Source organism: Sulfidibacter corallicola (assembly GCF_017498545.1).
Lineage (GTDB): Bacteria > Acidobacteriota > Holophagae > Acanthopleuribacterales > Acanthopleuribacteraceae > Sulfidibacter > Sulfidibacter corallicola.
The window spans coordinates 1,268,773-1,326,443 of sequence record NZ_CP071793.1; the positions used below are offsets into that span (position 1 = coordinate 1,268,773).

Below are 57,671 nucleotides of genomic sequence, written 5' to 3' on the forward strand. Positions count from 1 at the left end.
ACCCTGCTGGAAAGCGAAAAGCACTTCCGCAAGATGGCCGAATTCTCGGCTTCGGTCATCCACAACCTCGGCAACCTGATCACCAACATCAGCACCTCGGTTTTTCAGATGCGCGGGTTTTTGGAGAGTTCGCAACTCAAGAACTTCTTGATGGCCAATCGCCTGATCGACGACCACCTCGACGATTTCGAACGGTTCGTGGCCGTCCACCCCAAAGGAAAGTTGTTGCCGCGTTATTTGCTGAATGTCGGCGATCAGTTGAGGCGCGAACAGGAGCGGTTCGGCGACGAGATCGAGGCACTCGGCGATCGCGTCAACATGATGCGCGACATCATCGAGCAACAGCAAACCCGCGCCAAGCAGGCCCTGAAATCGAATCCGCTCGATCTGAACGGCATGTTGGACAAAGTGCTGGATTTGCACGGCGAATTGATCGAGAACCACGAGATCGAAGTGTTTCGGCACTATTTCGCGACGCGTCCGATCTTCGCCAACCGCGCCAAGAGCCTGCAGATCCTGATCAATCTCATCAAAAACGCCATCGAGGCCATGGCCGACAACCTCGGTCGGCCGCGCCACCTAACGCTGCGAACCAGTGACGAGCCGGAGGGGCTGGTGCTGTTGCAGGTGACCGACAACGGCTGCGGCATCGCGCCCGATCACCTCACCAATTTGTTCGCATATGGATTCTCGACCAAAAAGGAGGGGCACGGGTTCGGTCTTCCTTATTGCGCACTGGCCATGAAGGAGATGGGTGGCGAAATTCGCGCCCACAGCGACGGAATGAACATGGGCACCACCTTCAGCCTGCGGTTTCGGGCCGGAAGGAGGCCGTCGTGAAACTCGGCAAAGTGATCCTGGCCCCCGCGGGCGATCCGAACTGGCCGCGAATCCGCTCATGGCTGAACGAGATGGGAGTGGCCGAAGTCACCTGTCTCGACGTGGAAGCGGTGGTGCAACGTCTCGGGCAAGGCCCGCCCTCGGCCCTGTGTCTCAGCCTGCACGCGGCCGTGCCCGCCCTACTGGACCTGATCGGGTTCGCCGCCATCCAGCGGGTACCCACCGTGTTGTTCGTCGAAGCGCCTCTGGAGGAAACCGCCGCCGATCTCTGCGACGTGGGGCCGATCGACTACGCGTTGACCGAGGCCTTGACCCGTCACGGTTTGCGCAGGGCGCTCGAAAGGACCGTCCGGCACGGCGCGTGGCTTCATCGCGAACAACAACTGGAACGCCTACGCGACCAGGAGCTGGAGTCCTTCGCCCACATCACCGCCCACGACCTTCGCGAACCGCTGCGTGGGCTGACCAATTACGCGTCGTTTCTCCGCGAGGACTTCGGCGATCGCCTGGGCATTGAAGGCCTGGATCTGGTGGCCACCATCGACCGTCTCGCCCGCCGTATCGAAACCATGGTCTCCGCCCTGAACCGCTATGCCCGATTGGCCCACACGCCCCTCGTACAGGCCGAGCACGACCTGGTGCACCTGATCACCGATGCGGTGCAGTCGCAGGCGACGTCGATCAATCGGGCCGGCGCCGAGGTACGCGTCTGTCTGCCGCTGCCCACCCTGGTCTGCGATCGCAACCTGATGCACGAGGTGCTGAGCGCCCTGGTAGCCAACGCGGTCTCCTTCAACAACAAACCCGAGAAGTGGGTCGAGATCGGTGCCCAGGAGCGGGCCCACGAGATCGTGCTCCACGTGCGCGACAACGGTATCGGTATTCCCGAGCAACACCATCTTCGGGTGTTCCGCATCTTCAAGCGACTCCATGGTCGCGACCATTTCGGTCAGGGCGCCGGTGTCGGCTTGAGTCTCGTGTCGCAGATCGTGCGCCGGCACGGCGGCAGGATCTGGGTGGAATCGGATGGCGACCGGGGAGCGACCTTTTTTGTCGCCTTGCCCCGTCGCCTGTCGCCGGAGGCGATTACGGAGGCGGAAGCTGTTCCAGCAGGGCAAGGAAACGGCGACCTGTCTTCCCCAGCGGATGATTGATGCGGTGAACCATGTGGGGAACGAAGCGGAACCGGCTGCCGGCCTCGTAACACAGCTCCACCAGGCGACCTTCGGCCAGGTCTTCGCGCACCAGGTAGGTCGGCATCCAACCGAAGCCGAGCCCCATGGTCAAGCCGCGGTACTTCGAGTGGAAGTCGCTCAGGTAGAAGACCCGCGAGCCGCCGAACATGTGGGGATCGTCGCTGCGATTGGACTCGCTGGAATCGTGCACCGTCAGTTCCACGTGCTCCTGGAGGTCGGGTAGGGTCAGGGTGCGGTGCCTGCTCGCCTGCGCCAAGGGATGTTCCGGCGCGGCCACCAGCACGCACACGATGGCCGCCATCGGCGCCGAAATCAGCGAACCGTCGTTCTCGAATCCCTTGGTGAGCATGATGTCCGCTTTTTCCATGTCGAAGCGAGCCTGCACGCCGCCCAGGTATTCGACCTTCATCTGAATGCGGGTCGGAACCTTCTCTTCCGCCAACATTTTGAGGATACCCATGATCGGGTCCATCGGCAGGATACCGTCGATGACGACCTCCAACCGGGGCTCCCAACCGTCCCGAAAGCGGTCGGCCAGGGAGGTGATGCGGCGGGCGCGCGCCAACAGCAGGCGGCATTCCTCGAGAATGGCGCGCCCTTGCGGGGTGAGCCGGGCCCGATGGCCCGCCCGGTCGAAGAGATCCAGGCCCAGCCGGCTCTCCAACTGTTTGATGTCGTAGCTCACCGCGGATTGGGCCTTGTTCAGGGCCCGTGCCGCGGCGGAAAAGCTGCCGTGTTCGGCGATGGCCTCCAGCGACTGGGCCTGATCCAGGTTCATGATGCGAACCTCCTCACGAATTTCGATCGAGAAATTCGATGGACTGAATCGAAATCTTATTCTTTTTCTCTATGGGGCTGCAAGTTATTGTCGGTGCATCGAAACGAATCGGCAGCTCCCGTGACATCTCGCGCCCGGCCTCCCGGGCATGCGGTCGCGTTCCGGAGGAAGCCGGTTCGGTCCTCGGCATTTCCGGTTCGAAAGACTTCGGTTCCCGCGCGATCAAGTGCTCGGCGAGGGCATCGCGAATGAATCCAAGTGTTTCAAGTTCGGAAACATCGCACGGCAGAAGTTACCCGGTGGGGTAGCGGGGAATGGAATCATCAAAAGGAATCAGCAAATGAGAGCCGGAGTTTGCATCCAACCGCAACAATCCCCAAGCCCCACCGGTTTTTTCACCCTGTAGCCTTGTCCGCCTCTTCGGAGGCCGCCACGTGCACCAGGATCGCGGTAATGTTGTCGCGACCGCCGCCTTCGTTGGCGTCTTCCACCATTTGTCGCGCCGCGGCCTCGGGATCCGGACTCGCTTTTTGAATGATGAGGCCTATTTCGCGATCGGTCAGCATCTCGGTCACGCCGTCCGAACACAGCAACAGCATGTCGCCGGCGAGAACGGGTTCGCAGTGGTGCTCGATTTGGATGGCCTGGCCGCCCAGCGACTGCCACAGGAGGTTGCGCATCGGATGGTTGCGGGCCTCTTCTTCGGTGATCTCCCCGGACCAGACCTTGGTCTTGACCCAGGTGTGGTCGGAAGTCAGGCAGCGCAGTTCCTCGTTGCGGATCAGGTAGCAGCGCGAGTCGCCCACGTGGGCGAAATACGCTTTTCCCTTGTGAAACAGGGCGCAGACGACCGTGGTACCCATGCTCTCGTATCCGGGAGTGTTCTGAGCGTGGGTTTGAATGGTTTCGTGGGCTCGCTCGATGGCAAAAGCCAAAATGTTGGATTCCAAGGGCAATTCCGGGTTGAACGCATCCTTCGACCACTGGGAAGGCCAAATCCAGCCATCGTCGCGGAAGGCGTGGTGCACCATGACATCGATGATGTGACAAGCGAGTGAGCTGGCGATTTCACCGCCCGCGACGCCGCCCATGCCGTCGGCGACGACGTAAAAGGCGAGCTTGTTCAGGCACAGATGCCTGTCTTGGTTGGTCTGGCGTTCGCGGCCCACGTCACTCAGGCCGAAAGCATTGATTTTCATGGGAATACATTCTCCGGATAAGTTACTGGATCAGAGGGGAATGGGCGTTCGACAACGCGAGGGGGATGACGGAATTCGAGACCGTTCCAACGTCTGGAAAAGGAGATTTTTGCCTGACGGTATGATTGGGTCAACGAATGGAGTGGCCAAAGAAGAACTCGCAACAGGCTCTAAAGTAGACCGTCTCGAGAAAAAGGCGATCGGATTAGATATAGAGTTTGAAAGGAATCTCTGGATTGTAAAAGAGTAATGCGTCATTGATGTAAGTGGGCTAAGAATATTTCTGATTCTGCGGGCAGGAAAAGAGATCGGATGGAATCACCTTTCGAGGATGGCAATCCCGTGAACCGCTTCCGCCAATCGTGATTCGCGATGACTTGGGGTTCAATGGATTCGATGGGTTGATCCGGTTTCCGCTTCCGTGGGTCTCCCACACCAAATTGAGCCTTTCCCATTCTACACCAAAGTTGGTCGCCACAAGGGGTCGCGGTGTACCGCCGGGGTGTGGGTCTTTTGATGCTGTCGTCTTAAATCCTTGCAAAAATCCTAGATCCCGCGATAATGTCTTGTGAATTTGCGAGAATGATCTGAGTGTACTTTTGTGGTTCGCGGGCAACAATGTGCGCCAGAATCAAGAATGAAACTATTCTCCACAGTTAAATTGTCATATGCGTCCCAAAACTCGGCAGGACTTAAATTTAGAAAACCTTGTAGACCTCGATATCCGGCGGCAAAGTGGCCCCTCGATGAACTTTAGATCGGTATTGGCCATTTATTGCCTTGACGACCTGCAATGGTACACCCCGTCGCAGGTGGCTGCGACCATGGTCGATCGCCACCGGAACGAGGCGGCCGGTCGCGAGTACCGGCGCCGGCGCAACGCCCTGTCCAAATTCAGCATTCACCACGGCATTCGGGATACCTATGACAATCGCGACGACGAGGGCCGAAAACTGGGAACCTACCACGCGTGGAGCGGCGCCAGTTGGAAAGAGGCCCTGGCCGACAAGGATTATCTCAAGGCCCTACTCTTTTTCCAGTTGCTGCATGTGTTGGCATTGCGTCGCGGCGCGATGGCCGTGGAAAAATGCCCGACCGAACCCGAGACCCAAGCGGAGTCACCCGACGTAATCGCGGTTGAACCGGAGGATGGCCTGGTTTCCCCACCTGTGGAACCGACATCGCCCGGTGCATGCGAAACCGGATCTGTCGAACCGACATCGCCCGGTGTTTGCGAAACCGGGTCGGCGAGTCCCGTTCGCGATGCCCTCGTGGCGATGGAGGATGTGGCGCCGGCCGTGGTCGAGGACCGGTTGGTGGTTGGCGACGATGACATCGCGGCTCCGGTGCCGGATCGACAGCGAATCCCGCCGGTAACACCGCTGGACGAGATCGTCGCCAGTCGGTCGCGGGGGCCGCGGGGGTTCCATCGCCGATCGCGCCTGGTCCTGCTGGCGGCTTGTGCCCTGATCGCGCTGTTCGGGCCCTGGCTGTCCATGCGCGACGCCCTGAGACCAAGTCCTGCGAGTGTGGCGGACTATGTGCGCCGCGATCGGCACGAGCGGCCACGGATCTGGCACACCATGGTGTTGCACCACGACACCCGGTTGATCCTTTGTCCCAACCCGATCGAGGATGAACGGGAAGCGACCACGTCGCAATTGGCCATGTTGAAGGAGTCCGCTGCCGGGAGCGCCACGGTCACACCGTCGACGCCGGATCCGATCCTGTCACGAAGGCCGGCGGCCCCGTTCGTCAACAAGGTGCCCTTGCCCACCTATCCCGCCGGCTATTGAAACAGGACCTCGAAGGAGGGTGGGATCGGCGCCCGGGGGAGCTGCACCTCCGCGCGCCGACCGGATCGGGGCTGTCGTCAGCTCAGGGCGCAGACGACGAGGCCGCGCTGGACCGCTGGGCGCTCCAGGCAGCGCGCCAGCCATCGATTGACGTTTTCGAAGCGCGAGATTTCCAGGGGGACTTCCGCCTGATAGAACCCCTTCATGGTGTTGACCCAGGGGAAAATGGCGATGTCCGCGATGCTGTAGCCACTGTCGAGGATGTATTCGCGTCCCGCCAGACGGTCTTCCAAGACGCCCAGGAGCCGTTTGGACTCCGTCTTGTAGCGCTCGAGCGGGTAGGGGTGGTCGCATTTATCGCCGGCGAACTTGTGGAAATGACCGAACTGCCCGAACATCGGACCCACGTGACCGACTTGGAAGAAGACCCACTGTAGGCATTCGCTGCGTTGGGCCGGCGCTTGGGGGATCAGGCGACCCGCCTTGTCCGCCAGGTAGATCAGGATGGCGCCCGATTCCATGATGCCGAGCGGTTTGCCATCGGGCCCGTTGGGGTCCACGATTGCTGGAATTTTCGAATTGGGGCTGAGGGTCTTGTAGGCGGGATCGAATTGATCGTCTTCCATGATGTTGATGGTGTGGGGCTCGTAGGGCAGTTCCAATTCTTCCAGGATGACGCCCACTTTGATGCCGTTGGGCGTATTGAGCGAATAGAGCTGAATGCGATCCGGGTGTTGGGGAACCCAGCGTTCGAAGATCGGGTGACTCATGAAATCTCTCCCTTGGGATAGTCGGAATGGTCGTCAAGCTTATCACCGAATGGCGGCTCGATCGACGATCGGTACGGGGGCCGCAAAAGCTGAACGCGGGTGGTCGCGAGATCACACCGCGATCGAGGTCGAACGAGGTGTGATGGCATGTCCTGAACAGAAGGGACGAGGTGTCAGGCGACCCGGAAGTGGCTCAGGAGCGAGCGCAGGTGAGCTTCCAATTCGAATACGTGAGCGTCGTGCAGGCGCAGGTGGCGCAGACTCTCGGCCAGACGCAGCAGGTATTCGCTGTTGGGTCCGCTGGCACCGTGGGACATCGCGATTTGGTTGGCCATGGCCGAAACCGGTGCGGGGCCCAGGTAGTGGGGATTGCTCTCGGAGGCGATATAGACGAGGACCCGGAACGGGGTGGGTCCGGCATGGGTATGGAAGGGAAGGAGAAGCCGATCGTAGCCGCCCTGCTCGCGGTGATCCAATTGGGCGAGGACGTCGCGTGCCTCGTGCGGGGCCAGGCGGAAGGCCACGCCCCAGCATTCCTGCTCGGGCTGGGGGAGCAGGGTGGCCACGCGCCCCGGTGCTTCGGGTACGCCGCGATGATCGGGCGAGCCCTGATAGAACTTTCGGGTCCAGCCACTGATGTAGCCGACCCGCTTCTCGAGATAATCGAAATTGGGCCGCCAAATGATGGACCCGTAACCGAAGACCCACAGGTGTTCGGGAGATAGACCGTCAAATGCGCGGTCTGAAGAGGCTTCCTGAGCCTGGGTGGTGGAATGCTCCAGCATGCAAATCCTCCGAAATGATTTGAGAGACGAGGCAGGTACTCTTGCCGGTGAAAAAGGTAAAAATGTGCGAATCGAACAGGGGCTGGTATTTAGCAGCTACAACAGCAACAACACATGCTGCAACAACAGGTTCCGGCAAGCTGCTTTTCCATTTTCGATACGCGTGAGGTTACCATGTTCGTCTCAATGACAACTTTTTTCGTACAACTCTTACACATAATACTGGCCCGGTACGAACTTTATCAAGCCCAAATTTGGTGGGTGCCGTTCTTGGTGACCGCTGACACACGGCAGCGGACGCCGAGGTCCGCAAGCTCCGGGCTATTCGAATGGGCCGTTCCCGTTTGCTGCGAGAGTTTTTTGGATTGCGGGCAAGTGACGTAGATTAAGTGGGTTCGGGGAAGCCGCCGTCGATGTGGATCAGCCACTCGCCGTTGGGCTGTTGTTTCAGTACCAGAAGAAAGTGACCGCTGTAGGTCCAAACCCGCTCCGGGTCGTCCTTGCGGCGCAGCGTGTAGCTGAAACGGCCGGTGGTGATGGCCAGGGGGCCGCCCACCTCGACACTGTCGGTGTGAATGGCGCCGCGTACCAGGATGACCTCGGTCAGGTTGGATTCCCGCTCGCGGCGGATGGTCGAGCGGCCCCGCAACGGCTTCTGGCCCGCGAGGAAGGCGCTGGCATCCTCGGCGTAAAGCGCCATGTGGCCCTCGATGTCCTCCGATTTCAGGGTTTCCAGGTAACGCTGGTTGATGGATTCGATGGTTTTGCGCAATCGCGGATCGGGTTCGGTTCCGTTTTGGGCGAGAAGTGGCGAGATGACCAATGCCAAGATGAAGAGAAGGCCGATGCCACGGCAAAACCCGGCGGAACGAAGAAGGGATCGCGTCTGAAGCGAGGTAAGGCGGATATTCACGAATGCTCCCGTTGTGTGTTGCGTTGTGGGGGGCATTTTAGCCGTGGGACCCTGCGCTGTAAATAGTGCCCCTCGAGAATCGGGATGTCCCCTCTGAACGGAGGGGCCGCGGAAGTGGGCCGCGGTGTCCGGGTACGGGCTTGGGCCTCGGCACCGGGAAGGCCCGAGGGGAGGGTCGGCGACGGGATGGGCGTGGCTCCGGGTGGGGCATCGGAAGGCCCTGAACGGGGCGAAACCGCACGCCTGGCCCGCTGGCAGTTGGTGCGGTACAAGGCTTTTGCAAAAACGTGATTGATTGTCACGTAAATTTACTGTAACGTTACAATGACGTAAATTTTTCATCCATCCTTCCTGTTTTCGAGCGCTTGCTCGAGACGGATATCTATGCTTCGAGGAAGCCCTTTTCAGGTCGGCGCTTTTTTGATTCCCGATTTTTTTCGGTTGACGCATACATCGTCTTCGCCCGGCCATGTCGACCTCGGACCTCCTTGGTCCACGATTCAAAAGGAGAGAACACCATGTTTGCGAATCGAAAGGATTCGAATGCCTTCGCATGCCCAAAATCCACTCCCTCGCGATGCTGTCGTCCTGTCATATCTTCGAACCGGTCCCTTGGTCCGCTCCTGTTTCTGCTGGCCTCGTTCGGTTGTCTGGTCAGCGTGACTCCAGTGCGCGCCAACTCCGATAACTATTTGGTAGGGAGAGGGATGCACGATATCACCGGTGCCGCGGCCGAAGTCGGGATGATGGGTTACGTGAGTCTCGAGCAACGCGTTTCCGGAATTCACATGCGCCTTCGCTCACGGGCCTTCATCATCGCCGAGCCCAACGGCGGCAAACGCGTCGTCTTCGTCAGTGCCGATCAGGCCATGATCTTCCAATCCGTTCAACAGGGGGTACTGGAGCGGCTGGGTCAGCGTTTCGGTTCCCTGTACACCGTTCAAAACGTGATCCTCAGCGCCACCCACACCCACGCCGCACCGGGTGGTACCTCCCACTATGCCGCGCCCAACATTACGACCTACGGCTTCATCCGAGAGAACTACGAAGTGGTGGTCGACGGGATCGTGGCATCCATCGAACAGGCCCACTACGACTTGAAGCCGGGGCGCATTCTCATCGACGAGGGGATCGTCGAGGGCGGTGGGGTGAACCGTTCGCCCGATGCCTATTTACGCAACCCGGCCGAGGAGCGCGCCCGCTACGACGGCAATACCGACAAGACCATGACCCTGCTGCGTTTCGAGCAGGGGGGCGAGCCGGTTGGCGTGCTGAACTGGTTTGCCGTGCATCCAGTTTCCATGAACAACCACAACCCATTCATCAGCGGCGACAACAAGGGCTACGCCTCGCTGCGTTTCGAGCAGGCCATGGGTACGGATTACTTCAGTGACAACCGTTTTGTCGCCGCCTTCGCCCAAACCAATTCCGGCGACATCACCCCCAATCTGAACCTCGACGGTACCGGTCCCACGGACGACGAATACGAGAACACCCGCATCATCGGTACCCGTCAATTCGAAACCGCCTGGGACCTGTTCCAAAACGCCGACGAAGCGCTGGCGGGGCCGGTGGATTACCGCCAGACCCATGTGGACATGAGCCGCGTGGAGGTGGCCGACGCCTTTACCGGGGCGGGAACGCAAACCACCTGCATCGCCGGATTCGGCTACGCGATGGCCGCGGGCACCGAGGATGGACGGGGCCCGGTGGACTGGTTCTTCGAGGGGCAACTGGAGGGCAACCTCTTTATCGACGCCATCACCGGCATGCTGGCTTCGCCCACGCCCGAGATGTGTGCCTGCCAAGACCCCAAACCGATTCTGCTGGCCACGGGACTCACCCGGCCCTATCCCTGGACGCCCGATGTCCTGCCGATCAGCGTCCATCGCATCGGCCAACTGGCGATCGTGGCCGTGCCGACCGAGATCACCACCATGGCCGGTCGGCGCGTGCGCGAAACGGTGGCGGCTGCCTTGGGCGACCAGGTGCGCCATGTGGTGGTCGCCGCCCTGGCGGGCGCCTATGCCAACTACTGCGTGACGCCCGAGGAATTCGAGGCCCAGCATTACGAGGGCGGTTCGACGCTGTTCGGCAAGTGGACCCTGCCCGCCTACCGGCAGGAACTGCACAAATTGGCGATCGCCCTGCGCGACGGAACCTCGGTCTCGGCCGGGCCCACCCCGCGCGATCTGCGCCACGAACAGCTCACCTTCCAAACCGGGGTCGTGCTGGACAATACGCCGCTGTTCAAGAGTTTCGGCGATGTCACCAGGCAACCGGCGTCGGCCTACAACCCGGGTGAGACCGTGGAGGTCCACTTTTGGACCGGGCACCCCAAAAACGACCTGAAGACCGAGAGTACCTTCTTCGAGGTACAGCGCAAGGTCAATGGCTCCTGGACGCGGTTCCGAACCGATGGCGATTGGGATACGACCTATCGCTGGGATCGCATCGATCCGGTGTGGGGTTCCTCCAAGGCCGTGTGCCTGTGGCGTCTGGATGCGTCGATCCCTGCCGGAACCTATCGCATCGTGCACTACGGCAACTACAAAAACGGATGGAACGGTCGGATCTACGGCTTCACGGGCGCCAGTCGTTCGTTTTCCGTGCGTTGATGGTTCGGGCCGAGTGCGAAGGTTCGCGACTCGGCCCGCCCGGTCATCGAAGGCGGCCACGGCGTGGCCGCCTTTTTTTGGGGCGTCCTCAGCGACGCATCGAACGCCCGGGTTCGGGTGTGAATCGATGTTTCCCCGGGACCCGAAGGCCCGGGGAAACGGTACCGGTCACAGACCGAACTGACACTGGGTGTTAAGGAATTCGATCAGGCGCAGGATGTTGATCTGCCCGTTGGGCCACATCGCGCGGCTGGTCTGGAACACGCTCGTGCTGAGGCAGCAGGCCTGCGGCGTCTCCGCATTGGTGATCTGGATGTCGTCCAGGTAGAAGCCCTCCTCCTCGGCGCCGCCGTCGGAGGAGAAACGCCAGCGGATTTGCACGCTGCTGCCGGCGAAGGCCGAAAGGTCGTGGCTGAATGCCTGGAACTCGCCGTTGGAACTGCCGTTGAAGGCACCCTGGCTGGCGGGATAGGCGCAGGCGTTGCCCGGGGGATCACCGGTGGAGCTGAAATCGTTGGGGTAGCCGCCATCCGGAGGCAGGTCCTGCCAGTTCTGGCCTTCGTCGGTGGAGATCTCCACGACCACGCCGTCCCAATCCGCTTCCACGTTGAACCGGGTCTGGTAGCTCAGGACCGACGTCGTGGCCGCCTGGAGTTCGAGGGTCGGGGTGGTGATCGCGGCGCAGACGTTGGGCTGGTACAGCTCGTCGCTGTCGGCCGCGTTGTAGTAGCTGAAGTCTCCATCGGCCGAACGGTTGTCGGTGATCGACCACGGCGATTCGAGGTTCATCAGGATGGTACCCTCGGCGGAATCCGCGAAGGTTCCGGCACTGAGATTTTCGTAGGCCGTGCCGAGGACCCGGTCGAGGCCGAGGCTTTCGTTGCCGGCGTTGGGTCCGCTGCCGTCACCGCTGGTGTCTTCCGCACGCACCACGTAGAAGTAGGTGGTCAGCGGAAGGACCGATTCGTCGGTGTAGGTGGTCGTTTCCAGCAAGGTGGCGATCAGGCTGTCGGCGGAGGGCGTGAAGAAGGGATCCGTCGAGCGGTAGACGTTGTAGGTCACCCCGGTGCCCGGGCAGGCGGCGGTGGCCGCCGACCAGTTCACGTCGATGGCGCAACCGCTCGCGGTCGAGCTGTTGGTGACGGCCAAGCTGCCGCTGTCGAATTCGGGTGGGAGCGGGCACGATGCTTCCGAGGTGGTCATGACGCAGTCGGAGAGCGGACCGATGCCGCAATCGTCGTAGGCGCGAACCATGTAGGCGTATTGGAAACCGCCGATGGTGTGCGTGTCCTCGAAGCTGTTGGTCGTGGCGTTCCCCACCAGTTGGAAGTTGGCGCCGGTTTGGATGCAGTCGCCCAGGGTACGGTAGATTTGGTAGCCGGTCGCGCCGGGAACCGCGTCGAACGTGACCGATACCTGTTGGGGCGTGCCCGGATTGACCGTGGCCAGCACGTTGTCGGGTGCGCTGTCGACGGAAATGGTGCAGGTGGGATGGGAGATGACCAGCGCGTAACCCTGGCGGTCGGTGAACAGGTCGCCGTTGCCGGGAACGCCCGTACCGCGCACGGTGAAGGTCCAGGTTCCGGCGCTGGTGTTGCTGAGCGCCACCTGCTCGACGGTGTTCAGGGTGTCGGCCGCACCGCCCGTTTGGGATTCGCCCCCGGAGAACTGGTTGCCCAGGAAGGTCATGCCGCCGGGCGATCTCACTTCGAGATCCAGGTTGTTGACCAAGGTGATGCCCGCGCTCAGGTCGGCGGGCGGGTCGAACCAGACGAGCGTGGCGCGCAATTCGCCGCCGTCGGGAAGGGTCAACTCGTAGGTGTTGGATTCGCCCGTTTCGAGGCCGGTCTCGTTGGTGCGTGAGAAGATGCGCAGCCGGCGGTCGTCATCGGTGGAGGAAAAGTAGAGGTTATTGTCCAGCCAGACCCGGCCCCAGCCGGTGTTGAAGCTGGGCATGCCCAAATTGAGCGTGCTGTTGAGCAGGGTGGCTTTCAGGACCATGCCGGGAGGGTTCCAGGCGTCGCCGATCGTACGTTGCCCGCTGGGATAGAACCCGGTGGTGAAGTATTCGCGTACCAGGGCCGCGCTGCCGGCCACGGTGGGCGCGGCCATCGAGGTTCCCGACAGCGAGGCCGCGTTGGGGCAGGCCTCGGTGGTGTCGTTGTCGTCGCCCGCGGCGGAGGCGATGCTGGTTCCCGGTGCCGAGATGTCGGGCTTGACACGGCCGTCCACGGTGGGTCCGCGACTGGAGAAACCGGCGATGGTGGTGCTGTTCCCGTGGCCCAGGGCGCCGACGGTCAGGATGTTCTTGGAGTTGCCGGGCGAGCTGACGGTGGTGGTATTGCCGGCGTTGCCCGCGGACTTGATGACCATCATGTCTTCCATCCGCCAAGTGGCGGCATCGACCGATTGGTCGCGCGAACGATAGACGCCGTCCGAACCGGCACCCCAACTGTTGGTGTGAATGCGGGCGCCGGCCGCGAAGCTGGAGTCGAACATCAACTCGATGTCGATCGCCAGTCCGGAAAGGCAGCCGGTGTCGTCGTTGCCCGAGTCGTAGAACAGGATCTGGGCGTTGGGCGCCATGCCGTCTTCGTCGTTGTTGAGGTAATTGGCGCTGTCGGGGGTGGCCACGTCGCCGCGGTCGCCGGCGACGGTGCCGGCCACGTGGGTCCCGTGATACGAGGTGGGCGAAGTGGTGCAGACTTCGTTGTCGTCGTAGGGTGAAGCTCCTGGCAACACGAAGTATCCGAATACTTTACGGTCTGGGAAGGTCGTGCCGATGGCCGGGGGGACTATATCTTCGGCGTCCGTCTGTGCGTTGTTCACGCCGAGCCCGTTGTCGTATTGGGTGAACCAGCATTGGTTGCGGTCCAGGCCGGAGTCCGTGACTGCCACGATTTGGCCGGTGCCCGTGATGCCCTGGTCGTATATCGGCGTACCGGACGTGTCGTTGCCCTGGGTGGGGCTGACCGAATCGCCGTTCTCCAGGCGCGGTGCGATTTCCGGTTCCACCCAGGCGATGTCTTCGATGGTCGCGGCCGCCGCGACGAAGGCATCCACTTGGGCGGCCGGCACCACGAAGCGGGCCAGCGGTTGGTATGCGGTTTCCAACACCAGCGTCCGATTGGCGGCACCGATGCGATTGCCCAGGAGCGAGGCGGCCGCGGCGATGTCCACGCCCTTGAAACCGATCACGTTGATTTCCTGAAGCGCCTCGACGGGCTGGCCGGGCCACAGGGCGGGGTCGACCTTGTAACCGGAGCGGTAGGGACCCACCCAGCGAACCGCGGGATGCGCTTCGAGGGTGGCGCGCATGGCCGGGGTCAACGCGATTTGGTAGGTGCGATGGGGGAGGTAGCCGAAGACGCGCACACCCAAGGCTCGCAATTCCTTCAGGCCGTCCGGTCGATTCGCGGCCAATTGCACCAGGCCGTAACGCGTACTGGTGATGTTGGGTAGCCCGCGTGCAGAAAAATCGGGCTGTTCGGTAACGGGATCGAAGGCTGCACCGCGCATGACCACCAGGTCGCCGTCCTGGCTGAGCCGGGCTGCACTGTTGGCGTCCGGTGGCGTGGGCGGCACGGCGCGGGCCCGATCGTCTGGTTCTTTAAAGGCGAAGGAGGGCATCGTTATGAGGGCGAAGAGCAGAAAGGTGCTCAGATGCCGAGCCCGTCTAGGTAACCATTTCGTTGTCATATTTTACTCCCATAATACCTGAGCTGATCGAGTGTTGGGATGGGTGCGGACCACAACCGGACCCTAACCATCGGGCCCGGGTTCTTTTGGGAACGGTGAACGGGTCCAAATATTCGGATGTGCACACCCTTTCGTGAACAGTAGATACTGTGTTGAAAACCTGATCCCATTCTACCGTAGGAAGCTGGGAAAAGCCGACGAACCCGGTGAGAAAACCGGGGATTCCCGAACACCGGCGCACGGGATCTGGAGAAAAACGATTCGCGGCGCTCGACGCCGGAATTTCGCTGGATCGAGATCGGCGAAAAAGTCGGGTAGGCCGGTTTCGAGATCTTTCTTCGTTTGTCGGTTGAAAAGGGACCGTTCGTCAAGTCAGGAGAGGCACGAATCCACGAGTTCGGTCGGGTTCAGCACCATGGCGATCGCGCCGTCGCTCTGAATGGAAAAACCGGTGATACCGTGCAGCGTTCCCAAGTAGGTGCAGGGCTTTCGAATGACCGTGTTTTGTAGACCCAGGATCTTGTCGATGTGAATGGCCGCGGTTCCCCTTTCGGTTTCGATGATGATGTAGACACCCTTTCCGGTGACCTCCTCCTGGAAGTGAAACAGGTTTCGAATGTCCAAGATGGGAACCAGCGAACCACGGCGATGAAGATAAAGCGAACCGTCGATATCGCGATGGGTGGACGGGGTCGTGAGGATTTCGCGAACCGCGGTCAACGGCACGATCATCTGGTGATCCCCCAAGGCCGTCAACATGCCCTCGATCACCGAGAGGGAAAGGGGAATGCGTATGGAGAACTCGGAAAAGACACCCTGTGCGCTACTGATTTCGATCTTGCCGTCCAAGGCCTGAATCTCTTGTCGCACGACGTCCATACCGACGCCGCGTCCGGAGATGTCGGTCACGTCGTCCCGGGTGGAAAACCCGGGTTCGAAGATCAGGTTCAATTTCTCCTCGCGGCTTTGTGGCGGTGGATCGGGCAGGATCCCCTTTTGCCGGGCTTTGGCGAGGATTTTCTCCGGATCCATCCCGGCACCGTCGTCGCGAATCTGAATCACCGCTTCGTTGCCTTCCAACCTCGCGGCACACAGCAAGGTGCCGATTTCGTTTTTACCGGCTGCAATGCGCTGTCGCGGGGTCTCGATCCCATGATCCAGTGAATTCCGCACCAGGTGGACCAAGGGCGTGTGTAGCTTTTCCAGGATGATGCGATCGAGCTCGATGTCCTTTCCCTCCATGTGAATCGCGATTTTTTTATCCAGTTTTCGTGCGGTTTCCCGTGCGATGGTTTTTATTTTCTCGAATGCGGTTTCTATTGGAATGCTGCGCAATTGGGACGTCGCCGCGTGCAGGTCGCGAATCAGGTTGGAAAGTCGCACCGCCGAATTCCGCAGTGGTTCGTTGGTTCGCTTCGCCATCAAGGGGTGGTTGACCATGGCGTTTTCGGCGATCGCCAACTCGCCGACCAAATTACCCAGTTGTCCGATCTTCTCGAGGCTCACGCGAACTTTCACCTGATGCGGTTGCGAGGCCACGACGTTCTTGGTGGTTGGCGAGGGCTTGGCTTGCTGTTCCAGGCCTGCCTGCAGGTCCTCCTGTGAAATCGCCCCCATGTCGATCAAGGTCTTACCCAGGGGTCGGTATTGTTGCTCGAGTGCCGCCTCGAGGTCCTCCGGGGCGATTTTCCCTTGTTCCACCAAAATACTGCCGAGTTTTGAGGGTTCTCGGTTCCGGCTTTTGGGTCGTTGGACGGGCGGATCTTGGAGTGGTACCCCTTCGGTGGACGAGAAACCTCGCTGATTCACATCCCTGCAGGGTACCGGATTGTCGGGCGCGTTCCAGGAGTGGGAGGCGGTACCATTGAGGCCGCTTTGGGGTTGCGGCGCGGAGTGACTGTGTCGCAATTTGAGCAGCAACGCCTCGTGATCGTTGCGATTCGAGGATTCCTCACCCTTGGTTTGAATGTCCTCCATCAGGATCTCCAGGGCGTGGACCGTTTCGAGCAGAATGCCGATGTGACTGTCCTGGGTCTCCAGTTTACCTTTGCGCAACAGGTCCAGTAGGTATTCCGCCTCATGGGTCATGGCGGCCATTTGTTCGAAGTGCAGGTACACCGCCGAACCCTTGAGCGAATGAAATCCCCGAAACAGGCCGTGAATGGTATTGATGGATTCGTGATGGGAGCCCGAGTCCAGTAGATCGCCAAAATCGAGTAGTTGGGTGTTCAGATCCGAAAGAATGTCTGCCGATTCCGCCAAAAACTCCGTCAGGATTTCGGTGTCATTCATACAACTCCCCTCTGCACAAGTTGAATCCGACTCCCCGACCATCCATGGGGCGATCGACAAAGATTTCCCTAGGGGTCGAGAGATTCCTTCATGGCTCGAGTGGATGAATACTTGAATCGATGTTGTATATCTATGATAAATATGTTTTTAGAAAAAGTAATTTTTGTCAATCTAAAATGCAAATGCTATTTTGCATGTGGATAGCCGATTTGAAGTATTTCTGTAGTTATCCTGAAACATTGACGCCCTTCGCAGTGTTCGATTCGCCGAAGTCGCCTTGCGCAATCGCTAAGTTGCTTCACCCGCTGCGCCGTGCATTGCCATCGTTCTCTGTGGCGTGGGTCCACCCGTCCCCAACCACCCGGCATTCTCGACCACCTGGCGGTTTTCCTGGGTTGGAACGGCGTTCGGGGGTCTTCTTCGATCAGGCCAACTGGAGTTTCGCGCTGTGCTGAAGGCGTGCGACCACACCGTCCCAGAGCTCGATGCGGCTGTCCAGTGCGCGGACCGCGGCGGATTCCGCCTGTTCCCAAAGCAACGGGTCATCCCCACAGATTTCGCGAACCATGGTCTCGGCCAGGTGGGCGTGGCTGTCGCCGTCCAGCTCGATGTGGCGTTCCAAATACAACTTGAGGGTCGCGAACTGGCCGGGGAACTGTTGGTTCAAGTCGTCCACCAGCGCGCGGAACATGTGGGGGATCACTTCTTCGCGGCCAAAAGTGAAGGCCGCCGCAATCGCCGCTACCCGACCCTCCTCGATCAGGTCCAAGGTCGACGCCACGAAGCGGGCCGCCGCTTCGGGAACCCCGGCCTCGCGCAAGGCCTGCGGTGCCGGCACGCCCGAATGCTGCGCCACCAGGAACAGATCGATGTTCCGGAGGTCGGCGCCGCTCTGTTCCATGGCCAGGCGGTAGAGCTCGAAATGACTCAGCACCCGGCCGTCGTCGAGCTGGTCCGATTCTTCTTCCAACACGATCTGGTTGATGAACCGCCGGACTTTGGGATTGCCGCGCGGTACCCAGGGCAGGTGGGTACAGGTCAGAGCCCGCTGGAGTTTTTTCAGGAGGCACATGAAGTCCCAAACCGCGAACACGTGGTGTTCCATGAAGATACGCACGTCTCGTGCGGTTTGGATGCGGCGGTAGAGCGGGTGCTGTTTCAGGCGCCGGCGGCGGCTTTCGATGCGTGTTTCAAGGTGTCCAATCGAGGTCACGTTCTGGTTGTCCTTTCCATGATGAGTCGTATTGGGTCACGGGAGATCCCGTGATCGGAGTCTGGGTGGCGTCCGCGGCCACCGTCATCATGGCATCGGTTACCGGGTGCACGAGCCTTATTTTTTGACCTGGATCTGTCTAGGATTTTATCTGTCCAAACTTTAGGTCCTACGGTGGGCCGGTCTGTGTCGATGGCTGGAAAAAGCCTGGTTCGTAGGCGACCGTTTTGCGCCACGGCGCGCTATTCTATCGCGAAAAACCTGTCCTGACAGCCTTTTCCCGTAGGTTGACACAATCTTTTCAAAATGGGGAACCGCGACTTTCAAAATGGAAGTGTCGCTATGTCCGGGCTCACTCCAGCAGGCGAGGGTGCAAGTCCTTTTCGGTTAACCAGTCTTTGTCCAGGACTTTCGATGCATAGCGCGAACCGTGGTCGCACAGAAACGTGACGATTTTTTTGCCGCTGCCCTGGTAGCGACGGGCCATGGCGTAGGCTCCGTAGAGGTTCAGTGCCGAAGAGGTGCCCAAAAACAGGCCGTCGTGACGGGCCACGTGGAAAAGCGTGTCGATCATCTGGCGGTCCGTGATCCGCAGCGCGTCGTCCACCACCGCGCGCGCGAAATTGGCGGTCAATCGTTTGATGCCGATGCCTTCCGTAACGCTGCCGCCCTCGCCGGTGAATGCACCGGTCTTGATGTAGTCGTGAGTGCCGGAGCCCTCGGGGTCGGTCACGATGATGGTGGTATCGGGCTTGTGTTCCTTTAAATAGGTACTGGTGCCGCCGATGGTGCCACCCGTACCGCTGGCCGCGACCAACACATCCACCTGGCCATCCAACTGCTGGAGGATTTCGGGGCCGGTGGTGTCGTAGTGGAACTGGGCGTTGGCCGTATTCTCGAACTGATCGGCCCACACCGCGCCGGGCATCTCCTCCGCGATGCGTTTGGCCTGGTGATAGAAGTGGTTCGGGTTGGCGAAGGGGCAGGGGGGAACCGCGCGGACCTCGGCGCCGATCGCCTCCAGCATCTGGTACTTTTCCTTGGCTTGGTTGTTGGGCATGGTGATGATGACGCGGTAACCGCGCTCCGCGGCCAGGGTCGCCAAACCGATGCCCGTGTTGCCGGCCGTGCCTTCCACGATCACCCCGCCGAGTTCGAGCCGTCCATCCGCTTCCGCCTTCTGGATCATGCCCTTGGCGGCGCGATCCTTGATGCTGCCGCCCGGGTTCAGGAACTCCGCCTTCCCGTAGATGTCACAGCCCGTTCGTTCCGAAAGGGACTTGATGCGGATGAGGGGCGTGTTGCCGACACTTTCCCAAACACTTTCTGCGCGTATCATGTCGCGATGCCTCCAACGGCTCGATGTTGGCGCGAATGGCCCCGGGCCGGCGGTTTCGCGAGGCCGTCCCCCCAGTGGGAGATGGCTGCGAAACACCGGAGACTCAAGGGCTTACGCGCTCGAATGTGGCCCCTCACGGAGCAGTCCCCAAACGGTGAGTGGCCCATACTCTAACACGGTTTGGGGCTCCTGGGGATGAACGGTCCGGTGATCCCCGCGCCCCGCTCGGGAGTCGGGAGCCGGGATGCTGGTCCTCACTTCTCGCGAGGTTTCGTCTTCGCGGCACGCATTTTGGGAGAGATGCGGGCTAGGGCGCGATGCCGATCCGCTCCATGAATTGCACCCGCCGCAGTCCCGCCTCGCGCATGGCCGCCAAGAGGTGCTGGATCTTCCCGTATTTGGCCTCTCGATCCGCGTAGATCAGACAACTGTCGATCCCGATGTGTGGCCAGTTGGCGATTTCCCGAAACAGGTCTTCCTCGGTGATGTACACGGGTGGAGAAGTGGGATCGCCCACCTTGTAGGCGTGATCCTTCGTGAGGAAGATTCGCATGGCGGTGGGTTCCGAACCGAGCCAGACCGCCGAGTGCAATGGCTGGTACCACAGGTTGGGGCCGTGGGTATGGGTGCATTCGGCGAAGGTTCCGAGGTAGAGGCACAGCGAACAAATCGTGAACATCTGAAACGTGAACAGGAGACCGGGCTTGGTGGGCGCCAAGGCCTTCTTGGAAAAGCTATGCGAAAAGGTGCCGCGCCCCGTTGTGGAAGTCGTGGGCTCGGCTTCGGCCGGTTTCTTTTCGGGACCGGCCAGGGTAGGCAGGAGCAAGCCCAGTTCGCGAGTGGTCGACGTCAACTGGCGCTCCATTTCTCCCACCTTGTATCGAAGCCATCGATGGGCCAACCACGCGGCTCCACCTACCACGACGCCGATCGCAAACGCCGTGATCGCGCGCGTCAACATGACGGGTAGGTACTCCGGCGGGGTCAGCTTGTGCATGCCGGCCATCGTTTCCAGCAGAATCAGCGCGGCGCCGAAACAACCCCAGAGCGGCGCGACCTTGGTCAGCACGGAAAGTGGGGTCAAACAAAAAGCGAGGCGGTCCAGTTCGAGTTTGGCCGCTCGAGCGAGAAGACGTTCCCAGCGATGTTCGCGAGCGTGAATCATGATTGCCTCCCAGGTACCCGAACCGGCGAGGCGGCACAGGCAATGTGACCGGGCGAACGAAAAGTTGTCCCGGTGGCAGGCCCACTCTCATTATGCCTGCAAAACGAGAGGATCACAGCGAAAAAAGAAGGCCGGGCTCCAGAAGCGGGGTGCAGAGGCGCGAGCGGCGTCGCCTCTTACGCTCTTTGTTTGGGTTTTTGGGGTTGTGTCGCTCCGGTCACATCTGTTGGATCTAAAAAACCGAGAACGCAACTTCTCCACAATTCCTACAAAGTCTGTTGAGACATTGACCACACATGTGATGCGGCTGAATTTCCCGGGATCGCCACGGCCGGAGCCGAGCCATGAGGGCTCGCCCGGATATCACCCCCCTTTTTTCTTTTTCCAAGACATTCATTTCATCCCGGGGATTGCTCATCTCGAGTTCTACTCTTCACGTTTAGGAGTGTCTTAGATGAAGACCCATTTTGCTCTGCTCGCGTTGGCGGGGCTCTTCTTCTGGTCCTCAGTCGCTTTGGGCCAAGAAGATCCTCAACCCAATCCCAATCACGAACCCACCGAGGTTTCGCCCGTGCGCGGTATCGAGCGCAAGGACCGTCCCAGATCTGGAAATCCGGACCCGCAGGCAAATGCGGCGGTTCCAGCCACCCAAGCAGGCCGTGGCGGCAATGGTGGACCTGGCGGTAACGGCAATGGCGGGCCCGGCGGCAACGGCAATGACGGATCCGGCGGCAATGGAAACGGAGGTCCCGGAAACAACGGGGGCGGTCCCGATGGCGGCAATGGAAATGGCGGCCCCGGCGGTGGCGGCAACGACGATGGTGGCCCCGGCGGTAACGGCAATGATGGCCCCGCTATCGGGTTCCGCAGTTACGACGGTACCGGCAACAACCCCAACGCGCCCGCCATGGGCGCCGCCGAAACCCAATTGTATCGTCTGATGGCGCCCGCCTACAGCGACGGCATCTCCGCCATGGCCGGTGAGGATCGTCCCGGACCGCGCGCCATCTCCAACGCGGTGTGCGCCCAAAGCGACAGCGTGCCCAACCCCGTGGGCGCTTCGGATTACCTGTGGCAGTGGGGCCAATTCCTCGATCACGACATCGACCTGACCGACGGCGCCGATCCACCCGAGCCCGCCGAGATTCCCATTCCCACCGGCGATCCGTTTTTCGATCCCACGGGTACCGGCACGGCCGTCATGTCCTTCAACCGATCGATCTACGACGCCTCCACGGGTCAGGATTCGGCCAATCCGCGCCAACAGAAGAACGAGATCACCGCCTGGATCGACGCTTCCAACGTCTACGGTTCCGATGAGGAGCGCGCCCACGGCCTGCGCACCAACGACGGAACCGGCAAGCTCGAGACCAGCGCCGGCGACCTGTTGCCCTTCAACACCGAAGGCCTGCCCAACGCCGGTGGCAGCAGTCCCAACCTGTTTCTCGCCGGCGACGTGCGCGCCAACGAGCAGGCCGGGCTCGCGGCCATGCACACCCTCTTCGTACGGGAACACAACCGCCTCGCCGAAGAGATCAGGACACGCAATCCCGAGTTGAGCGGTGAAGAAGTCTACCAGCGGGCTCGGCGTCTGGTGGGCGCCATGATGCAGGCGATTACCTATCGCGAATTCCTGCCGGTCCTGCTGGGCGAACACGGGCCGAGACCCTACCAGGGCTATCGGCCCGACGTCAACGCCGCCATCGCCAACTGCTTCTCCACCGCGGCCTACCGTTTCGGGCACAGCGCCCTGAACGCCACCGTGCTGCGCCTGGACGCCGCCGGCGAGGAGATTGCCGAAGGGCATCTGTCGCTGCGCAATGCCTTCTTCGCGCCACAGCGCCTGACCGACGAAGGTGGGATCGAACCGATCCTGCGCGGTTTGGCCAAGCAGGCCTGCCAGAACATCGACACCTTCGTGATCGACGACGTGCGCAACTTCCTGTTCGGTCCTCCGGGCGCCGGGGGCTTCGACCTGGCTTCGCTCAACATCCAGCGCGGTCGTGACCACGGCCTGCCCAGTTACAACGACGCCCGTCGGGCCATGAACCTGGCACCGGCCCAATCCTTCGCCGACATAACCCAAGACGCCGAGCGGCAGGCACGGCTTGCCGCGGTCTACGACGACGTCGAACAGGTGGATGTCTGGGTCGGCGGGCTGGCCGAAGATCAACTGCCCGGCGCGCTTTTGGGCCCGCTGTTCGCGACCGTGATCCGCGATCAGTTCGAGGCTTTGCGCGATGGCGATCGCTACTGGTACACCCGTGTCCTCGATCGCAACGAGCGTCGCCTGGTGGAGAATTCGCGACTCTCCGACATCATCCGCCGCAATACCGATATCGGCGACGAACTGCAGCGCAACGTATTCCGCGTCCCGGGCCAGCGCTGATTCAACCGAGTGTTCTCTCCCGATGTACCGTCCCTCTGGGGCGGTACATCGGTTCTTTCCGTTCATGCCCCACTTGCGGACCATGACACGGCGAAATGCGGAAGTCGGGGGCGGGACCCACGACCTCCGCGTCTAGCCGTCTCTAATGGTCGAAGCTCAATCCCGCATTTCCAGCCACTTCAAGTGCCCACCCTCGTCGAAGGCCGCGTCGAAGAGCCGACTGGTTTCGTGCTTCAGCGGATGGGTGTCTTCGATGTGCAGGTAGTATCCAAGGCCACCCCGCACGACCCAACCGCCGTCGCTGTCGGATAGGACATCGAGGACGAGATCGTCCCCCGTGCCACCCAGACGTCGCAGCCAGGCCACGTTCCCGTCCGGATCGACACCGGCGAAGAAAATGTCGCGGTTACCATCGCTTTTCAGAACGCGATGACCGAAGTGAATGCGGTCCTCGAAGTGACCCGCAACCACGACCTGACCGTGCTCGTCGATGTGGAGCGCGACAGCCGCATCCGCAGCCGGACCTCCCCACGAGACAGCCCATTGAAGGCGTTTCTCTTCGTCGAATTTCAGTAGGAACACATCCGATTGACCGCGGTGCTCCAATAAAAACCCGTCGAGAGAAAAGGACGCCCCAAAATTGCCGACCAGGTAACGATGGCCCGTGAGCGGATCGACCCGGTTCGCAACCAGGGGGTTTTGGCCGCGCGCTGACGCGACCGCGGTTTCTTGGTTCGATGAATCGCTTTCGAGAGTGTCTCCGGTGGTGACCGGAATCTCGATGGTGTCACCGGTGGTGACCGGAATCTCGATGGTGTCACCGGTGGTGACCGGAATCTCGATGGTGTCACCGGTGGTGACCGGAATCTCGATGGTGTCACCGGTGGTGACCGGGATCTCGATGGTGTCACCGGTGGTGACCGGGATCTCGATGGTGTCACTGGTGGTGACCGGAATTTCGATAGTGTGCCCCGTGGCCGATGTGTTGGCGGCCTTTTGAGCCTTGCCGGATTCCGGTGAATCCACCTTCTTCGAAAGCGAGGATGGATTCTCGGGTGTTGCCCCCCAAGCCATTGTGGCCGAAAACCAACAGAGGACGAGGAGCGCGATACATTCCTCCAGGCGCCTTCTCGTGGTCGGGAACGAACCGGGATTGGAATGATTCCCCTGAAACATAGTAAATGTCTCCTTGATTTTGAATCGAAGGCATTACTATGGTTTTCTTCAGGTGATAATGCGGTAGTGGTCTGGATTTAGACATACGAATGCCGTTAACGATGGCATGTCCGTTGGAAAGCGGATCTTCCTCGTTTTTGGCACGCATAGTTTCTGGCTATCTGATTTACTTTTGTATCAGTAGCTACAGAGATATCTGAATCGAGACGCAACTTGGCCGGGACGCATAATATGCGTCACTATCACTTGATTCTTACCTCGTCTTTTGTTAGGGATGCTTGTTTGCCGAAGACGCACTTCGGATAAACGGATATCCTACTAATCAAAAAACTTTGTGTTTGCCTTCACTTTAGCATTCGAAAAATGCGAATGAAAAAGCTCATCAAAAAATGGAATCTTTCCCAGGCGGGATGAACGAGGAAGGCAATGGAGGTGTAAAATAAATAAATCAAGATATTTACATTTTGTTTTTCATAGCGTGTCAACCGAGGCGGTTGGGGTTTGGCCTCTACGGAGTCCGATTGACGCCCGGTGCGCAATTGCCTATACTTTCGGCGGCTTCTTTGGGCGGGCTGTGGTTGGTTTTTTCAAAATAAGCCAAACTTTCGCTAAATAGTCGTTTGGCGGAATCCTTGTCGCCGAGGTGGCAGTGCACTGCACCTTCCAAAGCCTGGCAATGTGCCAGTAAGTGGGGGGCATACTTATTGTCTGATTGTTCGAAATAACCAATGAGATTTGTTAAAAGCGGCAGCGTGTCGCGATATTTTTGCTGGAGTATTAGTATTTCCGCTTCGGTGATGCGCGAAAACCAGAAATAAAAATCGTTTTCCAGGCCGGATTTGCGCCTCAACTCGTTCTCGAAATGTTTTTGGGCCAGAGCCTTCTCTAGTTGGCCGGCCTCTTTGAGCGCGTTGGCGTAATTGTTGACCGCATTTAAAATCTGCTTTTGCCAAAGGTAATTGTGCTGGTTCGATTCGTCGATGACGGACGCATAGAGCGCCAAGGCCTCATCGCGTCGGCCTTGTTTGTTGCAGATCATCGCCAGCAGGCTGCCGGAAATCAGGGTGTGGGGATGGGACATGCCGAGGCGGTCCACGCGACCCTCGAACGCGGCCTTGGCGTGGGCCTCCGCCTCGGCCAGGCGGGCTTCGAGGTCTTCGCTGTGCCGATTCTCGTAAATCGCCATCGCCAAACCGTGGTGGGCACTCAGGACGTGGGGGTGATCGGGCGGGTGCAGATCCCGCCGGGCGCCCAGGTTTTGCCTGAAGAGAGCTTCGGCTTTCTCTTTCTGTCCCCGGGTGTGCAGGTAGGCATTGGCCAGGTTGTTTATCGTGTCCAGGGTGTCGTCGGCGTGGTCTCCCTGAACCTCGGCCTGATCGCGGGCCACCTGTTCGTACAGGGTGATCGCCTCCTCGAGACGCGACTGGTTGGCGATGCTGTCGGCCAACCCGCGGGCCGTCCGCAGGGTGTCGGCATCCCGCGGACCCAGCAGTGCCGCCTGGTCCGCGAAGGTCTGGCGAAACTGCTTCTCGGCCTGATCGTCGCGAAGCAACAGCATCAGCTCCTGGGCGTAGTTGAAATCTTGTTTCAACCGGTCGCGCTGGTCGATATTGGGCAGCTCCGAGGAAATGGCACGCGCCCGCGTGAAGTGTTCCAGGGCCCGTTGATGCTCTCCTCGATTGCTGAGCATGATGCCGAGTGTGCGGTGGAGACGGAATGCCGCGCCGGGTTGCAGTTTGCCGGGAGAGAAATTTTCTTCGAATCCCTGGGTTAGGTCGCGGCCGTAGTATTCACTTTTCGGATCTACGTTGTCGATCAGGTCGGTCACGAAGTCCCAGGCGCTTTCCACGTTGTCGGCCTCTGTCAGGAGCGCTTTCTGAAACGCCATCTCCTGGCGAATGCTGCGCAACACCGAGACCGTCGAGATGGCCGAAACCACCGCCAGAAAAATACTGGTCGCCACCAGCGGGCGATGGCGACGAATGAATTTCTTGATGATGTACAGGGTGCGTGTGGGTCCCGCTTCGACCGGCTTGTTCTCCAGGTAACGATAGAGGTCCTTGGTCAGATCGGTGACCGAACCGTAGCGCATGCTGCGCTCTTTCTCGATCGCTTTGCAGATGATCCAATCCAGGTCGCCGCGCAGCATGCGCACCAGCGTGCGGCGATCCGTTTGGCGGGCTTGGGCCAGGTGTGTCGCCTTTTCGCCCAAATTCGCCACCCGGGCGCTGGGGGCCGGCGGTTCCTCGTTGCGCAAGCGGTAGAGGACTTCGAGGGGGTTGCCGTGGTAGAGCGCGTCGTCGAAGGGCAGCACGCCGGTGAGCAATTCGTACAGCAACACGCCCAATGCGTACACGTCGCAGGTGACGTCCACCTCGCCGCTCTCGATTTGTTCGAAACTCATGTATGCCGGCGTGCCCAACACGATGCCCTGGGTGGTGGCGTGGGTCTGGGTGTCCGGGTTGTTGCTTTGATTCAGGATTTTGGCGATCCCGAAATCGATGATCTTGGGCACCGGCGAATCGCCCTCTTTTTTGACCAGGATGTTGGAGGGCTTGAGATCCCGGTGAATGATGCCGCGGCCGTGCGCGTGTTTGACACCATCGCAGACCTCGATGAAGAGGTGCAGCCGCTCGGCGACCGTCAGTTTCTGCGAATTGCAGTAATCGGTAAAATCCTCGCCCGGGACGTACTCCATCGTGAAATAGGGGCGATTCTCCCAGGAACCCACATCGTAGACGTGCGCGATGTTGTGGTGATCCATCAATGCCAGCGCTCGATGTTCGTAGTCGAAGCGCTCGATCAGGGTGCCTTCGTCGCTGCCGGCATTGATCACCTTCAACGCCACGATGCGCTTCACCGGCGTTTCCTGTTCGACGACGTAGACCGAACCCATGCCGCCGCGACCCACGAGGTCCAGCACGCGGTAGGGACCGATCTGGCCGGGCACGGGCGGTTCCTCTTCCCGCTTGCGGATCAGGCGGTGCTGGATGGGGAACTGCTCGATGGCGGGAACTTCCAGGAAATCGCCGGAAGCATCGTGGAAATTCAGCAGCGAGGCCACTTCGTCGCGAAGCCATTTTTTGTCCGCGGTGAATTGCTCCAGCGCCGCCTGGCGTTGGTGGGGCTCCAGGTCGCTGACCATGGCGAAGGCCTCTTGGATCTCTTCCCAGCGACCGGTGCGCGCGGCTTGTTCGGCCCTGCTTTCCTGCTCGGATTGGATCTCGGCTTCGCCGCCTAACTTGGTTTCCGTCGGTTCCTTCTCAAGTTTCACGATTGCCTTCGCCAGGTATGGAATGACCGGTCATGTAGCGGTACAACCACGCTTTGGCGACATTCCATTCGCGCTTCACCGTTGCAGGGGAAATGGAGAGCACCTTCCCCGTATCTTCGATCGAGAGCCCCGCGAAGTAGCGGAGTTCCACGATCTTGCATTTGCGAGGATCCATCTCGTCGAGTTCGCGCAAGGCCATGTCCAGGTCCTGCAGGTTGATGTGACGCCGATCCTCCGTGACGCCGTGCAGATCCTCTTCGAGGACCAACGGCGGTTCGCCGCCACCGCGCTTTTGGGCGTTCTTGGTGCGCAGGTGGTCGCTTATGAGTTGGCGCATCACCTTGGCAGCGATTCCGAAATAGTGTGCTCTGTCTTCCCATCGGATTTCACGCGTACCCATGAGGCGAATGTAGGCCTCGTTGACCAACTCGGTCGTTTGGAGGGAGATATGGCCCTTCTCGCGTTTCAGGAACGCGCTGGAAATTTTTTTCAGCTCGGCATAGACGAGTCGCAGAAGGGCCTCTTCCGACCCATCACAACCGTCCTGCCACTTTTTGAGAAGGGAGGTGATGCTTTTATGATCAACACTCGGGGCGTGTTCGGTCATATCGCCACCAATGTTCCTGGCAAAGCTCTTGATGAAAGGACAATCTTACAAACCAACCCTGGTCACCGCCCGCACCTTCCGGTTCCGAAATTTACGATTTGCGGTCAATTATTCATGAATATACATGGTTAGCCTGGATCAATGGTCTTTCCCATTATACATGAGTTTTGCGCCGGCTCTGGGACATATTGACTAACTTGGGCCCGTCCAACAATGAAGTTTTCTTTGGTCGGTTGGATTTGCGGGCGTAGTGAACGGTGGTCCAGGACGGAGATTCCGGTTCGTTGGCGTCGGATCGCCCCAAGGCCGCGCGGCGGCGACCCGATACCGGAGGGTCGGGGACCCTTGCACCGCGGCGTCGGGTCATGCCGGGAAGGCCCGATCGACCGTCCTCACGGAACCGAGCCGTCCTGGACCCTGTCGAAGGTGTCCTCGAAAACCGGCATCTTGCCGTCGCCCTGAGGCGGGCACAGCGGGTGGAAGATGGACTGGCCGCCGTCCACGCGCAGGGTGACGCCGGTAATGTAGCTGGCGGCCGGGGAGAGCAGGAAGGTGACGGCCGCGGCGACCTCGGCTTCCGTGCCCATGCGGCGGGTCTGGTTGTTTTTGGCGGCCTCTTCGATGAAGGGGCGAACCATGGGATCGTAGCGTTCCAGGCCGCTGGTCTCGATGATGCCCGGGGCGACGGCGTTGATGCGGATCCCGTGTCGTCCCCACTCGTTGGCCAGGGTTTTGGTGAGGTTGTCCACCCCGGCCCGTGCCGCGCCGGTGTGGGCCATCATCGGGAAGCCCTGCCACATGTCGGCGATGATGTTGACCACCGCGCCGCCATGGGACCGCATGTGTTGTCGGAACGCCTCCTGCGTCGTGAAAAAGGTGCCGGTGAGGTTGGTGTCGATGACGGCGTTCCAACCTTTGCGCGGAATGTCTTCGGCGGGGGAGGGGAATTGGCCGCCGGCATTGTTGACCAGTAAATCCAGACCACCCATGAGGCGAATCGACTCGGCGATGCCCGACTCGATGTCTTCGGCTTCGCGAATGTTGCAGACCACCGCATGGGCCTCTCCGCCCTGCTCCGAAATGCCGGCCACTGCCTGTTCCAGCTTTTCCCGGGTGCGGCCGGCGAGCACGACCTTGGCGCCGAGGCGCGCCAGCTCGCGGGCACAGCGCAGGCCGATGCCGGTGCCACCACCCGTGATCAAGGCGGATTTTCCCGCAAAAAGATGGTCGCGGAAGATGGTTTGAATGGATGATGTCGTGGACATGAAGTCTCCTCGATCGATGGTAGGTAGAACGGTAGCCCCAAGAGTACCCCAAATCGCCGTTTGTGGATGAATCGATGTTCATTGTTTCGTCGCTCGCTGCTTCGCCAATGGTCGGGGTCGCTCGGGTAGCGGGGGACGGCTTCGCGTTTTCGGCCCCTGGTTTCGGTGTACCGGCTGCACGGGGTCTCTCGCCCCGGCCCGAATCCCGATGCCGCTCGACATGGATATGGGGCGCTGCGTCAGGCTCGTCGCGCAAAATACCGGCGCTTCGGGCGGTGTCTCGCTCGGTCGACCGCTTCTTCCTTCGGGTGATGGGATTTATCGGTTGCGCCTGCGAAAGCGGTGGGTGATACTGGCCGCAATCTCATTGAGCCCCGGTCGGTTGCCTTCGTTTTCCGGTAACTTGGATTGCTCACACCTCCCCATAAAAACGGATAAGGATGTTCATGACATGACAGGTTTCCCATTCGTTGATGGCCGTGCCGGCCATGGCGTTCGTCGCTTCGTTTCGTTGATGTCACTCCTGGTTGCGGGATTCACCATGGCCGCCTGGCCTGTCCTCGCCCAGAAGGAAGACCGCGTGGTCGTCTATTCTTCGCGCAACGAGCACTTGATCAAACCCATTTTCGATCGGTTTCAAACCGAAACCGGCATCGAGGTGGTGACCCACACGGACAAGGCTGGACCGCTCCTTCAACGCCTGAAGAGCGAGGGGCGCCGCTCCCCGGCCGACATCCTGTTGACCGTCGATGCCGGCAACCTGTGGCAAGCCAAGAAAATGGGTTTGTTGAAGCCCGTCTCTTCATCCGTTCTCAATCGCGCCGTGCCCAACCACCTGCGCGATCCCGAGAACCAATGGTTCGGATTCTCGGTTCGCGCCCGGACCCTGGTTTACAATACCGAAAAGGTCAAACCCGAAGCGTTGGTCGGCTACGCGGACCTGGCCAATCCCAAGTGGAAGGGCAAGCTGCTGTTGCGTACCAGCAAAAAGGTCTACAACCAATCGCTCGTGGCGATGCTGATCGCACAGAACGGCGCCGAAAAGACCCAGACGATCGTGGAAGGTTGGGTCGACAACCTGGCCGCGCCGGTGTTCTCCAGCGACACCAAGCTCCTGGAAGCGCTCGGCGAGGGCGTGGGCGCCGTCGGCATCGTCAATTCCTACTATTTTGGGCGGTTGATGAAGAAAAATCCCGACCTTCCCCTGAAGCTCTTCTGGCCCGACCAGCAAGGTGCCGGCGTGCACGTAAACATTTCTGGTGCGGCGATGACGGCCCACGTCAAACACGAACAGGCCGCGCTCAAATTACTCGAGTGGTTGGCGGGCAGGGAGGCCCAGGAGCTTTTCGCCAACAGCAATATGGAATACCCCGTGGTGCCGCAAGCCAAGCTCGCCTCCGAGGTGGCCTCCTGGGGTGACTTCAAGCAGAGCGACATGAACCTGGCCAAGGCCGGCGAGTTGCAGGCCGAAGCGATTCGCCTGATGGACCGCGCTGGCTACCGTTAACGGTTTCGTGTTCGCGTTTCGGTTCGGCGCCGCCCACGTGTCATGAAGCGAACCTACCTGCCCGACGGCTGGACCACCCTGCTGATTGCGATCTGTGCCTTCGTCACGGGTCCGATCGCGGTGGTCCTCTACCATCTTTTGTTGCCAGGGGACGACCACTGGGCCCATATGTCGGAACACGTACTGGGCCGGCTGATCGGGAACACGGTGTTCTTGACGCTGGGGGTCCTCTCGGGAACGGCCCTGTTGGGCGTGGGGCTGGCCTGGCTGGTCGCGGCCTTCGACTTTCCGGGTCGAGCCTGGTTCCGCTGGGCCATGATTCTGCCGTTCGCATTTCCCACCTATGTGCTGGGCTACGTGTGGATCGACATTCTGGATGTGGCGGGGCCCGTCCAGGGGTTGTTGGCCGATCTGCTGGGCGAAAAGCCCGCCTGGTTTCCCAATCCGCAATCCGGGGGCGGCCTGATGTTCGTCATGACTCTGGCCTTTTACCCCTACGTCTTCATGTTGGCCCGTGGGGCCTTCGAGCAGCAGGGGCGTCGCGCGCTCGAGGTGGCTCGCGTGTTCGGCTACACGCCCGGCCGTGCCTTCTTCAAGGTCGTTCTCCCCATGGCCCGACCCTGGATCGCCAGTGGGCTGTTGCTCGCAGGCATGGAAACCCTCTCCGATTTCGGCACGGTCTCGATTTTCAATTACGACACCTTCACGACCGCGATCTACAAGGCCTGGTTTGGCTTTTTTTCACTGGAGACCGCCGCCCAACTGGCCAGTATGCTGGTGCTGGCGACCTTGGGATTGCTGTTGTTGGAAAAGTACTTTCAACACCGTAAACGCTTCTACCAGGTTTCCCAGAGCGATCGGCAGATGGCGCCGTTCCGGTTGCACGGTTGGCGGGGATGGGCCCTGTCCGGCCTGTTCGCCACGGTCTTGGCGCTTGGTTTCGGGTTCCCGTTGCTGCACCTGCTTTATTGGCTGGCCCAGACTCTTTCCACCGAGTTGCGCGGCGATTACTGGGAATGGCTGGGGCACACGCTGTTCCTGGGCTTCCTCGCGGCGCTGTTGTTGGGTGTGACCGCCACGTTGCTGGCCTACGCCCCGCGTTTGAAACGGCATCGTTGGATGGGCGGCCTGGTGGCGCTGGCGACGATGGGATATGCCTTACCGGGATCGGTGTTGGCGGTGGGTGTCTACATTCCCCTGGTCTGGCTGGACGACCGTCTCTACACCTGGATCACGACCCATACCCGTTGGGAACCCCAAACCCTGATCAACGGCACCGTGATCATCGTGTTGGCGGCGTACCTGGTCCGTTTTCTGGCGGTGGCCTACCAGCCCATTCAATCGGCCATGCAGCGGATTCGACCCAACATGGACGAATCCGCGCGCAGTCTGGGTTACTCGCGACTGGCGATCTTGCGGCGCATCCACCTTCCACTGCTGCGCAATGGTCTGTTGACCGCCTGTTTGATCGTGATCATCGACGTCATGAAGGAAATGCCCATCACCTTGATGACGCGCCCCTTCGGTTGGGATACCCTGGCGGTGCGCATTTTCGAACTCACCTCCGAGGGCCACTACGAACGCGCCGCTTTGCCCGCCTCGATGCTGGTTCTGACCGGACTGATTCCGGTCGCCATGCTGATGTGGGTCGGGAACCGGGAAAAAGATGATGGCGCGCGACAGGTGGCGGCCGATCATGAATGACGAGGAGTGCAGATGAGTGGATCCGACGCCGGTGCGACCAACTCGGGTGTGGATAACGATGACGCGCTGGTGATGCGCGATGTTTGCCACCACTATGTAGCCGGGACTCCGGTCCTGCGAAATCTGAACGTGGCCGTGTCGCGGGGGGAGATCGCGTGCCTGTTGGGCTCGAGCGGTTGCGGGAAAACCACGGCGCTGCGCATCGTCGCCGGTTTCGAGGCCGTCAGTGCCGGCGAGGTCTACCTGGCTGGGCAGTTGGTGGGTCGCGCCGGTTTCGCCCTGCCGCCCGAGAAGCGCGGCGTCGGCATGGTTTTCCAGGATGCGGCCCTGTTCCCCCATAAAACCATCGCGGACAACGTGGGTTTCGGTCTGCAGCGGTTCGACCGCGAGCGTCGCCGAGCACGGGTGCGCGAATTATTGGCCATGGTGGATTTGGAGGCCCATGCGCGCAAGTGGCCGCATCAGCTTTCCGGCGGGCAGCGACAACGAGCCGCCCTGGCGCGAGCCATGGCGCCCGAGCCGGGTTTGATTCTGCTGGACGAGCCCTTCTCCGCCTTGGATTCCGACCTGCGGCGCAAACTGAGCCGCGATGTGCGCGCCCTGCTCAAGGCCAACGGGATGACGGCCGTGCTGGTGACCCACGATCAGCAGGAGGCCTTCGCGATGGCGGACCGCATCGCCTTGATGCACCGAGGGCGGCTGGAGCAATACGGCGATGCGCGATCGCTGTACGATCGGCCGGCATCCCGCGTGGTGGCGGGCTTCATCGGTGAGGGAGTCTTCCTACCGGTGCGCCGCGAGGGGAATCGGCTCCACGGCCCGGCGGGGGAGTGGCCGGCGCCTGCGGCACGCGAGCTGGAAGGCGAGCTGGAAGTATTGGTACGTCCCGATGAGTGGTCCTTGGTGGCGGAATCCGACGTGGTGGGCTCGGTGCTGGACGTCGACTACCGCGGAACCGGATCTCTGTACCGAGTGCGGCTGGCGGCGTACCAAGAGTGGCCCGAGCAGGAGATCGAAGTTTACTTCAAAGAAACGTTGCGCGTGGGTGAGGAAGTGCGATTGAGACTGACGACGCCGCCATCCCGAATCTTCGCAAAGCGGACCGAGGCCACCCCGAAGTAAGCTCACCAAGACCGCAGGCACCAGTAGCTGGGAGTGCCCGCAACCCCCCCCCACCAAAGCCGAGATGCCAAAAGTCCCCGCATCGCGAGAGGGACGCGGTGCCGGTAGGTGGAGCAGCCTGCTCCACCAATCGAAGCAACCCAAGCAACAACAGCGGATTACCCAAAAAGAGCGAAGCCCAAAACCCTCGCCCGCAACCCCAACCGAAGCCGAGAAGCCAAAAGTCCCCGCATCGCGAGAGGGGCGCGGTGCCAGTAGGTGGAGCAGCCTGCTCCACCAATCGAAGTAACCCAAGCAACAACAGCGGATTACCCAAAAAGAGCGAAGCCCAAAACCCCCACACGAAACACGATCGAGACCGGGAACTGAGCTTCAATCACGTTGAGGTGGGCCCTCGGGTAAACAGCGGGGTAGAGACCCAAGGAGAACCATAAACCGGATATCTGGAGGCCCGGCCCTCGTACCCCGGCGGACACCTTGACGGCCCAGCAACCGACGCCACCGAGATGTCCATGGTGCGTTGGCGGTCACCTACAGCGTTTACGCGGCCAGTTCCCAAGTTTCCAACTGGCGTACGCGCAACCTGCGCCAATCGAGCACGCGACCCATGGCGGCAAAGCTTGCACGCCAGGTCATGGTCAGGGTGCGGGCCTCGGTGTCGATGTAGAGGCCGTCGAGCACCATGCGCTCGCACTCGTGGGTGCCGCGGAAGGTACAACCACAGGACAGTTGGATATTGGGAAGCTCGAAAAGGAAATCGCCTTCGTGGGCGAAGCCGCGCAGGTGAACCGGTTCGTTGCCTGCCAACGGCTTTGGGGTGATCAAATCGGGGTGGGCCGCATGGAAGAAACGCGGGTCCAGGTCTTCCGGCCAGAGGGGGGCGCGTTCTCGTTGCCAACGCTCGTCGAAGGTACCCGAAAGTTGGCGGCGCGGCATCCACATACGGGCCACGAGACCGTACCCGGCCGGTCGGGGTCGATCGCGAACCCGGTCGATCAAATCGCGAGGATCTTCCAAGTTCGGGAGTGGCTTGTCCAGCGCCTCGCGCCGGCTGCCGTAGAAGCCGACGCCTACCGGGTTACGCTCTTCGAAAGGTGCCATCCCATGGGCGTCGGGCACGGCCGAGCCGCCGAAGGCGCATTCGTAGGAGAGGGGAAATTCGGTGAAAAATTCGGGATCGCTGGGCTTCAAGCCCAACATGCCGCTGGTCCAGACGCGGTTTCCGAAGACGCGCACGCTTTTTTCGATGGTGCCCACACGGACCGAAGTATCGCACTGGCGCTGGGGTTTCCTGCCGGGCGTGCGTGCTTTACCGTTCAGGGCGATGTCGGTACCGGGTCGACCGATGAGGCTTTGGGTGTCCACGAGCAGGCTGCTCTGTCCCGGCTCGCCGGCGTATGTCTCTTCCAGAGCGATGGGCGGCTGCTCGGCCAGGGCTGTCAAAGGACCCACGTGGACCAGGCCGGGTTTGGGCAGGTGAAAGGTGGCGGAGACGACCGCCGTGACAAATTCGCGGCCGTCCTTATCGGCCGTCAACAAGCGTTCCAGGGCGTAGGGCGTGTAGTTTTCTATTTGGGACATGGGGGCTTCCTAAGGGTTTTTTGGTTCGGTACTCCGAAGCGTTTCGAGCTTCGGTGTACCCGTGGTAAAGCGATCCAACACGTCCAATGACTTTCTTTGGAGAGGTTTGCATTGAAAGGGCGGTCATCCGCCAAATCGAGGCGTGTCGATCGAGACCGTGCGGAACACGTCCGAACAGGGCGCTGGGATCACTGGGCAATTGAAGGGTCCCCATCCTCGAGTTCCATGAACCTCATCACCCGAACCGAAGAGGGGGAGGGTTTGGCGACGAGCATGATACCGACAAGATCGGGGAAGAGTGCTTGCACAACTTTTGGGTGAGGCCGTTCCGCAGATAGGGCGACGGAAATCGGTGAGAGTGAGAGAATTCTATAAACAAATAGGACAAATCGTTTCGTTGACACACGCATCCCAAAAAGGCATACCTTTTATACCTTGTTTTGAAGTCAAAGTGGAACGAAACCCCGTGGTCAAGCCTGTTGTTTGTGGCTTTGCTCACACCCGGTGTTGAAGTTACTTTTGTTTTACCTCTCCTTGGTGATTTTTCGGCTTTGTATATCTTATTCCGGAAGCGATGAATCGCGATTGGCCAGCATTCGAGTTGGTTTTTCTGCGCTTGTGCGTGCTTCGCAAACACGCTTGGTTTCGATTTTTTCTCAATGGTCATCAGCCTTTTCGCCCGCTTTGTCTCGCGCATCACGGATTCCAACAATCGCCTCACATTCCGCTACCTCTGGCGTTAGGATGTGGATCTCAACCAGGGATTGGTGATGCACGCCTTCTCGCCAGTGCCTATCCAGAAACAGGGTTTTTTAAATGATTGCCCCGAGTCGGCCGGACCCCAAGTACAAACCGGAATCGGCAGTTGGGTGTCAGGTTTCAGCTAATTGACTGGTGATAAAAGTCTTGATGAGACCTGACATCTGAGGGCTGATACCGTGCCCATCCTGGCGAACCAGCTTGGCAGCCTCGGTTTTTCCGTTTCTGGATGGGCTCCGACAACAACGCAACCCACTTTCTTTTTGAACAGGACCTTCACATGCTGCAAACACTGGGAAACCATCCCGACGCCGTTTCGTTCCGTAAAGACCTGGTCGCCGACCACATGGAAGAAATCGAATGGCTCCTCGAGCATCGCGACATGCAGTTTCGAGATCCCGAAATCCACTGGACGGAGGTCGGTGAATTGGAGGGGCGATTGTGGAACAAAGTGGCCGCGGTCGTCGCTCAGGGCGATGTGGGATTCGATCTGGCCAAAGCGGCTGCCGGACGTGCGGAGGAAGAAAGGGTCCGCGCCGGTGTGTGGCTGTTGCCTCATTTTCCCCGCGGCATGGAAACCCTGTCCGAATTGGCCGAGCGATTTCACGAGGAGGATGCCGCCCAGGAACCCTTGATCGAAGCGCTGTTTCGGGGCTTGGAGGCCTCCGCGCTCGAGTTGTTGGAACCACTGCTGCGCCAATGGGCGCAATCGCCGAATCCGGCGATGAGGTCCAGAGTGGCCCAATTTATCGGGTATCGTCGCGCCGAGATGGCCGACCTGCTGGAGACGATGCTCCGCGACGAAGATCTCGCGGTGGTCGCGGAGGCCGGGTTGAGCGCGGGGAAGTTGGGATTGGTCGATCTTCAGCCCGTGCTGGCTCAATCGCTGGCTCAGGCGTTCAAAACGAAAAACTGGCGGGCCAGCCGATCTCTCGCTCGAGGCTTGAGCCTGCTCGGTTCGTCTTTGCCGGCCGGACACGTGCGCCAAATGCAGCAAAGCGGGGCCGCCACCGACGCCGCATTGACGGAGTTGGTCGCCATCGAAGGCCGGTTCGAGGATTGCGATTACCTTGAATCGGCCTGTGCCGCGGACGGCGGCGAGCGAGATATCTGGCTTTCGTTGGGGGTTTGGGGTTATGCGCAGGCGGTGCCCCACCTACTCGCCCAATTGGAAGGCGAACCGGATCACGCCATCCACGTCGCCCGAGCGCTTCACCTGATTACCGGCGCCGACTTGAAAACCAAGCGATGGGTTGCGGAAGACGACGACTGGGACGAAGACGAACCGCCGGTGGAAACAATGGGCGGCATCGATGATTTGGACGACGGCGATTCGGAGGGTACGACCGAATCGAGCGGCGAAACGTCCGCCGAAGCGGACGAACTGCGGGGCCGCTGGATCGAGGAACTGACCGTTGACGCGGACGCCTGGCGTGCCTGGTGGCAGTCGCACGAGGGACAATTCGAGGCGGATCGCCGCTATCGTCACGGGCATGCGTACGGAGCGACGGCCATTCTCGCCGAAATCGAGGCACCGGAAACGCGCCTTCGAGAGCGGTGCCGGGCATTGCGCGAGTTGGCTCGCCTACAGGGATTCGGCCCCGGCCAAGCTTTCGAGCCGGATTGGTGGACCAGTCACCAGCGCCATTACCTGGCCCACTTGAAAAGCAAGCTGTAACTTCGCGTTTCGAACGAGGATGCTGGCGGACGGCCCGGGGCTTGGCGGCCAATGGCTGTTCCGGTCGAACCCGCCCGATCGCCTTTCGGCGACGCGACCCGTCCCTGGCTCTCCGGTAACGGGTCGTGCTACAGTTAGAGTTTCGCCAGAGACCCAACTCGATTCCTTTATCGCCGACCCTTTCCGATATCATCCATGAAGCGAGGATTTTCCATGAAACGGGTGACGCTTTTCGTCCATCTACCCGAACAAGAAGATTACGCCGAGCAGTGGCTTTGGGCCGATGGCGCCAGTTCGGTTTCCAGCAAACCTCCCGGTCACCCCGACCGCAGCCTCGAGGCCATGTACGAGGAGCTGGACGACGTTTCCTTTCACGCGCGCCTCGAAGAAGCGGCTCGCTCCTGGCCCGGCGAGGTACCGCCCGCCGCCACCAGTGAAGTCGACGAGAAGAACTGGCAGGTCCAGTGGCGCGAAAACTTCACGCCCCTTCAAGCGGGGCGATTCCGACTGGTCGGCGAGTGGGAGGACCTGCCCGCCGACGACGACACCATTTGGATCTATCCCGGTCAGGCTTTCGGAACCGGACAACACGAAACCACGCGCCTCGTGTTGGAACACATGGAGACCATTCCGTTCGAGCGGGCACGCGTGCTCGATATCGGCTGCGGCACCGGGATCCTGTCGATCGCGGCCGAAAAGCTGGGCGCCGCCGAGGTGTTCGGATTCGACGCCGATCCCGATTGTGCCGAGAACATGGCCCATCACCTGCGCATCAACGAGAGCCGCCGTATCGAGCTGTCGATCGGAACCCTCGACGATTTCTCGCTGGCGTCGGGCTCCTACGACGTCGTTCTCGCCAACATCACCCTGAACGTGTTGCGCGAGGTCTGGCCCCTGTGCAAGGGATTGCTGAAACCCAAGGGGCACTTGATCAGCTCGGGCATCCTGTTGGAACAAAAAGAGGAAGCCGAAGCTCAGCTACACGATTTGGGCTTCGATATCTACCGCCACACCGGATTGGGCGAGTGGGTCATGCTGGCCGCGAGGATATCGTGAAACGGATCTGGTCCCCGCAATTGCCGGACGTCGGCGAATTGCTGGAGCCCGATCGCGAGGAACTGCGTCATCTGCTCTCCGTGCGGCGCGCCAGTGCGGGCGAACGCATCGAGGTCATCGACGGCAAAGGTGGTTTGGCGATCGGCGAGCTCGAATCGGTCCGGAAACGCGACGCGGAAATCCGCATCGTGGAACGTTTGGAAGCGAGCCGCGAGTCGCCTCTGCAGTTGACCGTCGTCTTGGCGCTTCCGGTCCAAATCTCGACCCTCGACGATTGCCTACCCGGCCTGGTGCAATTGGGTGTGACCCGGCTCATCTGGGTGCCCACACGATATGGCGGTCGCATGAAGAAGGATCCCGCGAAGTACCAGGGCCGGTTGCAGACCATCGCCCTTCAGTCGCTCAAACAATGCGGGCGTCTGGTCTTGCCGGTCATCACCCCGGCTCGCGATTGGGAAGAAGCCTGCACCACCATGACCGAATCCGGGGCTTTCAGCCTGCTGTTTCATCCCATTCGATCGGGGGCGGGGACCGAGGCCCTGCCGGAAAAACTCGACCATGTCGCGCTTTGGATCGGGCCGGAAGGCGGCTTTTCGGAGGACGAGGTACAGCGGGCGGCGGAAGCCGGAGCCCGACCGACCGACATGGGGCCACGCATTCTACGCACGGAGACGGCGGTCATCGGCGCCTGCTATTGGGCCCAGTCCCGTTTCGGCGACATCGGCCATGCGCTGCAAGTCCCCGGGGAAAACGCCGTGATCAGCTAGACGCGAACCCGCTAGATTACGAGAAAGAAACAGCGCGAAGCGAGCCAACATGGTGGTCCCGGCTGCCTGAGAAGGTCGTCGTGCCAGGTAGGTGCGACCGCTGGTCGCACATTCCGAAGCCCTGCTTTTATTGAAGCTTCGCTCTTTGGTGTTCCGTATATTCGCAGCCTTGATCGCTTCGAAGTGTCGGCCGGGCCGGCCAACCTACTGCCGCGCCGACTCTCAAAGCATGCGGGGACTCCTCGCATGAATCACTTCGGCAAGTTCAGCCGGCGGGCTTACCGCCCCTGATGCCCCTACCGGGCACGATGAAACTCTCGGCATTCGGGCACTTCGTGCAAGTTTGTTTCGAGAGAGGTCACAGAGTGAAATAGGGTTTGTTGTAAGTTGTTTGAGTTTTTAGCTTTATAGAGTGAATGCAGCAAACGCCGAATGTTCGGTTCCGAGAAATGCCATGAAGATATGGTGCGGGCCGAAGGTTTCGGCCCGCATCGTTCCTTCGCCCTCAAGCGGGGGCGGGTTGCTCCTGGGACTTTTTCCCGCGCCGGGTCTTGTTCACGATCCACTTGAACAGCCGCACCAGCCCCTTGGCCGTGCGGTGACTGGTCAGAATCACGAACGGCAGGCCGACCAGGGTCAACACCGTGGATGAGGCCAAGCCGCCGATGACCGTGCGCGCCAAGGGGAAGTAGTAGGCCCCGCCCAAGCCGGAGTTACCGATCGCCATCGGGATCAGACCCATGATGGTGGTGGCCGCCGTCATCAGGATCGGGCGAATGCGGTCGATGGCCCCGTCGTGGACCGCCTGCTCCAGCGGCATGCCCGTCAGGCGGTAGTGGTTGATGCGGTCCATCATGATGATGCCGTTGTTGACCACGATGCCTATGAGAATCATCATGCCGATGCCGGCCATGACCTCGAACTCGGTGCGGGTGAAGAACAACAGCCAGGACACGCCCACCAGGCTGAAGAAGATCGTCGAAAAAATCATGAAGGGTTGGGTCAGCGATTCGAACAGGCTGGCCATGACCAGGTACACGAGAATCAGGGCCAAGCCGAGGTTCAGCAGCATGGCGTCCATGTCCTCGTCTTCCTGGATCAGGCGATCGCTCCAGGACCAGGTGACCCCGGGCGGGAAGTCGAAATCCTGCATGCGCGCTTCGATTTCCTCTTTCATCTCATTGAAATTTTCGCCCTCGTAGGTGCCGCGCACCACGTGGTGTGCCTTGCGGTCCACGCGGCGAATGGTCTCGGGTCGGTCCGCGTACTCGAATTTGGCGATCGAGCCCAGCTTGACCCCCTGGCCCATCGGGATCTGCTCCACCTGATGGATGTAGGCGCGGTCTTCGATGCGCAGGCCGAAGGTCACGTCCGTTTCGCGCTCACCCGCCTGGAAGCGCGGGAGATAGGTGGCGCGCAGGGTGAACCCGAAGGTCTCGGCCACCTGTTCGGGGCTGATGCCGTAGAGGTTCGCCTTCTCGCGATCGATGGTGACCTGCAGTTCCTTTTTCCCGCTCGACTTGCCCGACTTGATGTCGTACAGGCCGTCGATGCCCTCGATCAGTTTGGCCACTTTCTCGCCGGTGGTTTTGAGGATGTCGGTCTCGGTGCCGAACAACTGGATGCGTACGGCCTGGCTGCTGCTCTGCTCGTCGTCGTCGAACATGAATTTGACGCCGGCGATTTCGGGGAGACCCTCGCGCAGTTCCTTGCGGATTTCCTTGAAGCGCGCCACGGGCATGTGGCGGTCCTTGAAGTTCAGCGAGGTGGCCGCGTAGTTCTCCTGCATGTAGGAGTAGACCGATTCCAGACCCCAATCCTCGCGGCGGGTGTCGATGTAGGCTTCCACCTCGTCGACCGCCTTCTCCGCGTCGGACAGGAAGAAGAAGTCCTGGAACTCGTATTCCATGTAGAGGCGCTCGGTCTTGAAGGACGTCCCCTTGAAATTTTTCAGTTGCGAGAAGGGGAGGGCGGTGGAGCCGACCAGGCCCAGCAGCAGCACGCCGGTCCAGACCGGGTGACGCAGCGACCAGTTCAGCACGGCCGTGTAGCCCTTCAGGAAGCCGGGGTTCTTGGCCTCTTCGGGTTTCTTGAACCTGTCGAGGACTTTCGAGGCGAACAGCGGAATGGCCGTGGTCGAAACCAGCAGCGAGAGCGCCAGCGTGATGCAGATGGTCAAGCCGATGGAGGAGAGCCAGACCCCCAACTGGTTGTCGTCGCTGACCACCAGCGACAGGAACACGATCATGGTGGTCGAGGTCGCCGCGATCAGGGCCACGATCACCTCGCGGGTGCCGTGACGGGTGGCCTCCACGGCGTTTTCGCCTTCGAGGTATTTCTGGTAGATGGACTCCAGGACGACGACCGCGTTGTCAACCAACATCCCGACCGCGAGCATCAACCCCATCATGGTCAGGATGTTCAGGGTCTGGCCGAAGGCGTACAGGAAGATGAAGGATCCGATCACCGAGATCGGGATCGCGGTGGCCACGATCAGGGTGGCATCCAACCGGCGAAGGAAGAGGAACAGGACGATGACGGCGAAGAGGGCGCCGTAGAGGCCGGCTTGGGTCAAGCCGTCGAGGCCCTCGGTGATGTCTTTGCCCTGATCGCCCCAGACCAGCAGGGTGATGCCTTCGAGCAGGGGATCGGCCGCGATCTCGTTTTTGACGATCGCGTTGACGGCGGTCGCGACCTCGACGGTATTGGCGGTGCTCTCCTTGTAGACTTCCAGGGCCAGGGCGGCGTCGCCGTCCAGGTGGCGGCGATAGCCGATCGGCGGCTCCTCGTAGAGGACGTCGGCGATGTCCTTCAGCAGCAGGCCCGAATCGGTGACCTTCATTTCGGCGAACTCTTCGAGCGTGTTGATCTTGCCCTGGCTGCGCAGGTTGTAGACCAGGCCGTTGGTCTTGATTTTCCCGGCGGAGAGGTTGACGTTGTCACGTGCCAGGCTCTGAACCACTTCGCCCACATCCACGCCGTGCTCTTTGATCTTGTCCAGGTGGAGCTCGATCGAAACTTCTTTGGGCAGCACGCCGCCCAGGTCCACCTTGGCCACGCCGGGAATCCGCTCCAATTTCTGCTTGATGTGCTTTTCCAGCAGATCGTAGTTCTCGGAGAGGTCGATCCCGGGTGCCGAGATGCGTCCCTGAATGACCGGAATGTCCTCGGTGTTGAAACTGAAGATGTCGATGTGCCGCAGGCCGTCGGGCAGGGTCGGCTTGATTTCCTCGAGCTTGAGGCCCAGCTCCAGGCGGATCAGGTCCAATTCCATGCCCCAGTTGAAGTCCAGGCGGATCACGACCTGGTCCGACTCCGTTTCCGAGCTGACCTTGCGGACTCCCTTGATGGTGGAAAGCCCTTCCTCCAGCGGTTTGGTGACCTCCCGTTCCAGGATCAGCGGATTCTGGTTGGGGTAACTGGCCATGACCCACATGGCGGGAAAGTCGACCTTGGGCAGGAACGCCAGCTTCAGCCGCTGCAGCGAGATCACGCCCAGCACGCAGATACAGGCGATGGCGACAAAAACCGTGACCGGCTTTCTGACGGAGAGGTCGTAGAGCTTCATGCGGTCGCCTCCGATTCCACGGTGGCCCGGCCCCGTTCGGGAATGACGAGGCCGCGGTTGACCGTGCCGTAGAGCACGGGAATGATGACCAGGGTCAGGACGGTCGAGAACACCAGGCCACCGATCACCGTGACGGCGAGCGGGGCACGCATCTCGGCGCCGCTACCCAGGCCGAGCGCCATGGGAACCAGGCCGAGCACGGTGGTGGTCGTGGTCATGAAGATGGGCCGCATGCGGCGGTTGCCGGCCACGATCAAGGCGTCGTAGAGGGTTTCGCCGCTTCGCCTGAGCTGGTTGATGTAGTCGATCAGGACGATGGCGTTGTTGACCACGATGCCGGCTAGCATGACCAGGCCGATGAGGGCGATGACGCTGATCTCCATGCCGACCACGTAGAGCGCCACCAGACCGCCCACCAGGCCGATGGGAATGGTGAACAGGATCAGGAAGGGATGGACCAGCGATTCGAATTGGGAGGCCATGACGAGGTAGACCAGGAAAATGGCCAAGGCGATCATTTTGAAGAGCGACTCGAACGAGTCGTTCATTTCCGCGTTCTGGCCGGCGACGTCGATCAGGGTGCCGGCATGGGCACTCTGCACTTCGGCCATCAGCGGCAACAGGGCCTTTTCGGCCGCGCGCAGGTCGTTGCCGTGCACGCCGGATGAAATGACCGCGGCCCGTTTTTGGCTGATGCGCTTGATTTGGGCCGGGCCGATTTCGTGTTTGATTTCGGCGACGCTGCTCAGGAAGATCGGCCGGCCTTCGCGGTATCCGATCGTCAGGGTCTCCAACCCGTCCAAGCTCTCGCGATCGGCTTCGCGCAGACGCACCAAGATGTCCATGTCGCGGCCGCTACGGACGAAGCGGGTCGGCGAGGCGCCTTGGATCTTGTCGCGCAACATGTTGGAAACGTTGCCGATCGACAGGCCCAGCTTGGACATGGTGTCGCGCTTGAAGCTGATCTGGACTTCGGGGTTGCCGTCGGCGACCGTGGTTCGGATATCCTTGAACAGGCCGTTTTCTTCCATCTTGGCCTCGAGTTCGCGGGCGGCGTTTTCCAGCTCCTCGCGGTCCTCGTTGTAGAGTTCCACCTCGATCGGGGTCTTGAAGGTGAAATAACTGGGCGAGCCGATTTGGTAGGACAGCGAAGGGCCCTTGTTCAGCCGCTCGCGGATTCCGGCGATGACCGTATCCGGATCGTGTTTTTCGGGGTCGATGTTGAAATTGACCTGGGCCAGGTTTTCGCCGGTACGGCTCTCCACGCCCTGGTTGAATTCACCGAGGCTGGAGAACACCACCTTGACGCCTTCCTGCTCCAGGATTTGGCTTTCCACCCAGGAGGCCATCTTGTCGGTGCGCTCGATCGGGGTACCCTCTTCCAACTCGACGAGGATGAAGTAATCGCCCTGGCTGAGTTCGGGCACCAGGTTGACGCCCATCGAACTCCAAAGCTGCGCGGCCTGGAAGACCAGCAGAATCGCAGCCAGGAGCACCACGAAGCGGAAGCGCAACGCGATCGTCAGCATGCGGCTGTAGAGGTTGTCGGCGAAATCCGAGGCCTTGTGTTCCTTCAGGTCGAAACCCGCGGACATGGCCGGGGCCCGCTCGACCCGTTTGGCCGGTTCGCCGTCGTTCGCTTTTTTCTTCTTCCTACGGGAGAACAGGGCGTACAGCGTCGGCATCAGGGTCAGCGACACCAACAGCGAGGCGATCAACGAAAAGCTGACCGTCATGCCGAGATCGCGGAACAACTGGCCGCCGATCCCTTCCACGAACACGATGGGCAGGAACACGACCACGGTCGTCAACGTCGAGGCGACGACCGCGCCGCTGACGATCGAGGCGCCGTTCTCGGCGGCGGTCGCCGAATCGTCGCCGAGGTTCTTGCGCACGAAGATCGATTCGAGCACGACGATCGAATTGTCCACCAACATGCCGATTCCCAAGGCCAGGCCGCCCAGCGACATGATGTTCATGCTCACGCCGAATTGCAGCATCAGGAAAAAGGTGGCGAACACCGAGATCGGGATGGCGAAACCGACGATCAGGGTACCTTTCAGGTCGCGCAGGAAGAACAGCAGCACCATGATCGCGATCAGGCCGCCGAAGAATGCGTTGGATTTCACCTCTTCCACCGAGCTCTCGATGAAGGTGGCACCGATGAAGGTCGTCGTCATTTCCAGCTTGTCTTCGTACTTTTCCTTCAGCACGTCGATCGCGGCCCGCAAATTACGGCTGACCGTCACCGTGTTGGCGTCGCCTTCCTTGTAGAAGGCCAGCTCGATGCCTTCCTCGCCGTTGATGCGGGCGATGTGGTCCTGATCCTTGTAGCCGAAGCGCACGTTGGCGATTTCGCTGAGGAAGATGCGTCGTTCTTCCTTGCGGCTGACGATCGTCTGTTCGATGTCTTCGAGCGATTTGAATTCGTTGAGGGTCCGCACCAGGAAGCGCGCCTCGTTTTCGTAGAGCGAGCCTCCGGCACGGTTGATGTTCTCCTCGCGCAGGCGGGTGTTGACCTCTTCGATCGTCAGCCCGTAGCGTTTCAGGGCCGCCTCGTCGAGCTCCACTTCGATGACTTCCTCGCGACCGCCGACGACCTCGATCGAGGCCAGGCCGGCCACGCCCTCCAGGCGCTTTTTCAGGTCCTCTTCGCCAAAGTACCGCAGTGCGGTCAGCGGCATGTCCTCACTGGTGACCGACACCTTGAGGATCGGGTCCTGGTTCGGGTCGTAACGCAGGATGCGCGGTTTTGCGACGTCTTCCGGGAAGCGCAGCAGGTCGACCTTCTTGGAGACGTCCAAGATGGCGAAGTCCATCTGCCGACCCCAGTTGAATTCCAGGGTGACTTGGGACAGCTCCGGTTTCGAGGCGCTGGTGATGCGCTTGATGTTGGGAATCACGGCCACCGCCTCTTCGATTTGGCGGGTGACAAGGTACTCCACTTCCTCTGGGGCCGCACCGGGGTAGCGGGTTTCCAGGGTAAGGGTGGGGTAGGAGAGGTCCGGCAACAGGTTGATCGGGAGTTTGACCAAACTGATCAGACCGAAGGCAATCACACCGATGGTCACCATCATGATCGTGACCGGTCGATTGATCGAAGTGCGTATGATGCTCATAGAAATGCTCCGAGTCCTCTGGGGCGTGGCTGGCCGGCAGGCAGGATGGAACTGCCGGAAAAAAGAGTTGACGGATGACTTGACGCGGAGTGCGACGCGGGGAAGATTGACCGGGCGGAGGCATTCGCAGTCGGACTGCCGGCGCGAGCGACTCGCGGGACGCGGCAGTGCTTCGATGTACCTGGAACGGGAGCCTTCGAAGGCTCCCCCGACCTTCCGCGCCGGCTATGCGACCCCTTACTTTTTCGCGGAGACTTCGACGTTCGGATCCTTGATCAACGCGCCGTCTTTCAGGGAGTCCTTGCCGGTCAACACGATGCGGTCACCAGCCTGCAGACCCTCGGTGATCTGCACGTACACGCTTTCCTCGATGCCGGTTTTCACTTCTTTCTTCTTCACGCGCAGTTTGTCCACGTCCTTCTCGTCACGCTCGGCGAGGAAGACATAGGTATTCTGGCGGCTGTCATAGACCAACGCTTTTTTGGGCAGCACCGTATCGGACTGCTCCACGTGGGTCACGATACGCAGGTGGGCGTAGGTGCCGGGGCGCACGTAACGCGGCGCCTCGGTGACCGAAATCGTCACCTTGACCGTGCCGGTCTCGCGGTCGACCACCGGCGAAATGCGGGTGACCGAACCGTCGAAGGCATCCTTGAAGGCATCGGTCCGGGAAAAGGTCACCGTCTGGCCGGTTTCCAAATCGTAGGTTTGCCGCTCGGGCAAAAAGACTTCGGCCTTGAGCGGATCCAGTGCGGCGATCGTGAACAGCTTTTCGCTGGGTTGCACCGTCTGGCCCAATTCCGCGAAGCGGTTGACCACGGTCCCGTTGAACGGTGCGACCACCTGGGTCATTTCGACCTTGTAGTTGGCGATGTCGAATTCCGCCTTCATGCGTTCCATCTCGAACTTCTTGGCGTCGAATTCCTCGGTCGAGACCAGGGATTTGTCATAACTGGTCTTGATTCGCTTGTACTCGGCCTGGGCTCGTTTCAGGTTGACCCTGGCCTGTTCCAATTGTAATCGCGCGTCGTCGCCGTCCAGCGCGATCAGCAAATCACCTTTCGATACTTTTTGGCCCTCTTCTACTTTCAATGTTTTGATCTGTCCGGCGGCTTTGGGAAAGATGTCGACTTGGCGGTCTGCCTGGAGGGTAGCGGTGCCGGAAACGTAGGTGGTCATTTCTCTCGAGCCGACGGTGTGTAACTCCACCAGGTATACGGGCTCTTTTTTCTTTTTCTCGTCGTCTTTCTCTTCTGACTTTTTGCTGGAACTGTCGTCGTCAGCACTGAGCGGTTGTTGAACGGCGAAAAAGACGCCTCCTGCAACCAGTGCAGTAAGAATCAACACAATTGAAAGCTTCTTCACGCTGAATCCTCCCCTGATTTTCCTTCTCCACCTGTCGGCTTTAACGCGGCCTGATTGTAAAGGTTCATTACTGATTCGGATTTTTTGTCCTTATTTGGGATCAACTTGGAATAAATCGTCATCCATTCACTACAATTCCCCACCCAAACTCCATTTTTCAGCCAAGAAATGGCGCCTGCGGGGCCTCGAGGGCCTTCGTCAATTGCCCGGCCGGCCTTTGCTCTGGTAGACTGGATTCTTCACATCACCGTCATTGCCGTTTAGGTAACCGTTCCGGGTTGGCGACCCATTCACGATCACCCGGGTTTTGGACTGCAGGCCGGCGGACGTGATGGCGGGGCTCGCCGCATCCGGGAACATTCAGCGCTTCTTTATTTAATGTTCCTCTTTAGATAGAGAACCCCTATTTGGGAAGGTCCTGTACTTTTCCCCAATTGGACCGCGTTTCGGTCCGCGGCGCGGATGGGCTCCAAAACCCGCGGTATTCATGTGGGTCGGGTACAGGTTCGACCCTTTCCGCTTTCGAATAAAACGCTCGATGAGAGGGGACACACGACTTATGACAAACAAGGGAAAACAAGCCCAGATCCAGGCTCCCCAGGGGGCCATGGCCAAGTTCCTCGACTGGATCGAGTGGTTGGGCAACAAGCTGCCCGATCCCGCGATTCTCTTTTTTATATGTATGGTGACCGTTTGGGTGCTTTCGTGGCTGCTCTCTGGTGTGACCTTCACCGAAATCAATCCCAAAACCGGTGAGGCGATCCAGATCAACAACATGTTGGCCGGTTCGACGATGGCGACCTTCTTTGCCGGGATGGTCAAGACCTTCACCGATTTCGCACCGCTGGGCATCGTATTGGTGGCCATGTTGGGGGTCGGCGTGGCCGAACACTCGGGCTACATCAACGCCGGTCTCAAGTGGATGCTGGGCTTCACCCCCAAGGGCTTGCTCACGCCCGTCCTGATTTTCGTGGCGATTCTCAGCCACACCGCCACCGACGCCGGCTACGTGCTAGTGATTCCCCTCGGTGGCGTCATTTTCTACGCGGCCGGACGTCATCCGCTGGCAGGGATCGTCGCGGCCTTCGCCGGAGTGTCGGGGGGATTCAGCGCCAACCCGATTCCCTCGGGCATCGATCCGTTGCTGCAGAGTTTCACCCAGACCGCCGCGCAGATCATCGATCCCGCCAAGACCGTGAATCCGCTGTGTAACTGGTACTTCACCGGGGCTTCCAGCATCGTCATCATCCTCGTCGGTTGGTTCCTGACGGACAGGGTGATCGAACCGCGGCTGAACTCCCACACACCGGTGGACAATGACGCCGAACCACCTACCAAGATCGAAAAGCTCACCGCAAGCGAATCTCGCTCCTTCTGGGCCGGCTCGGCCGCGATGATCCTCGGCTTGATCGCCTTGGCCGCGATTGCCATACCCTCCGACTCGATTCTGCGCAACGCGGACGGTTACCTGGAGCGTTTCGACGCGCCGCTGATGCAGATGATCGTGCCCCTGATCTTCGTGTTCTTCCTGATTCCCGGTGTGGTTTACGGCCTGATGGCGGGCACGTTCAAGAACTCGAAAGACATTATCATGTCGATGAAAAAGGCGATGGACGCCATGACCTACTACATCGTCATGGCCTTCTTCTGTGCCCTGTTCCTCTACGCCTTCAACAATTCCAACATCGGTGCGCTGATGGCGCTCAAGGGCGCGGCGGCGCTCAAGGCCATGAACCTGCCGCCCCAGGTCACCATCATCGGCATCATCTTCCTGACCGCGTTCGTCAACCTGGCCGTGGGCTCGGCCTCCGCCAAGTGGGGCCTGCTGGGTCCGATTTTCGTGCCGATCCTGATGCAGGTCGGCATTTCTCCCGATCTGGCGCAGGCCGCCTACCGCGTCGGCGATTCCTGCTCCAACATCATCACCCCGCTGATGCCCTACTTCCCGTTGGTGGTCGTCTTCGCCCAGAAGTACGTCAAGAAGACCGGCATCGGCACCCTGGTTTCGTTGATGTTGCCCTACACGATCCTGTTCATGATCACCTGGAGCATCTTCCTGCTGATCTACTGGGGACTGGGAATTCCGCTCGGCGTCGATGCCAGCTACGTCTACACGCCGGCGACGCCCTGATCGCCGCACGACCGATGTGACCTACACCGAACGGAGGGTTGCCGCGTGCCGGCACCCTCCGTTTTCTTATTGCCCTGGCGATCGAGCGCGTTAGAATACGGTTCGATTCAGGTGGCGACGTGGCGCGCCGCCGCTGGGGGAGGTCCTCGTTTTGGAACAACCGGAAGTAGGCGCGGTGCGCCAGTTCATGCAGCAGATCCCGTTCAACCGTTTGCTCGGCATGGAGCTGACGACCATTTCCGCCGAACGTGTCGACATTCGCATTCCCATGAAGGACGAGTTGGTGGGCAACTTCCTTCACGGCATTCTCCACGGCGGGGTCGTCACCTCCGTACTGGACGTGGCCGGCGGCTGTATCGCGTTGATGGGTGCCTACCAGCGCATGAAGGAGCAGCCCTCCAAGGAGATCGTGGCCACCCTGTCCAAGGTGGGCACCATCGACATTCGCGTCGATTTTCTGCGACCGGGTCGCGGTCAATGGTTTACGGCCTCCGCGATTCCGCTGCGAACGGGGAACAAGGTCGCCGTTACCCGCATGGAACTGCACAATGACCAGGGGCATTTGTTGGCTGTCGGCACCGGCACTTATCTTTGCGGATAATAGACGTGTCGGCGCCAGTCGACGCTTTTTTTGATGAGGAACGGCCGACCGGTCGATAGGGCTGGTAAGGCAGAACCCAAGGTGTGTGATTGGATCCTCGCCGCCGAGAATGGGCCGAAAACGAGCCGCGAATGCCTCTCGTCCCAGCCCCGGGCGGTCATGGCGGGGGCGCCGTTGGACGGCGCTGGTGGCTCGGTCGCTTCTCGATGGCGCAGACCGATCATTCGGATTGGGTGGAAGATCGGAGGTCGTCCTTGGCTCCTGAACCCTATCAAGCCCCGACCGAGGAGTACACCCATCGCGATTGCGATCTGGACCCTTTGCTCGATTTGATCTTGGTGATATTGCGCGCCCACCCCCAAGGGCTGAAGGAATACGATCTCCTGAAACGGCTGGCCTTGGAAGACGACACGCCCTTCACCGGCCGGCTCCACGACGAGCTGGAGATGTTTCGCCAGCACTTCCTGCTGTTCCACCTGCTGTATCGTCTGCGCGATCGCCTCCGTGTGGCGGGTGAAGCCGACGTTCACATCCACTGCCTCCGAATCGGGCTGCTGCCGTTTTCGCGAAGCCACGAGCACGCCGCCCGCCGGCAGGTGGCGCCCGACGATCCCCTTCGCAACTACTACCTCGACTGGCGCAACTGCGAAGCGGTCGATCGCGATACCGTGCGCCGCATGATCCAGGCGTTTTGGAAGCGCTACCACGTGACCCTGGGGCGCGAGGAGGCGCTGGAGGTTTTCGGCCTGCCGAGGTTCGCCGGCCCCGCCGAGATCAAACGGCGCTATCGCGAGCTGGTCCGCCGGACCCATCCCGATATGGGCGGCGATCCGGACGAATTCCGGCGCGTCATGAGCGCGGCCGGTGCCCTGCTGAGCTGAGCCGCGAGTCCGCGGACGCCTGCTCCGTTCGGTCGACCCCGATACGCGTTCGTGAAATATCATGGCGCCCCTTTTTTTACTAAGTGATTCCTGTCAAAGACAATGAGCTGACTTTGAGGTGTTAATGGAGAGGCGAATTAATATGCTCTATACGATCGAGGAATCATATGAATACAGACCAAGAAGCCATCCTGCGTCTCAAAAACGATGCTCATCTACAGGAGGATCGCTCTGCCTGGCGACCGACCCTGTTGAACCTTGCCGATGCCGACGATCGCGAAGAACTCGACCGGTTGGCGCGCTGCGGGCTCGTCCATCGCGTCTATGACTGTCTCTCCCGCCAAATCGCCGACCTGGCCAAGACCCGGGCCGCGGGGAACATGCCGGACGACGTGGCGTTGGCCGCGTTCCAAAGGGAACTGACGGACGGGATGCCGCTGGAGCGGTGGGGACGCTGGGCCTTTTACCCCTGGAACGGCAACCTGGTGCATCTCCTGCCGTCGGACCTGTTTCGCGAGTTACGACTCAACCGCAATCGCAACAAATTGACCTTGGCGGAACAGGATCGCTTGGCGCGGCTCACGGTCGGCGTCGCGGGGCTGTCGGTGGGCAACGTCATGGCCCTCACCATGGCCATGGAGGGCTGTTTCGGAACCTTGAAACTGGCCGATTTCGACACGCTGGACCTTTCCAACATGAACCGGATTCGCGCCTCGGTGTGGGATCTGGGCGTGCAGAAAACCGTCCTGGCCGCGCGCCAAATCACCGAAATCAATCCCTACGCCCATCTGGTCCTCTTTCAGGACGGCTTGACCGAGGACAACTTGGACGACTTCCTGGGTGGCGAGACGCCCTTGGACGTGTTGGTCGAGGAATGCGACAGCATGCACCTGAAGATCGTCATTCGCGAGCGCGCCAGGCAGCACCGCATCCCCGTCGTGATGGAATCCAGCGATGGCAGCGTCATGGACGTGGAGCGCTTCGACCTGGAGCCCGATCGTCCGATCCTGCACGGGCGGATCGGCGAGGTGAACGTGGAAGGCATGTCACCGGAAGCGCTGCAATTCGATATGGCCCTGCGGATCAACCCGATATCAGGGCTGACCACGCGCATGGCGGCTTCGTTGCTGGAGCGTGGCGAAACGCTGTCCACCTGGCCGCAACTGGCGTCCGATGTGGTGGTGGGCGGCGGCCACGTGTGCATGGCCGTCCGCGAGATCGGCCTGGGTCGCGAAATGAAATCCGGCCGCCGCATCTTGGATCCCCTGGCCCTGATGACCGACGGGCCTCGTGAGGAACCGAAACCGCGGGCTTCGGAATCACGCCTTCCCAAACCCGCCGATCGCGACGATTGGCGGCAATTGCGACCAAAGATGCGTTCCGTGGTGGAAGCGGCCGTTATGGCGCCTTCCGGCGGCAATGCCCAACCCTGGCGGTTCTACGCCGATGGCGATGTATTGTGGCTGGCCTTCGATCGCGATCGATCCACCAACTTGATGGATCGAGGCGGCCGTGCCTCCATGCTCAGCCTGGGTGCGGTGGCGGAAAACGCCGAACTGCAGGCCAAGTCCCTTGGTTGGGATACCGAAGTGAAAACCTTTCCGGCGCCGGATCAGCGCCACCTCGTGGCGTCCCTTTCGTTCCGGGAGGGGAGCCCGGCGCTCGATCCGTTGCAACCCTATATCGCCACCCGCCATACCAACCGTCGCATGTTGCCACCCGCCCCCATTCCCGCGGAAAAGACCGCGGCACTCGGCCGCGCGGCGCAGGAACGCCATGCCGAGATGGTCTGGGAGCAGGACCGCGAACGGTTGGATCGCTGGGCCCGCCTGCTGGGGGAAGTCGACCGCCTGCGGTTGCTCCACCCTCGACTGCATCGGGACTTGGTGGGAGAGCTGCGCTATACACCGGAAAGTGCCGCACACAGTCGCGATGGGATCGACCTTCAATCCTGCGGACTGGATGCCAATGCCCTCGCGGGGGTGTTCTTGATCTCCCGCCCGGATGTGTCGGCCTTCCTGCGCGCCGAAAATGGCTCCCGGGGGTTGACCAAGTACGGCGAGTTGCCCGTGCGTGCGGCCGGCGCCCTGGGATTGATGGTCACCGCGGGCACGCGTCCCGAGGATTGGTTCCAGGCCGGGCGTGCCATGCAGCGCATCTGGTTGGCCGCCACCGCGCAGGGTCTCGGATTCCAGCCCGTGGGCAGCATTTTGTTTCTCTTGGAATGGTTCGAGAAGGCCGAAGAAGGATTTTTCAACCATTGGGAGGCCGAAGTCGCCAAGTCGATCGTCGAAGAGTTCCGCAACCTGACGGCGGACATCGACGGCGTGCCCGCCTTCCTGTTCCGCGTGTTCGAAAGCCCCCAACCGGTGGAGCCGGCGCACCGCCTGCCGCTGTCCAAGCTGGTTCGGGTCGGTAGCCCGATAGGGCGACCGTTGGATTGACGAGAAAAGCGCTTGTCCTCGGTCGTCGGGGACAAGCGCTTCGTGCGGGTGGCCTCGGTTTTAATAAAATCAGGTCACGGAAACGCGGTCGCGAGACCGGACCTGGCCGAGACCTGAGTGCCGAAAGCCGAAAGCGGGGCCATCCGAATCACGGATGGCCACTTCCTAGGAATGAATTTGGGACAGGGTTTGGTTGAGGCGATGCCCCACCACCTTCAGCAGCGAGAAGAGGTGGTTGGGATTGTCCAGAACCTGACGGTGGAAGGCGTCCCGGTTGATGACCATGAGGTCGATGTTCGAGCGTGCCACCACGGTCGCCGAGCGCCGCTGGCCCACGATCAACGCGACTTCTCCGAACAGGTCGCCGGTCTTCAACTGACCGACCAGGCGGCTGTCGCCCGTGCGATTGCAGGCCCGGATCACGTCGGCCTCGCCCTCCACGATGTAGAAGGCCTCTTCGCCGGTGTCTCCCTCGCGGACGATCGCTTCGTCCGCGGTATAGAAGGCGCGCTCGTAGTTTTCCACGTACTGCTGGATGTTGTGGGTCTTGGCGAAGTCCAGGTAGTGGGGATTGATTTCCCGCATGTCCAGCGCCATGGGCACCACGATCAACCCGCTTTCCACGTGAGTGAAGGTTTCGGCCGCCTCGCGAAACCCGATGGTTTTGAGGCGCTTGACCAGGGTCGGGCGAACCGGGGCCAGGACCCGTTCGATGCCGTGCCGGAAGGCGTAATAGGTCACCATCCTCAGAAGATTGTTGGTGAGCTCGCGCTTTTTGCGGTATTGGGGCTCGACGCACAGCATGCTGCAGTAAAGCAGCGCGCCGTTCGGCGTGTCGCGGTACATGTTGCCGAAGTCGAAAAACTCCTTGGCGGGATTGCCGGCATCGTTGCCGCGGGTGAGGCGAACGCCGCCGACGACGGTTCCCTCGCTCACGGCCACCAGATTGACCGTGTTGGGGAACACGTCGAAGCGATTGAACAGACGGCCGTCGGGTGTCGGTGGCATCAACTTCTCTTGATCGACAAACACCCGATGACGCAAGCGAAACAGATCATCCAAGTCCTCGGTATCCGTGCATAGTTTGATTCTAAAACTCAAAGCACCCATCCTATCGTTCATACTATATGAAAGAAAGAAACGGGACTCCGCCGCAACGACACGACGATATCCAATGCATGCGAATTTTGACACACGAATTCCACAAGCGCTGCGTGAAAAATGATAGTATCTATATCCACACCGAAGCCCATCGAACGCTGTTCCGCATTCGCTCGTGTAGATCATTCAATCCATCTCACATCAACATCGCAGAAGGTGCAAACGCTCCGATCGCACACTTTGGACATATCGACGCGAAGTTGCCGCGATGGCAATCGCATCCCGTTTTCTTTCTTGACCATGCTCTAGTCAGGGTTGTGTTGACGCGTGAAGCCTTTTGTATTGTATAAACAAATCTGCTGTAAAGGCTTGTATGTATTCCGGTCGCAACGTCTCGAAAAGAAAGAAAAAAATAATAGATATGAGGACCAGAAACCTCTGATGTAATTTCATCACAAAATGCGAATGACGAAAGTGATGTACATCATTAAGATATTGAACGGTGCGAAAACTCCGAACGATTCGGCACGCATTCCCTCGGTTTTCCGGAGTGCCGATGGGTCAGAGGGTGGTACGCCACGAGTCCGCGTCGAACGAAGCGGAAATGTCCCGGCGAACGGGGGAGGGGACGAAGAGGTATTCGTCCTGAACAGGAAAGCCCTTCCGTTCCGCCAGCCGCAGCAGGGCCAGGCCCTCGACGAAAAACTTGCCCTCGGTGAGCAACAGCTCCTCGGTCAGGGATTCGTCCTCGCGTTTGGCCCGGTAGAACGCTTCGCGCTCGTCGAGGAGCAGGGTGAAGGCATCCTCGAAGTCCTCGGCCTCGTCGTCCATGAACGCGGTGCAAATGTCGAGACGCGGATACTCCGCCCCTTCGATCACCGCTTCGATGCGGTCCAGGAAGCCGCGACAAACCGCCGCTTCGCTCTTCAGAAAGAAGAAATGGAAGAGGAACTGGTAGTACAGGTAGTCCTCTTCGTATTCGAAATTCCGCTGAAAGTCGCCCTTGGCCAGGTAACCGGCGAGGTCGGCGGCGCAGCTTTGATCGTTGGCGGCGATGGCGTCGAAAAAGGCTTCGGCACGGGAGACCACATAGGCCTTGGGGTCGATCTTGGGTAGCGCGAAGAGGAAGGCGCGTCCGCTGCGCGAGAGGTCGTGGAGGCACAGGTGGGGATCGAAATCCGCAAATAGAAAACCACAGGCCTTGATGCGGTAGGCCTGGGCGAAGCTGACCAACTGATCGAATTTGGGCTGTGCCAGCAGGGCGGGCAACAGTTCGGCCAGCTCCAGGTAGGCGTTCTTGCGAAAAATGGGCAGATAATAATCAGCCATGAATCAACCTTGGGGTGCGGGCCAGGAAGCCCCTGGCCTCGGAATGGGATGCGGCGTCAGGAGGCGGGCTGTTGCTCCAGTTCGTCCGCGAAGAGATTGCGGATCCCGCGGTCGTCGCAGGCATCCAGGAACGCCTCGCTCGCCACGTAATTGTGCGCGGCGTGCTTGATCCGAAACAGGTGCGGTGCCTGTTCCAGTTTTTTCGGGTCCAACACCAGCTCGTCTTCGCAGTAGAGCCGATCCTGGTCGTCCAACTGCCCGCCGGTCGCTTTCATGTTCAGGCAGTCGAAGGCACCGATCGGGTTGATGATCTGGTAATCCGCGCTGTGAACGCGACCCCGATGGTTGAGCAGGGTGAAAGGGAGATACTCGATCTCCCAGTCGACCATGCCCTTGATGAGTTGGGTGAGGTCCGGATTGCAGATCAGGCGACGTTTGCTGTTGCCGAGAAAGGGCAGGAGCTGGATGCCTTTCTGCTTTTCGCTGAGCGGAATCTTGGCATCTTCGGGGAACTTGTCGCCCATGCGTTCGCCAAAAGTCAGGCGGAAGCCGAATTCGGCGATCTCGTCGGGGTCCTCGTCGATGAAGGCCAGGTCCAAGTTATTGGAATCACCGAGGCAATCGATCAAATAGTATTCCATCACTGGTTCTCCTCAATGGTTTGGATTTGGGGCCGGCAGCCCGATCAGCTACCGCGCCGTCTTTTCGCTTTTTTGTCCGAATATTCGTCGAGGCTGCGTCCACGCTTGCCGCCGCGAATCGCGTTCGTGATCTCTTTGTAGACCTTTTTGGAAATATTGTCGATGCGCTGCTTCGACACGGAGTAGTTGGGCACGTTGTGGTCTTTGATGTCCTTGGCCATGGCGCTCAGGATCGGCTCCAACTGGTCCTTGATGTAGTTGTTGTAGGAAACGTGGTTGCGATGGCGCGCGGTGTGGCGGTGGCGCGGAAGCTGAATCGAATCGGAAACCTCCGCGTCGATCGGCAGCATGATCATGTTGACCTTGAAATTCAGGTTGTAGCCGGCATCGAGCAGGCCGCGGCGCATTTCCTTGATGACCGCCGACTGAAAGGTCAAACCCTTGGCGGCGCTGTTGATCGCTTCGCGCAGGGTGCTGTTGGGCACGATGTGGTGTGCCTCGTGCCAGTAGGGGATGTAACAGGGGCCCCAGAAATTTTTCGCTTTTTGGCCGGGTTGGTGGACTCCGATGTCCCAGCTCCCCATGGTGGGCGAGTTGAGGGTGAAGCTGTACCAATCGGGGATCTTGACCCCGTCCTTCTCGTAGGCCGCGGTGGGAATGTTGCGGCGACCGATCAGGCTCTGGTAGGCGGGATAGTTGTAGAGCCCCTTGTCCTCCTCCATCCGCAGGTAGCTCTGCCAGCGGTGTGAACAGGAATTGTTCTGGCCGTCGCAGGGCTTGTAGCTGATGTGGCGGTTGAGGCACTTGCCCCCGGCCGAGGCGCTGGCTTTGTGGTGGGGTAATTGGTTTTCGAGGTCTTTGGTATGTTGCCCTTCCGACATATGATACGTCTCCTGTTTTCGATACTTATAAGGTCTATGATATCGGTTCGTACATGGATAAGAAGATAGCGCCTGTGTCGCCGAGATCGGTACTGGAAATCACGCAAACGTGATCGCTGCCC

General features: G+C 60.3%; 39 protein-coding genes (2 of these 39 only partly in view). 16 read left to right on the plus strand and 23 right to left on the minus strand.

The features are described 5' to 3' along the window. Together J3U87_RS03745 and J3U87_RS03750 are read left to right on the plus strand one after the other, a co-directional pair. Window positions 1-840: the 3' portion of a hybrid sensor histidine kinase/response regulator gene (locus tag J3U87_RS03745; protein ID WP_237381690.1), read on the plus strand. Its footprint begins 534 nt before the window's first position; 840 of the gene's 1,374 nt are visible here — the last part of the coding sequence; its start codon lies beyond the left edge, outside the window; the stop codon is at window positions 838-840. Beyond that, on the plus strand, window positions 837-1,994 hold the full coding sequence (locus tag J3U87_RS03750) for a sensor histidine kinase (protein ID WP_237381692.1): 1,158 nt from the start codon (window positions 837-839) through the stop codon (window positions 1,992-1,994). The genes J3U87_RS03745 and J3U87_RS03750 overlap by 4 nt, the downstream gene beginning before the upstream one ends. Here the strand turns inward: J3U87_RS03750 and J3U87_RS03755 are convergent. Then, complete coding sequence (locus tag J3U87_RS03755; protein ID WP_237381693.1) at window positions 1,927-2,814, minus strand: LysR family transcriptional regulator; 888 nt, start codon at window positions 2,812-2,814, stop codon at window positions 1,927-1,929. The genes J3U87_RS03750 and J3U87_RS03755 overlap by 68 nt on opposite strands. A gap of 395 nt (window positions 2,815-3,209) precedes the next feature. After that, a complete protein-coding gene (locus tag J3U87_RS03760; RefSeq protein ID WP_237381694.1) occupies window positions 3,210-4,013 on the minus strand; it encodes a PP2C family protein-serine/threonine phosphatase in 804 nt (267 codons plus the stop codon). A 746-nt stretch (window positions 4,014-4,759) separates the two neighbouring features. On the opposite strand from J3U87_RS03760, the gene J3U87_RS03765 reads away from it, so the two are divergent. Further along, window positions 4,760-5,809: a hypothetical protein gene (locus tag J3U87_RS03765; RefSeq protein ID WP_237381695.1), complete on the plus strand. Its 1,050-nt coding sequence runs from the start codon at window positions 4,760-4,762 to the stop codon at window positions 5,807-5,809. Window positions 5,810-5,886: 77 nt separating this feature from the next. Here J3U87_RS03765 and J3U87_RS03770 read toward each other — a convergent pair whose 3' ends face one another. The 3 genes from J3U87_RS03770 to J3U87_RS03780 form a co-directional block, all read right to left on the minus strand. Beyond that, the gene (locus tag J3U87_RS03770) at window positions 5,887-6,579 is read right to left on the minus strand and encodes a glutathione S-transferase C-terminal domain-containing protein (RefSeq protein ID WP_237381696.1); all 693 of its coding nucleotides are present in this window, start codon (window positions 6,577-6,579) and stop codon (window positions 5,887-5,889) included. A 173-nt stretch (window positions 6,580-6,752) separates the two neighbouring features. After that, window positions 6,753-7,364, minus strand: a complete 612-nt coding sequence (locus J3U87_RS03775; protein WP_237381697.1) for a gamma-glutamylcyclotransferase — start codon at window positions 7,362-7,364, stop codon at window positions 6,753-6,755. Window positions 7,365-7,749: 385 nt separating this feature from the next. Continuing rightward, a complete protein-coding gene (locus J3U87_RS03780; protein ID WP_237381698.1) occupies window positions 7,750-8,277 on the minus strand; it encodes a YybH family protein in 528 nt (175 codons plus the stop codon). 84 nt (window positions 8,278-8,361) lie between these two features. Here J3U87_RS03780 and J3U87_RS03785 point away from each other — a divergent pair, with 84 nt between their 5' ends. Beyond that, window positions 8,362-8,568, plus strand: coding sequence for a hypothetical protein (locus J3U87_RS03785; RefSeq protein WP_237381699.1), 207 nt, complete (start codon window positions 8,362-8,364; stop codon window positions 8,566-8,568). 377 nt (window positions 8,569-8,945) lie between these two features. Further along, complete coding sequence (locus J3U87_RS03790) at window positions 8,946-10,895, plus strand: neutral/alkaline ceramidase (protein WP_420038278.1); 1,950 nt, start codon at window positions 8,946-8,948, stop codon at window positions 10,893-10,895. Window positions 10,896-11,063: 168 nt separating this feature from the next. On the opposite strand, the gene J3U87_RS03795 is transcribed toward J3U87_RS03790, so the two are convergent. From J3U87_RS03795 to J3U87_RS03815, 5 genes are all read right to left on the minus strand, one after another. Continuing rightward, window positions 11,064-14,594, minus strand: coding sequence for a S8 family serine peptidase (locus tag J3U87_RS03795; protein WP_237381701.1), 3,531 nt, complete (start codon window positions 14,592-14,594; stop codon window positions 11,064-11,066). 372 nt (window positions 14,595-14,966) lie between these two features. Beyond that, on the minus strand, window positions 14,967-16,886 hold the full coding sequence (locus J3U87_RS03800; RefSeq protein WP_237381702.1) for a chemotaxis protein CheA: 1,920 nt from the start codon (window positions 16,884-16,886) through the stop codon (window positions 14,967-14,969). A 424-nt stretch (window positions 16,887-17,310) separates the two neighbouring features. Then, window positions 17,311-18,099 carry a DUF3050 domain-containing protein gene (locus J3U87_RS03805; RefSeq protein WP_237381703.1) on the minus strand — a complete coding sequence of 263 codons (789 nt, stop codon included), beginning with the start codon at window positions 18,097-18,099 and terminating at the stop codon, window positions 17,311-17,313. A 352-nt stretch (window positions 18,100-18,451) separates the two neighbouring features. Continuing rightward, window positions 18,452-19,438, minus strand: coding sequence for a cysteine synthase A (locus J3U87_RS03810; protein WP_237381704.1), 987 nt, complete (start codon window positions 19,436-19,438; stop codon window positions 18,452-18,454). A 307-nt stretch (window positions 19,439-19,745) separates the two neighbouring features. Further along, a complete protein-coding gene (locus J3U87_RS03815) occupies window positions 19,746-20,603 on the minus strand; it encodes an ExbD/TolR family protein (RefSeq protein WP_237381705.1) in 858 nt (285 codons plus the stop codon). Window positions 20,604-21,057: 454 nt separating this feature from the next. Between J3U87_RS03815 and J3U87_RS03820 the strand changes: the two genes are divergently transcribed. Further along, window positions 21,058-22,992: a peroxidase family protein gene (locus J3U87_RS03820; RefSeq protein ID WP_237381706.1), complete on the plus strand. Its 1,935-nt coding sequence runs from the start codon at window positions 21,058-21,060 to the stop codon at window positions 22,990-22,992. Between the two features lie 156 nt (window positions 22,993-23,148). Here J3U87_RS03820 and J3U87_RS03825 read toward each other — a convergent pair whose 3' ends face one another. The 4 genes from J3U87_RS03825 to J3U87_RS03840 form a co-directional block, all read right to left on the minus strand. Further along, complete coding sequence (locus J3U87_RS03825; protein WP_237381707.1) at window positions 23,149-24,018, minus strand: hypothetical protein; 870 nt, start codon at window positions 24,016-24,018, stop codon at window positions 23,149-23,151. Between the two features lie 658 nt (window positions 24,019-24,676). Then, window positions 24,677-27,442: a serine/threonine-protein kinase gene (locus J3U87_RS03830; protein WP_237381708.1), complete on the minus strand. Its 2,766-nt coding sequence runs from the start codon at window positions 27,440-27,442 to the stop codon at window positions 24,677-24,679. Next, complete coding sequence (locus tag J3U87_RS03835; RefSeq protein WP_237381709.1) at window positions 27,432-28,049, minus strand: sigma-70 family RNA polymerase sigma factor; 618 nt, start codon at window positions 28,047-28,049, stop codon at window positions 27,432-27,434. The genes J3U87_RS03830 and J3U87_RS03835 overlap by 11 nt, the downstream gene beginning before the upstream one ends. Before the next feature lie 392 nt (window positions 28,050-28,441). Next, window positions 28,442-29,314, minus strand: coding sequence for an SDR family oxidoreductase (locus tag J3U87_RS03840; protein WP_237381710.1), 873 nt, complete (start codon window positions 29,312-29,314; stop codon window positions 28,442-28,444). A 451-nt stretch (window positions 29,315-29,765) separates the two neighbouring features. On the opposite strand from J3U87_RS03840, the gene J3U87_RS03845 reads away from it, so the two are divergent. From J3U87_RS03845 to J3U87_RS03855, 3 genes are read left to right on the plus strand one after another with little or no spacing between them, the layout of a single operon-like run. Continuing rightward, window positions 29,766-30,821 carry an extracellular solute-binding protein gene (locus J3U87_RS03845; RefSeq protein ID WP_237381711.1) on the plus strand — a complete coding sequence of 352 codons (1,056 nt, stop codon included), beginning with the start codon at window positions 29,766-29,768 and terminating at the stop codon, window positions 30,819-30,821. Window positions 30,822-30,863: 42 nt separating this feature from the next. Further along, complete coding sequence (locus J3U87_RS03850) at window positions 30,864-32,525, plus strand: ABC transporter permease (RefSeq protein ID WP_237381712.1); 1,662 nt, start codon at window positions 30,864-30,866, stop codon at window positions 32,523-32,525. Between the two features lie 12 nt (window positions 32,526-32,537). After that, a complete protein-coding gene (locus J3U87_RS03855) occupies window positions 32,538-33,647 on the plus strand; it encodes an ABC transporter ATP-binding protein (protein WP_237381713.1) in 1,110 nt (369 codons plus the stop codon). Between the two features lie 540 nt (window positions 33,648-34,187). Here J3U87_RS03855 and J3U87_RS03860 read toward each other — a convergent pair. Continuing rightward, window positions 34,188-35,228 carry a DUF2169 family type VI secretion system accessory protein gene (locus J3U87_RS03860; protein ID WP_237381714.1) on the minus strand — a complete coding sequence of 347 codons (1,041 nt, stop codon included), beginning with the start codon at window positions 35,226-35,228 and terminating at the stop codon, window positions 34,188-34,190. A gap of 1,039 nt (window positions 35,229-36,267) precedes the next feature. On the opposite strand from J3U87_RS03860, the gene J3U87_RS03865 reads away from it, so the two are divergent. The 3 genes from J3U87_RS03865 to J3U87_RS03875 all read left to right on the plus strand — a co-directional run bounded on the left by J3U87_RS03865 (window position 36,268) and on the right by J3U87_RS03875 (window position 39,488). Next, window positions 36,268-37,665 carry a HEAT repeat domain-containing protein gene (locus tag J3U87_RS03865; RefSeq protein ID WP_237381715.1) on the plus strand — a complete coding sequence of 466 codons (1,398 nt, stop codon included), beginning with the start codon at window positions 36,268-36,270 and terminating at the stop codon, window positions 37,663-37,665. A 213-nt stretch (window positions 37,666-37,878) separates the two neighbouring features. Then, window positions 37,879-38,721 carry a 50S ribosomal protein L11 methyltransferase gene (locus J3U87_RS03870; RefSeq protein WP_237381716.1) on the plus strand — a complete coding sequence of 281 codons (843 nt, stop codon included), beginning with the start codon at window positions 37,879-37,881 and terminating at the stop codon, window positions 38,719-38,721. After that, a complete protein-coding gene (locus tag J3U87_RS03875) occupies window positions 38,718-39,488 on the plus strand; it encodes an RsmE family RNA methyltransferase (protein WP_237381717.1) in 771 nt (256 codons plus the stop codon). Before J3U87_RS03870 ends, J3U87_RS03875 begins: the two co-directional genes overlap by 4 nt. 505 nt (window positions 39,489-39,993) lie before the next feature. Here J3U87_RS03875 and J3U87_RS03880 read toward each other — a convergent pair. From J3U87_RS03880 to J3U87_RS03890, 3 genes are all read right to left on the minus strand, one after another. Further along, the gene (locus J3U87_RS03880; RefSeq protein ID WP_237381718.1) at window positions 39,994-43,056 is read right to left on the minus strand and encodes an efflux RND transporter permease subunit; all 3,063 of its coding nucleotides are present in this window, start codon (window positions 43,054-43,056) and stop codon (window positions 39,994-39,996) included. Next, window positions 43,053-46,175: an efflux RND transporter permease subunit gene (locus J3U87_RS03885; RefSeq protein ID WP_237381719.1), complete on the minus strand. Its 3,123-nt coding sequence runs from the start codon at window positions 46,173-46,175 to the stop codon at window positions 43,053-43,055. The genes J3U87_RS03880 and J3U87_RS03885 overlap by 4 nt, the downstream gene beginning before the upstream one ends. Before the next feature lie 237 nt (window positions 46,176-46,412). Continuing rightward, window positions 46,413-47,540: an efflux RND transporter periplasmic adaptor subunit gene (locus tag J3U87_RS03890; protein ID WP_237381720.1), complete on the minus strand. Its 1,128-nt coding sequence runs from the start codon at window positions 47,538-47,540 to the stop codon at window positions 46,413-46,415. 559 nt (window positions 47,541-48,099) lie between these two features. On the opposite strand from J3U87_RS03890, the gene J3U87_RS03895 reads away from it, so the two are divergent. From J3U87_RS03895 to J3U87_RS03910, 4 genes are all read left to right on the plus strand, one after another. Continuing rightward, window positions 48,100-49,671, plus strand: coding sequence for an AbgT family transporter (locus tag J3U87_RS03895; protein ID WP_237381721.1), 1,572 nt, complete (start codon window positions 48,100-48,102; stop codon window positions 49,669-49,671). Between the two features lie 187 nt (window positions 49,672-49,858). Then, a complete protein-coding gene (locus tag J3U87_RS03900) occupies window positions 49,859-50,272 on the plus strand; it encodes a thioesterase family protein (protein WP_420038279.1) in 414 nt (137 codons plus the stop codon). A gap of 254 nt (window positions 50,273-50,526) precedes the next feature. Further along, entirely contained in the window at window positions 50,527-51,153 is a 627-nt protein-coding gene (locus J3U87_RS03905; RefSeq protein ID WP_237381723.1) for a DNA-J related domain-containing protein, read from the plus strand. A gap of 167 nt (window positions 51,154-51,320) precedes the next feature. Continuing rightward, on the plus strand, window positions 51,321-53,597 hold the full coding sequence (locus J3U87_RS03910; RefSeq protein ID WP_237381724.1) for an Rv1355c family protein: 2,277 nt from the start codon (window positions 51,321-51,323) through the stop codon (window positions 53,595-53,597). 165 nt (window positions 53,598-53,762) lie between these two features. On the opposite strand, the gene J3U87_RS03915 is transcribed toward J3U87_RS03910, so the two are convergent. From J3U87_RS03915 to J3U87_RS03935, 5 genes are all read right to left on the minus strand, one after another. Then, window positions 53,763-54,698 (minus strand): N-acyl amino acid synthase FeeM domain-containing protein, encoded by a 936-nt coding sequence (locus tag J3U87_RS03915; RefSeq protein ID WP_237381725.1) that lies wholly within the window; start codon window positions 54,696-54,698, stop codon window positions 53,763-53,765. A 561-nt stretch (window positions 54,699-55,259) separates the two neighbouring features. Then, window positions 55,260-56,027: an Imm49 family immunity protein gene (locus J3U87_RS03920; RefSeq protein ID WP_237381726.1), complete on the minus strand. Its 768-nt coding sequence runs from the start codon at window positions 56,025-56,027 to the stop codon at window positions 55,260-55,262. Window positions 56,028-56,083: 56 nt separating this feature from the next. After that, on the minus strand, window positions 56,084-56,668 hold the full coding sequence (locus J3U87_RS03925) for a hypothetical protein (RefSeq protein ID WP_237381727.1): 585 nt from the start codon (window positions 56,666-56,668) through the stop codon (window positions 56,084-56,086). Between the two features lie 44 nt (window positions 56,669-56,712). Next, window positions 56,713-57,549 (minus strand): AHH domain-containing protein, encoded by an 837-nt coding sequence (locus J3U87_RS03930; protein ID WP_237381728.1) that lies wholly within the window; start codon window positions 57,547-57,549, stop codon window positions 56,713-56,715. A 34-nt stretch (window positions 57,550-57,583) separates the two neighbouring features. Beyond that, window positions 57,584-57,671 carry the 3' end of a hypothetical protein gene (locus tag J3U87_RS03935; RefSeq protein ID WP_237381729.1) on the minus strand. 1,013 nt of this gene lie beyond the right edge of the window, so only the last 88 of its 1,101 coding nucleotides appear in the window; its start codon lies beyond the right edge, outside the window — the gene reads right to left on this strand; it ends in the stop codon at window positions 57,584-57,586.

Bases quoted from the DNA above. Each gene is read 5' to 3' on its own strand.
- J3U87_RS03755 (WP_237381693.1), bottom strand. From the start codon at position 2,814: ATGAACCTGGATCAGGCCCAGTCGCTGGAGGCCATCGCCGAACACGGC.
- J3U87_RS03760 (WP_237381694.1), bottom strand. From the start codon at position 4,013: ATGAAAATCAATGCTTTCGGCCTGAGTGACGTGGGCCGCGAACGCCAG.
- J3U87_RS03765 (WP_237381695.1), top strand. From the start codon at position 4,760: ATGAACTTTAGATCGGTATTGGCCATTTATTGCCTTGACGACCTGCAA.
- J3U87_RS03770 (WP_237381696.1), bottom strand. From the start codon at position 6,579: ATGAGTCACCCGATCTTCGAACGCTGGGTTCCCCAACACCCGGATCGC.
- J3U87_RS03775 (WP_237381697.1), bottom strand. From the start codon at position 7,364: ATGCTGGAGCATTCCACCACCCAGGCTCAGGAAGCCTCTTCAGACCGC.
- J3U87_RS03785 (WP_237381699.1), top strand. From the start codon at position 8,362: ATGTCCCCTCTGAACGGAGGGGCCGCGGAAGTGGGCCGCGGTGTCCGG.
- J3U87_RS03795 (WP_237381701.1), bottom strand. From the start codon at position 14,594: ATGACAACGAAATGGTTACCTAGACGGGCTCGGCATCTGAGCACCTTT.
- J3U87_RS03800 (WP_237381702.1), bottom strand. From the start codon at position 16,886: ATGAATGACACCGAAATCCTGACGGAGTTTTTGGCGGAATCGGCAGAC.
- J3U87_RS03810 (WP_237381704.1), bottom strand. From the start codon at position 19,438: ATGATACGCGCAGAAAGTGTTTGGGAAAGTGTCGGCAACACGCCCCTC.
- J3U87_RS03815 (WP_237381705.1), bottom strand. From the start codon at position 20,603: ATGATTCACGCTCGCGAACATCGCTGGGAACGTCTTCTCGCTCGAGCG.
- J3U87_RS03820 (WP_237381706.1), top strand. From the start codon at position 21,058: ATGAAGACCCATTTTGCTCTGCTCGCGTTGGCGGGGCTCTTCTTCTGG.
- J3U87_RS03835 (WP_237381709.1), bottom strand. From the start codon at position 28,049: ATGACCGAACACGCCCCGAGTGTTGATCATAAAAGCATCACCTCCCTT.
- J3U87_RS03840 (WP_237381710.1), bottom strand. From the start codon at position 29,314: ATGTCCACGACATCATCCATTCAAACCATCTTCCGCGACCATCTTTTT.
- J3U87_RS03845 (WP_237381711.1), top strand. From the start codon at position 29,766: ATGACAGGTTTCCCATTCGTTGATGGCCGTGCCGGCCATGGCGTTCGT.
- J3U87_RS03850 (WP_237381712.1), top strand. From the start codon at position 30,864: ATGAAGCGAACCTACCTGCCCGACGGCTGGACCACCCTGCTGATTGCG.
- J3U87_RS03855 (WP_237381713.1), top strand. From the start codon at position 32,538: ATGAGTGGATCCGACGCCGGTGCGACCAACTCGGGTGTGGATAACGAT.
- J3U87_RS03860 (WP_237381714.1), bottom strand. From the start codon at position 35,228: ATGTCCCAAATAGAAAACTACACGCCCTACGCCCTGGAACGCTTGTTG.
- J3U87_RS03865 (WP_237381715.1), top strand. From the start codon at position 36,268: ATGCTGCAAACACTGGGAAACCATCCCGACGCCGTTTCGTTCCGTAAA.
- J3U87_RS03870 (WP_237381716.1), top strand. From the start codon at position 37,879: ATGAAACGGGTGACGCTTTTCGTCCATCTACCCGAACAAGAAGATTAC.
- J3U87_RS03880 (WP_237381718.1), bottom strand. From the start codon at position 43,056: ATGAAGCTCTACGACCTCTCCGTCAGAAAGCCGGTCACGGTTTTTGTC.
- J3U87_RS03885 (WP_237381719.1), bottom strand. From the start codon at position 46,175: ATGAGCATCATACGCACTTCGATCAATCGACCGGTCACGATCATGATG.
- J3U87_RS03895 (WP_237381721.1), top strand. From the start codon at position 48,100: ATGACAAACAAGGGAAAACAAGCCCAGATCCAGGCTCCCCAGGGGGCC.
- J3U87_RS03900 (WP_420038279.1), top strand. From the start codon at position 49,859: ATGCAGCAGATCCCGTTCAACCGTTTGCTCGGCATGGAGCTGACGACC.
- J3U87_RS03910 (WP_237381724.1), top strand. From the start codon at position 51,321: ATGAATACAGACCAAGAAGCCATCCTGCGTCTCAAAAACGATGCTCAT.
- J3U87_RS03920 (WP_237381726.1), bottom strand. From the start codon at position 56,027: ATGGCTGATTATTATCTGCCCATTTTTCGCAAGAACGCCTACCTGGAG.
- J3U87_RS03925 (WP_237381727.1), bottom strand. From the start codon at position 56,668: ATGGAATACTATTTGATCGATTGCCTCGGTGATTCCAATAACTTGGAC.
- J3U87_RS03930 (WP_237381728.1), bottom strand. From the start codon at position 57,549: ATGTCGGAAGGGCAACATACCAAAGACCTCGAAAACCAATTACCCCAC.